Genomic DNA, 56,644 nt, shown 5'->3' with positions numbered 1-56,644 from the left:
TGCTGACTTCGAACATGGCGGCGCCTGAGAAGGGCAACAACCTTGCCCTGCTGCGCAATGCAGACGGCCAGCGCCGCTTCGAATGGTTCAAGGAGGCCGATGGGCGCCGCGTGCTGATCCAGCGCTCGATCATCGATCCCAAGTTGTCCTGGCGCGTCAGCCTGGTGAAGGACTCGGTCGACGCTCGCTTTGCCGGGCAGATGGACACGTCCGGCAAGCCGATCTTCAACCCCAAGGCCGCCCGCGCGAAACTGATGGCCAAGTCCGCGTCGGATGACGGTGTCTACAAGTTCGGCACCGGCGTGCCCAAGGAGACCCGCGCCCACCGCGACGACGACATGGCCTGCTTCACCTGCCACCTGTCGTGGACCACGTCCTGCGCCGGCTGCCACCTGCCGATCGAGGCCAACTGGAAGTCGGCCACGCACAAGTACGAGGAAGACTACACCCGCAACTACGCGACCTATAACCCGCAGGTCGCGCGCGACGACATGTTCCAGCTCGGCAAGCACCAGCGCAACAAGTCGTCGGGTTCGGACCCGGTGCAGTATGACGCCTCGGGCAATCCGGTGTCGGGCAAGGCGATAACCGCGCCGATCCGTTCAACTTCGGCTCTGATCTTGTCGTCAACCAACATCAACCGCGAACGCATCTACGTGCAGCAGCCGCCAATTTCCTCGATCGGCTACTCGTCACAGGCCTTCGCGCCGCACTTCCCGCACACTGTTCGCAAGAACGAGACCAAGCAGTGCACCGATTGCCACGTCAGCCAGGACGAGGACAACAATGCCACGATGGCGCAGCTCCTCCTGCTGGGCACCAATTACGTGAACTTCGTGGGCATGAACGCCTGGTTTGGTCTCGACGGCGGCTTCGAAGCCGTCCGCGTCACCGAATGGGATGAGCCGCAAGCGGTGATTGGCTCATACCTGCACCGCTACGCCTACCCTGATTACTGGAAGCAGCACGTCGAAGATAACGGGCGCGAGTTGAAGAACTGGACGCGAGGCAAGATCGTCGATGGCAAGCTTTCGGGGGAAACAACCGGGCAGGAACAGTTTGCCAACGTGGTGGAGGGGACCAAGGACGCAGTCCGCTGCCTGCAGATGCGCGGCGAGTACATGTACGTCGCAGAGGGCAAGGGCGGATTCCGAGCCTATGACATTGCCGCCATCGGCAACAAGGGCTTCTCGGAGCGGATCGTCACTGCTCCCTTCTCGCCCTTGGGCCATGACACCCATGTCGCTACCACCAACGCGACCTGCATGGCCCTGCCGACCAACCAGTCAATCGCGCCGACCCGCAACACACCCGAATTGCGCACGCTCAATCAGGAGCAGCCGTTCTCGCCGATCTATTCCTACGCTTTCGTGACCGATGCGGTCGAAGGCCTGATCGCGGTCAACGTCGACACTCTCGCCGACGGCGAATTCCGCAACAATTTCTTCAATCGCGCGCTGACCTTCAACCCGGACGGCGTGCTCACTGGCGCTCGGCACATCACGCTCGCCGGGGACTACGCCTATATTGTCACCGACAAGGCGCTGGTCACGGTTCACCTGCCCAAGCCATGGTCTGCGCAAAAGCCGTGCGAAGTCAGTGAGAAGAAGGGCGGCGAAACTTGCCTCGATCCGCGCATCACTTCGGTCGTGCCCTTGCGCGATCCTCGCGCCACGGCGGTGCAGTTCCGTTACCTGTGGGTGACGACGGCCAATGGCCTAGAACTGATGGACATCACCAACATGGCCCAGCCCAGGGCCGTACCATCGGCAACTGTGCCGATGGTCGACGCTCGCCGAGTCTACCTTGCGCGCACGTATGCCTATGTCGCAGCCAAGTCGCAGGGGCTGGTCATCGTGGACATCACCGCGCCGACGCGACCGTCGACCTACACGAGCTACACCGCTGACGGGCAATTGAACGATGCCGAGGACGTGATCGTGGCGTCAACCAACGCCTCGCTCTTCGCCTACGTCGCCGATGGCCGGAACGGGATGAAAGTGCTGCAGCTGACCTCGCCAGCCAGTCAGCCGAACTTCTACGGCTTCTCGCCCGAGCCCAAGCCGGAGCTCATTGCATGGGCTCGTACACCGACACCGGCCCTGGCGCTGTCAAAGGGGCTAGATCGCGATCGCGGTGTCGATGAAACCGGAGGGCAGATGGCTGTCTTTGGTCGGCTTGGTTCCCGCCCGTTCACCCGGCCGGAAATGGAAGAGCTGTTCCTCAACAGCAAGGGCGATGTCTTCCGCGTCACCAACGCCGTAGACATGAGCCTCTGGGTCGGTGCCAAGCCTGCGCCGCTGCTTGCGAAGACGAATTGACCGGTTGGAGAGGAGAGCGGGTGCCTTGAGTCCATGCGCTCAAGAGCACCCGCCGATCTCCTCAGTCCTCGTCGAGCAGCAGGATCTCGCACTCCACTTCCATGAGCGGTGCGGGCAGGACCTCATGGTCAACCCGGGTCACCGCAGCATCGGCCACCAGCCGCCCTCGCAACTTGAACTCGTGTTCGGGCAGAACCGCGATGAAGCTCTCGCCGTCACTTACCGCCTCGCTGCCGGCAAAGCGGAGCACCAGACGGTGCCGCGAGCCTGAAAATGTGATGCTCGCCCACGGCGTCTCGTCATGGCTGAGTACTTCGGCGTGTGGCCCGCTTATCTCGCGCACGCCACGCAACAGGCGCTCGGCGGGAGATGGGCGAGGGGTGAGAGGAGGAGGAACGCATTCAGCAAGCGCCTTGGTCTCGAAAGCATGAGGATCATGCAGCATGGACATTCTCTCCGAAGTTGTTCATGAAATGTTCTACGCGTTCCACCATTCCGGAACGCGGCTCACGGCCGTTGCGCAGATCACCCACAAGACGGGGATCGTGGGCGGCAAGGCGGCCGAACTTGGTGACTGACATGCCCGTCTGGCGAAGGAAGCTCTCGATCTTGCGGAGCAACATGGCGTTTCTAAACCTCCAGCTGCGGAGTCGGCGAGACGACTCGAAATAGGATTTTTCCTATGTTGATCCTCAAATCCTACAATGCTAGGAAAAGTCCTTCGAAATCGGAGTAAGGCGAAATGGTCCCGGCAGACAGCGAATCGGAAGACGGCACACGCACCCGTCTTGTGGGCCTTGCCACGCAGCGCGGCGTCAGCCTCTCGGCGCTCTCGGCGCTGATCGGTCGTAACACCACCTATCTCCAGCAATTCGTCCGCAAGGGCAGTCCGCGCAAGCTAGAAGAGAATGACCGCCGTACGCTTGCGGAGTTCTTCGGCGTCCCGGAAACCGATCTTGGTGCCTCGCCCCGCGGCGGTGTGATTACCGCGGGGCAGGGAGCATCGCGTGGCGTCAAGCCCACTCGGTCCATCGCCGCCGAATGGGCCGACATTCCCCGCCTGCCGCTGGGCGCTTCAGCTGGTCCCGGCACACTCCCGGCAGAGGAGATTCCTTCCGGTCGCCTGCGCTTCAATTACCGCTGGCTCAAGGGGCAGGGGCTGGAACCGGCGATGCTTTCGGTGATCGAAGTCGAAGGTGATTCGATGGAGCCGACCTTGCGCGATGGCGACGAGATCCTCGTTGACCGCACTCCGCGCCCGTTGCGCGCGGGAATTCACGTGATCCGGCTTGACGACGTGCTGCTGGTCAAGCGCCTCGAATCCGGCCCTGGCGGCACGGTGCGGATCATTTCAGACAATCCCGCTTATCCTCGCCTTGAGCGCCCCTTGAACGAGGTCGAGCTCGTCGGCCGGGTCGTCTGGAAAGGCGGCCGACTCTAGCTGCGCAGTTCCATGAGGATCAGCGGATAGGGCCGCTCTTGGCCGTCCACCTCCTTGCGGCCGATCTCGGCAAAGGCCATCCGGCGATAGAACCCCCGGGCGTGTGCATTCTGCTCGTTGACCTCAAGGCGATGTGCTCCAAGTGCCTGAATCGCATGTTCGATCAGGGCTTTGCCAACGCCTTGGCCATGGCAGGCGGCATCGACGAACAGAGCCTCGATGCTTCCATCGTCCACGATCATGAAGCCGTGGGCGCGGTCGCTCGCATCCACAGCTACAGTCATGGGCGTACCGGGAAGAAAGCCCGCAACCTCTTTGCCAATCGCCAGCCGGTCTTCGGGCGACAGGAAGTCGTGGGTCGCATCCACTGCAGAGGCCCAGATTTCCAGCGCACGCTCGTCATCTGTGGGGCGGGAGGGGCGGATCGATATCATCGGGCAAACCTAAGCCCCGGACCGGAGCATTGCAATTATGGTGCCTTCGCTCCAAATCGGCAGGCATGACCGTAGCCGCCACCCAAACCGCCGCCCAGCCGCCTTTCAAGGTCGCGATCATCCCCGTCACACCACTGCAGCAGAACTGCACGCTGGTCTGGTGCACCAGGACCATGCGCGGCGCCTTCATCGATGCCGGCGGCGATCTCGACAAGCTGCGCAAGGCGATCGAAATGACCGGCGTCACCATCGAGAAGCTGCTGGTTACCCACGGCCACATCGACCACTGCGGCAGCGTCGGTATCTTCGCCCGTGAACTCGGTGTGCCGATCGAGGGCCCCCACGAGGATGACCGCTTCTGGATCAGCCGCCTCGATGAGGACGGCCAGCGCTATGGCATCGATGGCGAAGTGTTCGAACCCACCCGCTGGCTCAATGATGGAGACAAGGTCACCGTCGGCGAGGTCGAGCTCGACGTAATCCACTGCCCCGGTCACACACCCGGCCACGTCGTCTTTCACCACGCCCCGACACAGGTAGCGATCGTAGGCGATGTGCTGTTCCAGGGATCGATCGGCCGCACCGATTTCCCCATGGGCAATCATCAGGACCTGATCGACTCGATCACGCAAAAGCTCTGGCCGCTCGGCAACGACGTGACTTTCGTTCCCGGTCACGGCCCCAACAGCACGTTCGGCCGTGAACGCCAGACCAACGCTTATGTCAGCGACTATGCCCTGAGCTAAGCAAACGCGCTGAAGTAGCTCCTTTCCCGCAGGTGGACTGGGCTGGGGGTGGGCATGTCACTGCCCACCCTTGCAGATTTCACATATCCAAGGCGATCGAAACCGCCCAGACTCCAAGACCAAGTTGGGTCAGCATCGTCGTCAGCGTACCCACGCCGCGAAGGAACCCAAGCGGCCCGCCATCCATGCCGACGCCATGGCCAATGCGGCCGAGCATGTAGATAGCGGTCACGCCCATCAGCCACGGGTTGCCTGTCCGCGCCAATTCCACCGCCGCGATCAGCACCAATACGACCGGCGTGTTCTCGACAAAGTTCGCCTGCGCCCGCATCCTCGCGATCAGATCCATGTCGCCGCCATCGCCGATGCTGATCTTCTTGGCAGAGCGGACCATGCCGCAACGGATCGACAGCCAGATATTGATCGCCGCAGCGGCCGCAGCCGCGCACAGCGTGATTGGCAGTATAGTCATGCCTTCAGGTACTCCCCCTTGTGTTCGTCCGTCCTGGGATCTGCGGCCAAGGCTAGCGCGGGTGCGCTTGCAAAGCACCAGAAAATCCGTATAGGCGCGCCTTCGCCCAGTGATTGGCGAATCCCGTGTCTGTCTGGCGTCCTTCGCCGCGTACGGGTCCTGCCGCAAACAGGGCTTGTGCGATGGACCGGTTTTCCCTATCGCGCCCGCAACAAAACTACGCAATTCTAAGAACAGGTGCCGAGATGGCCGTCCCCAAAAGAAAGACTTCGCCCTCACGCCGTGGCATGCGCCGCAGCCATGACGCGCTGAGCGTCGAAGCGTTCCACGAATGCTCCAACTGCGGTGAACTCAAGCGCCCGCACAACCTGTGCAATGCTTGCGGTCACTACAACGGTCGCGAAGTCATCGCCGTCGGGCTCTAAGCCTTAAAACGGGGGACTGAGGACATGAGCCTGCCGCGTATCGCCGTCGATGCGATGGGCGGTGATGAGGGCGTGCGCGTTATGGTTGAAGGCGCGGCACTTGCCCGTCGTCGCCATGACCGTTTCAAGTTCCTTCTCGTTGGTGACGAGGGCCGCATCAAGCAGGCCCTCGAAAACCACCCAAATCTTCGCGAAGCTTCGGAAATCCTTCACGCGCCTGATGTCGTGTCGGGTGACGAGAAGCCGACGCAGGCCCTCCGCCGCGCCAAGACCACGTCGATGGGCCTGGCGATCAACGCGGTAAAGCAGGGCCATGCCGGCGCTGCTGTCAGCGCGGGCAACACCGGCGCGCTCATGGCCATGGCCAAGCTCGCCTTGCGCACCATGCCCGGTATCGATCGCCCCGCACTCTCGGCCCTGCTGCCGACGCTCGGCGAACATGACCTGATCATGCTCGATCTTGGCGCGAATACCGATTGCGATGCCCGCAACCTCGTCCAGTTCGCGATCATGGGGGCCGCCTACGCTCGCATCGTCAACGGGCTCGACGCGCCGCGTGTGCGCCTGCTCAATATCGGCACCGAAGAGACCAAGGGTACCGATGCCCTGCGCGATGCCGCCAACCAGCTCAAGGAACTGGCCGGCGATCTCGCGATGACGTTCGACGGCTTCACCGAGGCGGACAAGCTCTCGCGCGGCGATTGCGACGTTGTCGTCACCGATGGCTTCTCCGGCAACATCGCATTGAAGTCGATGGAAGGCGCGGCCCGCTTCGTCGCCGATCTGCTGCGCCGCAGTTTCTCCTCGTCGCTGCGTTCGAAGTTCGGCTTCCTGATCTCGCGCCCGGCGACCGAGCTGCTCAAGCACCATCTGGATCCCAACAACCACAACGGCGCGGTCTTCCTTGGCCTCAATGGCGTGGTTGTGAAAAGTCACGGCAGCGCATCGGCGCTCGGCGTCGCCAATGCCGTTGCCGTCACGGCCCGCCTGCTGGAGGAAAACCTGACCGAGCGTATCGAAGCCGACCTCGCGCGCCTTGGCGCCGAGACGATCAGGACTTCTGGCCGCACCTCCGGTCGCGGTGGGCGCAGCGCGGCCCCTGCCGCAACCGGTGAGGACGCGGCATGACCGTACGTTCGATCATTCGCGGCAGCGGTTCGGCTCTGCCACAGCGCTGCGTCACCAATGCCGAAATGGCGACCATGGTCGATACGACCGACGAATGGATCGTCGAGCGCACCGGGATTCGCCAGCGGTATCTCGCAGGTGAAGGGGAGACCACTTCTACCCTCGCCACTGCGGCTGCCCGTCGCGCGCTCGAATCTTCCGGGATTGAAGCGGCGAAGGTCGATCTGATCGTCCTTGCCACCGCCACGCCCGACCAGACCTTTCCGGCAACCGCCACCATCGTTCAGCACAACCTCGGCTGCAACGGCGGCATCGCGTTTGACGTTGCGGCGGTTTGCTCGGGCTTTCTCTATGCAATGGCCACTGCGGATTCGATGATCCGTACAGGGATGGCCAAGTGCGCGCTGGTCATCGGCGCTGAGACGTTCAGCAAGATTCTCGACTGGGAAGATCGCACCACCTGCGTTCTGTTCGGCGATGGTGCCGGCGCCATCGTGCTTGAAGCGCAGGACGTTGACGAATCCGATCCCGATTCTCCTGGCGTACTGGCCTCGCGCCTCCACGCCGATGGTGCGCACAACGAACTGCTCTATGTCGATGGCGGTCCGTCAACAACCGGTACAGTCGGCAAGGTCCGCATGAAAGGCCGCGAGGTTTTCCGCCACGCTGTCACCAATCTCGCCAATGTCCTGCGCGAAGTGCTCGAGACGACGGGCCACGATGCCGGCGAGATTGACTGGGTCGTACCGCACCAGGCCAACTTCCGCATCCTCGACGCCACGGCGCGCAAGCTCGATCTTCCCGCTGAAAAGGTGGTCGTCACAGTCGACCAACATGCCAACACCAGCGCTGCTTCGGTGCCGCTCGCCTTCGATGTCGCGATGCGCGATGGCCGCATCAAGCAGGGCGATCTGGTGATGTTCGAAGCCATGGGCGGCGGCTTCACCTGGGGCGCCAGCCTCGTCCGCATCTGACGGACTCGATCTAACGGACTCGGGACGTCCCACGTCGAGCCAGTCTTATCGTTCGCAAGCAATGGATTGCATTGCGTTCCGCAGAATCAGCGTTATTGTCAGCCCCCTTGGCGTCTTCTGACTTCTGGGGGGAATAAAGGATGCGTTCTGTAGGTACACTGACCCGGGCCGATCTGGCCGAGAGCATCAACCGTCGCGTGGGGCTTTCCCGTGCGGATTCGCTCGAAATGGTTGAATCCATTCTTCAGCACATGTGCAATGCACTGGCTGAGGGTGAAAACGTGAAGATTTCCGGCTTCGGCACCTTCCTTCTGCGCGACAAGGCAGAGCGGATCGGCCGCAATCCCAAGACCGGCATCGAAGTGCCGATCACGCCGCGCCGCGTCCTCAGCTTCCGCGCCAGCCAGATGCTGAAGGACCGCATCGGCCAGGGCTGATCACCAGCGGATGAGCGTCCCCGAACTTCCCGATGCCGGACCTATTCCGGACGACGGTAAAGACCCGGCAGCTTTCCGCACAATCGGCGAAGTGGCCAAGGCGCTCGGCATTCGTCAGCACGTCCTGCGCTATTGGGAAGAGCAGTTTCCCACGCTCCGCCCGCTCACCCGAGCGGGCGGCCGCCGCTACTACCGCCCCGAAGACGTCGCCCTCATCACCGAAATCCACCGCCTCCTCCACAAGGAAGGCTTCACGATCAAGGGCGCAAGGCAAGCGCTGCGGGGGAGGAAGGGGACTGCTGCGAACGCAGCCCCGTCGGCAGAGCCTGCGCCCATGGCTCCAGATGAACAATCCGCCGCCCCACTCGTGACTTACTTGCAATCCATCCGCGACCGGCTGGCTGCTGCGTTGGAAGAGTAGGGCGCGCTGACCTTTCACTTCCGATTGAACGGCCTCCGGTGGTGGTTGGTAGACTTCAGATTAAAGATAGTGGTGGTAAAGAACCTTCGGCAAGATTGCAGCGAGCCAGGCTAGTTGACGATGAGCGTCAATAATAAGGTCGCGCACATTCGAGGTAGGTAATCTTCCTTGTCCGGAGATCATACTCTAGCTGAATTGCAGTGCAGTTCTCACCTGCAACAGCAGGGTAGTCATCAAACTTCACCCACCGTCGTTCGCCAGGTCTAGCGTCGGCCGGCGCAGGACAGTCGACCGTCTTTAAGCTGCCATCCGATTGTACCTCTTCGCAGCCGTAGTCGGAGGGCCTGGGCGGTTCTACTTGGGTTGTGTAGGCTCCGCGCACCGACCCTTTATACTCAGTGTAGTAGCGCGCATAGCTTTCTAAAGGCTCTGCTTCGGGTGGTAGTTGTATCGCGCTTTCGATCTCGTCCATCAAGGCTGAATGGCTATCCCTTTGAGACGAGGCACAACTAGCCAGTGTAGTCAGAAAAATGATGATGGAAACATACCGCATCTGCGCATCTTCGCAGTTGAGTCTCACGCCCGCAACGGCGTCATTTCCGGAAAGTCGGCTTTCGCTGCAAATAGTTGAATAGCAGACACTCGGCGGCAAAGCTGCCAATCATCCGTAACAACCTCAATCCACCAAAACCGGCCCCAACGTCGGGTCCAGATCGCGCGGCCGCTTGATCTCCACCAACCGTGCGCAACCCTCGGTTACGTCCGCCCAGTCGTCCACATCAAGTTCCATCACCGCAAACGTCGCGGTCGGGAACTTCTCTTCCACCACTTCGCGCAAAGGGCTGGAGCCATCATCGGGCACGAGGTCGAAGATCAGGTCCTCCAGCCCCGGATTGTGCCCGATCATCAGGACGCTTTCCGGGTCGCCGGACAGTTCCTTCAGCAGGTCGATCAGCGTGGCCGAGCTGGCAAGGTAGATGCGCCGGTCCCATTCGATCTTGAACGTGCACTTCCACGCCTTGCTGCTTTCCTCGACCGTTTCGGCGGCGCGGACGGCAGGGCTGGCGATCATGCGGTCAAAGGTGCGGCCGGTATCGCGGATATATTCGCCCATCGCTCGCGCCCCGCGCTTGCCGCGCTCGTTCAAAGGGCGGTCGAAATCCCGCGCGCGCGCATCGCTCCAGTCCGATTTGGCGTGGCGAAACAGGGCCAGTGTCTTCACGAAATCCCCTCGCGCGGTGTCTGAACACTCTCCCGTCCAGAAACACTGGCACCGACGCTTTGTAAAGCCACATCGAGCGTCACGCGGCGGATCGGCGTTCCCGCCGGAAAGGCCGAGAGCAGCCGCGAGGGGAAGGCCGAGGACAGCACCACGAAGTGCCCCTTGTCCCCCGCCGAGCGGATCAGGCGCCCGAAGGCCTGTGCCAGCCGTGCGCGAATGATCCGGTCGTCATAGGCCGAACCACCGCCGGCCAGTCGCCGCGCGCGGTGGAGGATCGAAGGCTTGGGCCAGGGCACCTGCTCCATCACCACCAGCCGCAGTGAATCCCCCGGCACGTCCACCCCGTCGCGCAGGGCATCGGTGCCGAGCAGCGAGGCGCGTGGATCGTCGCGGAAGATGTCGACCAGCGTGCCGGTGTCTATCGGATCGACATGCTGCGCGAACAGCGGCAATCCGCCCCGCGCCAGGCGGTCGGCAATGCGGCCATAGACCGCGCGCAGCCGCCTGATCGCAGTGAACAGCCCCAGCGCCCCGCCGCCCGAAGCTTCGATCAGCCGCCCATAGGCCGCTGCCAGTGCCGGAATGTCGCCCTTGGGCACGTCGGTCACGATCAGTACTTCGGCTTGGGACGCATAGTCGAACGGACTGTCAGCCGTGAACAGGCGCGGCGCAATGTCCAGATGCGGCGCCCCGCTGCGCTCGACCGCGCTCTGCCAGTCATCGCCATCACGCAACGTGGCCGAGGTCATCATCACCCCGTGAGAAGGCGCCAGCACGGCATTGGCAAAGGGCTTCATCGGATCGAGGTAATGCCGGTGCAGCCCGACATCCCACTCACGCCCGTCCGAACGCTCCACCGCAATCCAGTCGACGAAATCGGGGTCGCCCGGCCCACCCAGCCGCGCCAGCAGCGCAATCCATCCCGCGATGAGATCGCTGCGCCAGCCGATCGCACTGCGCGCCCCCTCGATCCGCGCTCGCGCCGGACCATCGAGCCAGTCGGGTCCATCCTCGACAATCGCCTCCAGCCGCAGCCCCAGCCGCACCAGCGGCTTGCGCAAGGCCTCCAGCGCCTCCTGCGCGCGCCCAGCCACCTCGATGAACCCGCCGTCCAGTTGCGCGATCTCGGTCTCGAGCCCATAGCCCGCTTCCTGCCCACCGCTCTCGTCACGCGCATAGGCCAGCGCCCGCGCCGCGCTCAACAGCTCCTCCAGTGGCCCTGAAGGGGTGCCTTCCACCACCCGCGCCAGCCAGCCTTCCGAGGGCAGAGCCTCAGCCGCCTCACGCGCCTGCGAAATCGCGCGCTCGCCTTCCTCGTCATAGCTCGCCACATCGGCAAGCCGGGCCGAAAGCCCGCGCCGCCTTCCGCGCGACTTGCCCTCAGGCCCGATCACCCAGCGCCGCAGCTCGATTGTCTCCGCGCCCGTCAGTGCCGCCGAGAACGTCGAATCCGCCGCTTCGAAAACATGGTGTCCTTCGTCGAACACGATCCGCGTCGGCCGCTGCGCAGCGTCGCGCCCGCGCGCGGCGTTGACCATCACCAGCGCATGATTGGCAATCACCAGTTCCGCATCGGCAGAGGCCCGCGCGGCGCGCTCGATGAAGCACTTCCGGTAATGCGGGCACCCGGCATAAACGCATTCGCCGCGCTGGTCGGTCAGAGCCGCGATGCCGCGCTTGCGGAACAGCGTGCCGAGCCAGCCGGGCAGGTCACCGCCGATCATGTCGCCATCTTGGCTGTAGGCCGCCCAGCGCGCCACCAGCTGCGCCAGGATCGCCGCCCGCCCGGCAAAGCCGCCCTGCAGCGCGTCTTCCAGATTGAGCAGGCACAGGTAGTTCTCGCGCCCCTTGCGCACCACCACGGGCGGCTTGCCGTTGCGCGAGGCTGGAAACGCGCGCCGGCTTTCGCGCCGCAACTGTCGCTGCAGCGCCTTGGTGTAGGTCGAGACCCAGACCGTCCCGCCCGATTGCTCCGCCCACAGCGAGGATGGCGCGAGATAGCCGAATGTCTTGCCCGTGCCCGTGCCCGCCTGCGCCAGCACGACATGCGGCTGGCCCTGTCCCTGTCGCGGTGCGAACATGCGCGAGGCCTCGCGCGCGTAATCCTGCTGCGTCGGTCGGGCTTCGGCCCCGGCGCCGGTCAGCTCGGCAAGTCGCGAGACCACTGCCGCTTCGCCCAATACGACCTGCGCCGGCTGAGGCCGCTCGGCCGCCTCTTCCCACTCCGGCAGCTTGGCGAACAGCCAGCGCTCGGCCCGGTCCGGCTTGCGAATGCGCGGGCTCAGCAAGGTGCCCCAAGGCCAGCGCATCCGAACCAGCGATTGCAGCGCTGTCCACGCTCCCTCCCGCTCGGCCCAGTCCGCACTCTCGCATGTGGCAAGCAAAGCCTCTGCGGCTTCCTGCAGCAGTTGCGGCACCTTGTCGTCGCCGGATGGCTCCTCAAGCCCCAAAGCATGGGCCAGGCCCTTCGGCGTAGGCACCATGAACCGCGCCGGATGCACGAACGCGAACAGCTCCAGCAGGTCGAGCCCCGAAAGGTCCGGATAGCCGAGCCTGCTCGCCACCAGCGGTGCATTGAGCATAAGCAGCGGCGTATCTGCCGCTGCCACGATCGCCTCGCCCTTGCCAAGTCCGCGCGTGGCAAAGCCGTCACGCAGCCAGCATCCGCCGTGGCTTGCATGAATCGCTGGCAGGGCAAGGGCAGGGCGTTCGGTCACCCTGCAGCGTTAGAACAGGAATGGAACACCGCACAACCCCACGGCCAGCCAAAACAGAGCCTTTCACCGCGATTTACCGTCCCCCTTAAAACCTGCGCCCCGCAGCCGTCCTTCTCCACAGCAACCAATACCGGCGTGTCCCACCAGATGCTCCGGCCCATAGTGGAGAATGGGAAATGGCAGTCATCAACACGAATATCAGCGCCATACGCGCTACGAATGCTTCGAACTCGGCCAACAAGATGCTGGGTACAGCGATGGAGCGTCTGTCGACCGGCAAGCGCATCAACGGCGCGAAGGACGACGCCGCAGGCCTCGCCATCAGCACGACCATGACCTCGCAGATCAAGGGCATGGGCCAGGGCGTCCGCAACTCGAACGACGGCATCAGCCTTGCTCAGACCGCCGACGGCGCGCTGAACGAAGTGACCGCAATGCTGCAGCGCATTCGCGAACTGGCCGTCCAATCGGCCTCGGGCACCTATCAGGACGCCACCGACCGCGTTTACATGCAGAGCGAAGTCGACCAGCTTACCGCGCAGGTCGATCAGATCATCACCAACACCAATTTCAATGGCGTGCAGCTGTTCGACGGCACCGTCACGTCAATCACGATCCAGGCAGGCTCGGACGCTTCGGACCAGGTCATCCTCGAGATCGCCGATCTCACCACGCTGCAGGCCTCGGGCGGTGCTGCCGGCTCATACGATGTATCGACGGCAACCGCAGCCAACACCCTGCTCGGTACGCTGGACTCCGAACTGGACTCGATCTCGGGCGCGCGTTCGCTGCTTGGTGCAGGGCAGAACCGTCTTGAATCGGTGATCAACAACCTCAACGACAACATCACCAACCTGTCGGATGCCCGCTCGCGCATTCTCGATACCGACTATTCGGCGGAAACCACCGCCATGGCCAAGGCACAGATCCTCAGCCAGGCGTCGACCGCCATGATCGCCCAGGCCAACCAGGCCCAGCAGAACGTGCTCTCGCTTCTGAAGTAAGCCTCCCTCAGAAGCCTCCACGGAAGGGCGGACGTCGCGTGAGCGTGGCGCCCGCCCTTTCGTCGTCTGGTCATCCCCGGTTTTCTCTTGCACCCGTCGCGCCCACGCGCAAAAGGGCGGGCACCATGACAGACGCAATCAGCACCGCCGCCCAGACCTCCAAGGCTTGGCCCTTCGAGGAAGCCCGCAAGCTCATAAAGCGGTTCCCCGGCGGCAAACGCGATGCGTCAGGCGAACTGGTCCCGGTTCTGTTCGAAACCGGTTATGGTCCTTCGGGCCTGCCGCACATCGGCACGTTCCAGGAAGTCCTGCGCACCACGCTGGTTCGCCGCGCCTATGAAGTGCTGACAGGTGGCCATCCCACACGCCTCGTCGCCTTTTCCGATGACATGGACGGCTTGCGCAAGGTGCCGGACAACGTGCCGAACAAGGCGCTGCTCGATGCCCATCTCGGCCATCCGCTCAGCCGCATCCCCGATCCGTTCGAGAAGTTCGAAAGCTTCGCGCACCACAACAACGCCATGCTGCGCGATTTCCTCGATCGCTTCGGCTTCGATTACGAGTTCGTCTCGGCTTCGGACCGCTACAATTCCGGCGCCTTCGACGACGCATTGAAGGGCGTGCTGCGCAACTGGCAGGCGATCATGGACATCATGCTCCCCACCTTGCGCGAGGAACGCCGGAAGACCTATTCGCCGGTCCTGCCGGTCTCGCCGACCACCGGCGAAGTGCTGCAGGTGCCGGTCGAGGTGGTCGATGCCGAAGCCGGCATTGTCCGCTTCACCGACAGCAATGGCGAAACCATCGAGCACACCATCCTCGGCGGCTGGTCCAAGCTGCAGTGGAAGGTCGATTGGGCGATGCGCTGGGTCGCGCTTGGCGTCGATTACGAGATGTGCGGCAAGGACCTCACCGACAGCGTCACGCAGTCGGGCAAGATCGCCCGCGTGCTCGGCGGCCAGCGCCCCGAGGGCCTGATCTACGAACTCTTCCTTGATGAGAAGGGTGAGAAGATCTCCAAGTCCAAGGGCAACGGCCTGACCATCGAGCAGTGGCTCGAATACGGCAGTGAGGAGTCGCTGGGCTTTTACCTCTTCCGTGAGCCCAAGAGCGCCAAGTCGCTTCACGTCGGGATCATTCCCCGCGCGGTCGACGAATACTGGCAGTTCCGCGAAAAGATCCCGACCCAACCGATCGAACAGCAGCTCGGCAACCCGGTATGGCACCTGTTGCGCACTAACGGTCCGGCCGAGGGTGAGGGCGAAAAGCTCCCGGTCACGTACGGCCTGCTGCTCAACCTCGTCGGCGTATTGGGCGCGCAGGCCACGCGCGATCAGGTCTGGTCGTATCTTGGCAACTATGTCGAGAACGCCGATCCTGCAGCGCACCCCGCACTCGATGGCCTCGTCACCCGCGCTCTGGCCTACAACCGCGATTTCATCGCCCCGACTTTGCAGCGCCGCAAGCCGGAGGAGAACGAGGCAAAGGCTCTGGCAGCGCTCGACGAGGAACTCGCCGGTACGTCCGACGATGCCACCGCAGAGGAACTGCAGAACATCGTCTACGAGATCGGCAAGGACCCGCATTACGGGTTCGAGCAGCTCCGCGACTGGTTCAAGTGCCTCTATGAAACGCTTCTGGGCTCCAGCGCCGGACCGCGCATGGGCAGCTTCATTGCGCTCTACGGCGTCAGCAATACTCGCAAGCTGATCGCCGAAGCGCTGGGCGATTGATCTCAGCCAGCCGTCCTGAGCCAACGTCCTTCAACAGGCTCAGGACCAGCGGTGCTTTGTGAAGCCTCATCCACCCAACCCGCTCATCCTGAGCCTGTCGAAGGATGAATAGGTCTAGCGCGCCATACGCGTCCGCGCGATCCACCCGCGCACCTTGCCTTCCAGCACTTTCATCGGCAGCGCTCCACTCCCCAGCACCTGGTCGTGGAATGCGCGGATGTCGAACTTTCGGCCAAGCGCAGACTCTGCTTCCTTGCGCAGCCGCTGGATCGTAAGCGCCCCGATCTTGTACGCTAGCGCTTGTCCCGGAATGGCAATGTAGCGGTCGACTTCCGCCTCGGCGTCGCTGCGGCCCATGCCCGAATTGGCAAGCATGTAATCTACCGCCTGCTCGCGGGTCCACCCCTTTGCGTGAAGGCCCGTATCCACCACCAGCCGCATCGCCCGCAGCATCTCGTCGTCCAAGGTGCCCCAATGCTGCATCGGGTCCTTGTAGAGACCCATCTCGAAACCCAGGGTTTCGGCGTAGAGCGCCCAGCCTTCGATGTAGGCGTTATTGCCGCCAAAGCGCTGGAAATCGGGCAGGGCCGTGTTCTCTTGGGCAAGGCTGATCTGGAAGTGATGGCCCGGCGCGCCTTCATGCAGGTAAAGTGTGGTCACGCCCGTCAGGTATCGGCTCTTGAGGTCGTAGGTGTTGAAGAAGAACGTGCCCGGCTGCACGCCGTCGGGCGTCCCTTGCGCATAGCTGCCACCTGCTTCGAACTTCGCGCGGTAGGCAGGGTAGGGCTGGATCTGCAGGGGCGTGCGCGGCAACTGCAGGAAATAGCGTGGAGCCAGAGCGTCAACCTTGCGACCGACCGCGCGAAAGCCCTCCGCGAGCTGTTGTTCGGTTCTGGGGTGGTAGCGTGGATTGGTTCGCAGATCGTCGAAGAACCCGCGCAAGGGACCAGTATAGCCCAGCTCCGTCTTGACCTGCTCCATCTCGGTCTGGATTCGCGACACTTCGCCCAGGCCCATTGCGTGAACGGTCTCGGGGTCGAGATCAAGCGTGGTATAGGCCCGAATCAGTTCGCGGTAGAGCGGGCCACCTCCCGGCAAGGCAGAGAGGCCCACCTGCTCGCGGGCTGCAGGGCGATAGTCATCCGCCAGAAACCGACGCAGCTTCCGATAGGCCGGGTAGATGTCGCGCCGTGTGACTGCATACAGATCCCTGCGCAGCCGCAGTTTCTCCGCGCTTGAAAAGGTGCTCGGAAAGCTGCGCGCCGGGCTGGTGAATGGCGATCGCTCGACCGGCTGGGCCAGAAGGGCATCGATCTGGGCGATCATGTTGTCCACCGTCAGCCTCGGCTCGGTCACTCCGCTTGCCATTCCCTCGCGGAAGCGCGCAGTAGCCTGATCAAAGACGCGCCCGAGCACGCGGTGCCGTGCGATTAGAAGCTCGTAATCGCGCGTAGTCTCCAAGGCGATGCCGCTGCCCGGAGATGACAGTTCGGGGTAGGAAACGTGGAAACCGCCAAAGTGGTTGAACGGGCGAACCTCGGTCAATGCCAGAAGGTCGGGTTGCAGCAGTGCGGCGTCTGCGCTTTTTGCATCGATCAGCACTTCGCGCGACAGGCGATGTGGCTCGTCCAGTTTGCTGGGGCTTATTTGCCGCAGCCGCGCCAGCAGTTGCGCATTTGCCTCGCGCCGCTCCCTGGCAAGTTCTGGCGAGAACAACTGCAGGAATGCCTCGACCGAAACGCGCTGGCCTTGCTGCAGGGCGCCAACAGGATCGAGCGCGAAGCCTTGCCGCATTTCATCGGCAAAGATCCGCTCAAGCTGGGCATTTTCCGGAAGACCGGATGATGCCTGCGGGCCATTGTCGATCTGCGCGGCGACAACGGAAGAACCTGTGGCAGCAGTTGCAGCATGGCTTGCGCCCGGCTGCAGCAAAGCGAGTGCAATCAGGCCGTGCCAGGCCCCCCATTTCAGTGCCACGGGCGCGACCTGTACCACTTGGTCAGGACATACTTCTTGCCGCGCACAACCGGCGTTCCGGCGTGCAGGGCATCAGGATTTGGTGTGCCGTCGGGCTTCATGTTGTTCCAGAGCAAGAGCGCACCCGGTTGCGGCGGGATGGAGAGGTTGACACGGGTGAAGTCGGTTGTCCCGCCTTCCTCCACGGCGTTGAGATACGCCATGGCCGTCCAACTACGCTGGCCGCCGCGTTTCTGTTCCGTATCCCAGAAGTGCTGCGAAGGCAGAAAGTGGTCATAGTGGCCACGAAACTCCTGTCCCGGTTCGTAGCGTTGCCCTTGGATCGTCTCGCCGAACGCGGGATCGATTCCGATCAGGTCGTCAATCCGGCGCTGCAGCATGAGGATGAAAGGGTCAAACGGATCCACGTCCCCGGTATAGCTGGTTCGGCCAGTCGCGTCCGTACCTTTGTAGGTGGGGGAGGGGCGCGCCACCTTGTCGACGATGGCGATCAGCCTTTCGCACTCTGCGGCCGAAAAGAAATCCGCCACGCCAAAGATCTCGAGCCCATCCACCGGTATACGATAGACGCCAGAGTCGTTTGCGAGACGCTTGCGGACTGTCTCTCCGATCGAACGCAGCGCCGAGGTCTCTGCATATGACTGACTCTTCTTTGAAAACAATCCCATATTGCACGATCTCATGTTGGAATCGGCTCGTCACCGCAATCCAGTTCAATTGATCCGAACCGGACTAATACTATGGATTTGGCGAAGCTTTCTGCAGTCCTTTGCGTTAACCAAACTTCCTTATGAGGTCATCTCGGGTCACCAATAGATCATGAACGCTGCCAGACCTTCAAGGGTCGGTATCTGCAAAGCCGCAATGCCACTTGTCGGCGCCGGGTGCCAGCACGCTCCTCGTGATTTCTTGTCGCTCGCATGGAGCATTGCTTGGACGCTTACGTAGATCCCAACGCCGAAATCCTTCGTCTTGCAAAGGCGCTCTACAACCTGCGTCGCAAACGTGACGAGGCAAGCGGGCGACCAGGCCTTTTCGCAGAGCCCGGCTGGGACATCCTTCTTGATCTGTTCATCGCCGACTGCCGCCGCACCGATATCCAGGTGTCGAGCGTCTGTCTCGATGCGGGAATTCCGTCGACGACTATCCTGCGCTGGATTGCTCGCCTTGAAGAGGAAGGGCTGATCTTTCGCGAACCGGATAGTACTGATGCCCGCCGCCGCTATGTGCGGCTGACGGGGCAAGGACGTGAAATGATGACAAACGTGCTGCGCGCGCTGGCGGAGTACAGCAGGGCCTGACCGCGCACGAAAAAGGCCCCCGCACCGTCTGGTGCAGGGGCCGGATGGGTTGCCCGACTTACCAGAAGAAGTCGTGGATCACGTCCACCACTTCGCCGGAATAGACATCGACCAGCAGCACGTCGTCCCAGTAACGCACCCAGCGATACGGACCGTATGCGGGGGGAAGGCGGTAAGCCCAGGGATCATTGATCCAGTAGTTCTGGCCATAGAAGCCAGAGTTCAGGAAAATGCCGATCGACAGGCGGCTGTAGTTGTACCCACGATAGGGCGAGTAGTACCGTGGCATCCGGTAGATCCCGCGGTTCACGCTGCGGTAGTGGTTCCAGTTGTAGCGGTTGTCCCGCCGCCAGTCGTTGCTCCAGCGGCGATAGTCCCCGCGATAACTGTTGCGCCAGTTGTCGCCCCGGCGATCGTCGCGTCGCCAGTTGTCGCGGTTCCAGTCACGCCCGTCGCGATCACGGCTCCAGTTGCGCCCATCCCGGTCACGGTTCCAGTCACGACCGTCGCGGTTCCAATCCCGCCCGGCGTTCTGGTTGCCAGGGTTGGTCCCGTTCCACTGTCTGCCGTCCCAACCGCGCTGCGGCACGGCAGGCCTGCCCGCGTTCTGCGCCGGTGCCGGGCGGTTCACGGTGCCCGATTGCCAGTCGCGGCCCTGCGAACGTCCCCAATCCCGCTGCGAACCCTCGGTCCGCCCCCGCCATGCGGGACGTGACTGGTCAGGCCGTGATTGCTCTGGCCTTGCCTGCGCCTGGGGGTTGGACCCGCCCCAAGCCGGACGCTGAACCTGCGGTGCGGCGGGACGCTGCACTTGTGGTGCCTGCGGACGTTGCGCCTGCTGGTTGCGAAAATCACCACCACCGCGCCAGTTGCCACCACCGCGGTTCTCACCGCCCCGATTTTCACCGCCGCGCTGCCAACCGCCACCACGCTCTTCGCGCTGTTGCTGCTGGGCGAACGCCGTGGACGGAATTGCTGTTGCGGTCATGGCCACAGCCAGTGCGTAAAGTGCACTGCTTCTGAAGATTGACTTGCCGGACATCGTGACCGACCCTTTCCCGATATGAAGAGCCGCGACACCCTTCGCAGCTTTAATACGATGGTAATAAACGATTCGCGCTGTCCGATGTCTGAACCGGGTTGGTAGCCTTTTGTTCAGGTTCGTATGGGGAAAGATGAATGGAGTTGACGCTCGATAGCGTTCTTGCTGATGCTACCGATCGCCTTGCCAAGGCTGCAAGGCAGCGCCGCAGTGCGATGCACACGCCGGTCGTCGGCACTGCTGATGGCGATCTCAGGATGATGGTCCTGCGCGAGGCGACACCGGACCTGACCCTGCGTTTCCACACCGACCTGCGCAGTCCCAAGTGCGCGCTGATCGGCAATTGCGCCCCGGTCAGCGTCCTTGCCTACGATCCCGAAACCCGCATCCAGATCCGCATGCGTGGTGAAGGGCGGATCGAACATCGCGGTCCTGTCGCCGATGCCGCGTGGGAGTGCGCCACCGCCTCCAGCCGTCGCTGTTACCTCGCCGGTGACGGCCCAGGCGCTGTGCTGGAAGCCGCCGGCTCGACCATTCCCGAACACCTTCTGCACCGCGCGCCGACCGTCGAGGAAACCTTGCCCGGCCGAAGCAATTTCGCCGTCCTGCTGGTTGAAGTGCGCAGCCTTGATTGGTTGCACCTCACTCACGAAGGCGGCACCCGCGCCCGCTTCACCCGCGAAGACGAAGCCTCGCCGTGGCACAAGACCTGGCTCGCTCCCTAGAAAGCGCAAGATCGGGAACGACAAGACCCCGGCAGCGAGACATGAGGGCAGTGCATGAGACCCGGAAGGACGCGCATGAAGCCTGACCAACGCAGCCGCTACGCCACCCGCATCGAACGCGCCATTGCCCTGCTCGAACGCAGTCTCGCCACAGGCGAAGTGCCAAGCCTCGCAGACCTGGCAGCAGAAGCGGCGATGTCGGAATATCACTTTCACCGGATATTTCGCCTGATGACCGGCGAAGCTCCCGGTGCCGCCATTACCCGCGCACGCCTCGCCGGAAGCCTGCCAGCTCTGTCAGCGCAAGGCATCAGCGCCGCCACCGGGCAGAGCGGCTATGCCACCTCGCAAGCCTATGCCCGCGCCCTGCGTGCCACGACGGGCCAGACTCCGTCTGCCCTCGGCAGTGACCCGCAAAGCCTCAGCAACACCGCCAAAGCCTTGGGCGAGCCCCGATCGGACCCGCAGAGCGCGCTGCGCATCGAGATAGTCGAGCTAGCCCCGCTGCGCCTGCTCGCCGTCCGTAATGTCGGCGCCTATTCCGAACTGAACCGCGGCTTTGGACGGCTGTTCGAACTCGCGCTTGCCCAGTTGGGGCCGGAAAGCCTGCAGGCGATCTGGGGCATGCCGCACGACGATCCCCGCCACGCCACACCCGAAGCCTGCCGCTTTACCTGCGCACTCGATACCGGCGGTCTTGGCGAACCTGACGGTGACCTGGAAGAACGGCGACTACCGGGCGGCCCGCACCTCTCGTTCTTCGCCACTGGCGACTATGACGACCTGCATGGCCTGATCGACACGCTCTACGCAGAGCTGCTCGCGCGCGATCTGGAACTGGGTGAGGGACCTGTCCTGATCAACTACCTCGATGATGCCGACGAGGTAGTCCCGCCACACCAGCGCGCGCATGTCTATCTGCCGCTGGCGCTCGATTGAGGAAGGAAACCATGAAGCTGCTCCTGTCCGCCTTCGCCGCCTTGCTGCTCACTCCGATCACCGCCCACGCCGCGCCGCCCGCAACATTGGCGGACGTCGCCTGGCTGGAGGGTTCATGGGAAGGTGAGGGCATCGAAGGCGCACCCGCACTCGAAGCCTATGCCCCGGCAGCTGGCGGGCAGATGGTCGGCCACTTCCGCCAGTTGAACAAGGACGGCACGGTGATGTTCTACGAACTCATTACCGTCGTCGAAGAAGGCAGCTCGCTCGCCTACCGCCTCAAGCACTTCAACGCCGACCTCACCGGCTGGGAGGAAAAGGACAAGGTCACGTCCTTCCCCTTGACCGAGCGCAAGGGCGACCGCCTCGATTTCTCCGGCCTTGTCTACGAACGCACCGGCAAGAACACCATGACCGCCTCGGTCACGGTCAAGGAAGGCGGCAAGACCGAAACCCTCACCTTCCGCTTCCGCCGCAAGGGCTGATCCCCTTGGTCGTCATCTTGTGCGGCAGGTCGGTGCATTCTCACCGTCATGCTGAACTTGTTTCAGCATCCATCCCTCGCCAAACACCGTCCGTGCGTGTGGCGAGATGGACCCTGAAACAAGTTCAGGGTGACGAAATAGGATGACGCCCCGCCCGCCAAGATGGCGAGCGGGGCGCGCCCATTAATGACAAAGAAGATCAGCGCGTCAGTTTCTTGTACGCCAACGCGGTCGGACGATCTGCCGCGTCACCCAGGCGGCGGCGCTTGTCTTCCTCATAGGCCGCGAAGTTGCCTTCGAACCATTCGACGTGGCTGTTGCCCTCGAACGCCAGGATGTGCGTTGCCAGACGGTCAAGGAAGAAGCGGTCGTGCGAAATGACCACGGCGCAACCGGCGAAGTTCTCGATCGCGTCTTCCAGTGCCGCCAGCGTTTCCACGTCAAGGTCGTTGGTCGGTTCGTCCAGCAGCAGCACGTTGCCGCCGGCCTTCAGCATCTTGGCCATGTGCACGCGGTTGCGCTCACCGCCCGAAAGCTTGCCGACGTTCTTCTGCTGGTCGGGACCCTTGAAGTTGAACGCGCCGACATAGGCGCGGGTTGACATGTCCTGCCCGTTGACCTTCATGTAATCGAGGCCGTCCGAGATTTCCTGCCACACGTTGTTGGCGGGGTTCAGGTCGTCGCGGCTCTGGTCGACATAGCCGAGGTGGACGGTCGAACCGATTTCCACCGTGCCGCTGTCGGGCGTTTCCTTGCCGGTCAGGATCTTGAACAGCGTGGACTTGCCCGCACCGTTCGGCCCGATCACGCCGACAATGCCACCGGGCGGCAGCATGAACGACAGGTCTTCGAACAGCAGCTTGTCGCCGTAGGCCTTCGAGATGTTCTTCACCTCGATCACCTTGCCGCCAAGGCGCTCCGGCACCTGGATGACGATCTGGGCCTTGCCGACCGGACGGTTGTCCTGGGCGTTCTGCAGTTCCTCAAACTTGCGGATACGCGCCTTGGACTTGGTCTGCCGCGCGGCCGGGGTCTGGCGGATCCACTCGAGTTCGCGCTGCAGCGCCTTCTGCTTGCCGCTTTCCTCACGCTCTTCCTGGGCCATGCGCTTGGCCTTGGTTTCGAGGTAGGTCGAATAGTTGCCCTCGTAGGGGAAGTACTTTCCGCGGTCGAGTTCGAGGATCCAGCCCACCACGTTGTCGAGGAAATAGCGGTCGTGGGTGATCATCAGCACCGCGCCGGCATAGTCCTTGAGGTGGTTTTCCAGCCATTCGACGGATTCAGCGTCAAGGTGGTTGGTCGGTTCGTCCAGCAGCAGGATCGAAGGCTTCTGGATGAGCAGGCGGGTCAGCGCGATGCGGCGCTTTTCACCGCCCGAAAGGCTCGCCACCGACCAGTCGCCGGGCGGGCATCGCAGCGCTTCCATCGCGATTTCGAGCTGGTTGTCGAGCGTCCAGCCATCCACCGCGTCGATCTTGTCCTGCAACTCGGCCATCTCGGCACCGAGCGCATCGAAGTCGGCATCTTCCTCGGCCATTTCCATGCCGATCTGGTTGAAGCGCTCGACCATATCGGCGATCTCGCGCGCACCGTCCTTGACGTTCTCGAGCACGGTCTTGCTCTCGTCGAGCTGCGGTTCCTGCTCAAGGTAGCCGACGGTGATGTTTTCACCCGGCCAGGCTTCGCCGGTGAAGTCCTTGTCGATCCCGGCCATGATCTTGATCAGGGTGGATTTACCGGCACCGTTCGGGCCGACGATGCCGATCTTGGCACCCTGATAGAACTGCAGGTTGATATTGCTCAGCACCGGCTTCTGCGCGCCGGGGAAGGTCTTCGTCATGTCTTTCATGACGTAGGCGTATTGGGCAGCCATCTCGGGTCCTTGGGTAGAAGGCAAAAACTGTTGCGCGCCCTCTATCCGAGCGCGAAGGGTCGGGCAAGCGGGGCTTGTGCGACAAGGGCGGCGGGCAGGGCTTGGCAGGCGGTGGGGCGGGCGATAGCACGGTTGCATGAGAAACCATGCTCGCGCCCTTGCGCTCATCGCCACCCTTTCCGTCTCAACCGCTTATGCGCAGGATCCGAAAGGCGATGTCGCCTGGGACCTGCTCGCCGGGCTTACCAGCGAAGTCGGGCCGCGCATGCCCGGGTCCGAAGCCGAAGCGCGCGCCCGCGTCTGGGCCGAAGCGCGATTGAAGGCGCTGGGCTTCAGCAAGGTCGCGGTCGAGCCGTTCAGGATCCGCGGCTACGTGCGCGGCCGGGACGAAGCCAACTTGCTTGCTCCGATCCCGTTCAAGCTTGCGATCACTGCACTGGGCTACAGCGGCACCACGCCGGAAAAGGGCATCGAAGGCGATGTCGTCTATTTCCCCACGCTCGATGCGCTGAAGGCCGCGCCGGCCGGCTCGCTCAGCGGCAAGATCGCCTTCATCGACCACGCGATGAAGCGCAACCAGGACGGCAGCGGTTATGGTCCCTACGGGCAGGTCCGCCGTGCGGGGCCAGCTATCGCCTCGGGCAAGGGCGCGATCGGCGTGGTGATCCGCTCCATCGGCACCGACAGTCACCGCAACCCCCATACCGGCGGCACCACGTTCCCCGATGGCGTCAAGCCGATCCCGGCAGGCGCGGTCTCCAATCCGGATGCCGATCTGATCGCCCGCATAGCGCGCAGCGGCAAGGCAATCCGCCTCAGTCTCACGCTCACCGGCAAGACCACCGACAATCTTCCCTCGGGCAACGTCATCGGCGATCTGCCGGGCCGCGATCCCTCGCTCCCGCCGATCCTGCTCGGCTGCCACCTCGACAGCTGGGATCTCGGCACCGGCGCGATTGACGACGCAGCGGGGTGCGCCATCATCACCGCTGCCGCCTTGAAGGCGCAGGAGGGCGGCGCGCCCTTGCGCACCATCCGCGTTCTCTGGGCAGGCTCGGAGGAACTTGGCGGCTTCGGCGGCAAGGCTTACGCGGAAAAGCACAGCGAACCCCACGCCCTCGCGATGGAGAGCGACTTCGGCGCCGCCCGCGTCTGGCGCGTCCAGTTCAACATGGCCGACAAGGCCCTGTCCGACCGCATCGCCGCTGCCTTGTCACCGATGGGTATCGTCCGTGGGAGCGGCAAGGCCGATGGCGGGACCGACGTCGAGCCGGTGATCGAAAAGCAGAAGCTCAGCGTGGTCGACCTGAACCAGGACGGCACCCATTACTTCGATCTTCATCACACGCCTGACGACACCCTGGACAAGGTCGATCCCGCCGAATTGGCGCAAAATGTCGCTGCCTGGGCCGAGGTCCTGAAGGTCGTCGCCAACGAAGCGGGACCGATCGCTGCGGCACCGTGATCGTGCATGGGCAAAGCCCCGCCCAGTGGGGCGTTTGCCTACACGAGTCAGGGGGGAGTTAGGGGTGAGTTGCGGTAGAGTTGGGGGAGAGTTGGAAACTGCCCTCAGCCCTCCGGAAACTCGACAATCGTCCTCACCCCGTTGCTGCCGTCGACAGTGATCGTGCCGCCGAGCTGGGTGGCAAAGCCCTTGGTGATGGCAGTGCCGAGGCCGCGATGGCGCGGGACGTCGGCGTGTCCCGGAGAAAGGCCGCGCCCGTTGTCTGCAATCGTCAGGCGCAGCCGTCCGTGACTGGCGGGTTCCAGCGTGAGACGAACCTCACCGGACGAACCTTCCGGAAAAGCGTGCTTTATCGAGTTGTTGAGCACTTCCGTGATGAGCAGCATCAGCGTCATCATACGGTCTACGGCAAGGGGTGCATCGACAGCGTTGATGATTACCTTGACGTCCTCGGCCCCGGCCACGTCCTGCGCCTGAGCCACGACATTTTCGATCTGTTCGGGCAGGGGAATCTCACGGGCCGCCGGATTGTAAAGTTGGCGATGCACGCGGCCCATCAGTTCGATGCGCTGGTCGGCGCTTTCAAGGACCGTGAGAGCGATTTCCGGCGTCCGCTCGATCTGTCGGCGCTGGATGCGCAGCATCGAGGAGACCGAGGCGAGGTTGTTCGCCACGCGGTGCTGAAGTTCCTGAAAAAGCAGGGTTTGCTGGTCTGCCATCGCGCTCAGCTGGCGCTGGCTTTCGACCAGCTGCTCCTGGCGCTGTTGCAGCCCGTCGATCAGAAGGACATCCACAATCACCACTGCTGCGAAGAATAGCAGCGCGGTCGCCACTGGAGCAGAGAGCACGAAAGTATTCGCTGGCGGAATGAAAAAATACCATGAAGACAACAGACTAAGCACGCCACAGAGCGCGCCGGGGCCGCGTCCGGCAACAAATGCGGTGACGATCACGGCGGGAAAGAACGTCAGGAATGGGAAGCCGGGAGGTAGAAGATTGTCGGCTGCCTGCCTGAGTATCGTGGCGATTATCGCAAGGCCAATCGCTACGGCGTAGCCGGACAGCTTACCGCGCAGGGGTCTGACAAGAGTTCGCGGAAATGCGGGCATATTAGCTCGACAAATGCCAGCGCTGGCGACGTATTGCAACGTAACATTTGCAACTTCTTGAAAAACAATGGCCCGGCATTCGATCGCCGGGCCACTAATTGTCTCGAGTATTTACTTTGGTTAAATGCGTTCGATAATGATCGCCGGTGCCATGCCGCCAGCAGCACACATCGTTACAAGGCCGTAGCGTCCGCCCGAACGTTCGAGTTCATCGAGAGCGGTGCCGATCAGGATCGAACCGGTTGCGCCGATCGGGTGGCCAAGCGCCATGGCGCCGCCGTTGATGTTCACCTTTTCGCGATCGAGTTCGAGGTCGCGGATGAATTTTTCCGCAACGACAGCAAAGGCTTCGTTGATTTCCCAGACGTCGATATCGTCCTTGGAAAGCCCGGCCTTGGCCAGCACCTTTTTGGCGGCAGGCACGGGCGCGTTCAGCATCAACGTCGGATCATCGCCCTGGTTGGCGTAAGCGACAATGCGGGCGCGCGGCTTGAGGCCGTGCTTTTCGGCATAGGTGGGCGAAACGATCAGCAGCGCCGCTGCGCCATCAACCACGCCCGAGGAGTTGCCCGCGTGATGGAAGTGCTGGATTTCCACGTCAGGATAACGGCGGTTGATCTGCTTGCGGAAAGACGTGCCGCCAAGATCGAAGTCGGCAAGGCCGGCAAAACTCGGCTTCAGCGCGGCGAGGCCTTCGGCAGTTGTTTCGGGGCGCGGGAATTCCTCGCGGTCGAGCGCAACCGAACCGTCCTCGTTCAGGACCGGCACGACCGACTTGTTGAAGCGGCCTTCCTTGATCGCGCGGTCGGCGCGCTGCTGGCTGACGAGGGCAAGCGCGTCGAGCGCTTCGCGGCTGATGCCTTCGATGCTGGCGATGGCATCGCCACACACGCCCTGGTGCGATTGCGGATGCAAGGCGTCGAGCGCCAGGTTGCCTGAGCCCATGCCCAGTGGCTTGATGCCCGCATTGGCCTGTTCCGCTCCGTGCGCGGCGGTGAAGCTCATCATTTCGGTACCGCCGGCGATGACGCAGTCTTCCATCCCCGACATCACGGAGGCGCAGGCCAGGTTCACCGAGGTGATGCCGCCGCCGCAGAAGCGGTCAAGCGTCGTGCCCGACGCCTTGATGTCGTACCCCGCTGCCAGCGCCGCCATGCGGCCGAGGTCGCCGCCTTGCTTGCCGACCTGCGAGGAGGTTGACCAGATGATGTCGTCCACCGTCGCGGTATCGAGATTGTTGCGCTCCTTCAGGGCCTTGAGGACAGTCGCGGCGAGGTGCTGCGGGTGCAGGTGCGAAAGCGCGCCCTTGCCGGGCTTGCCGACCCCGCGCGGAGTGCGGACGGCATCGATGATATAGGCTTCGGGCATCGGGACTCTCTCCGTCAGTGGACTATTTAATCGAACGATTAACGCGCTCTGCCCGCTGGTGCAAGTCCCAAGGCCAAGTCTCGACAGCAGCGCTGCAACGTGCCAGCCTAGTGTCGATCCCTTCCACAAGAGGCCTCCGATGCTTCATCCCGACTTGCTCGAACAGGCGCGAGGCCTTTCCGATTCGATCGTCGCGCTGCGCCGTGCGATCCATGCCGAACCCGAACTCGGCCTGCACACGCCCAAGACCCGGGACAAGGTCCGCGCCGCGCTCGCTCATCTTCCACTGACATGGCGTGAGGGGCCATCGACGACCGGGCTGGTGGCCACGCTGAAAGGCAGGGCCGGACCTGGACGGCGTGTCCTCCTGCGCGGCGACATGGACGCGCTGCCCATGACCGAAGAGACCGGGCTCGACTTCTCCTCCACCATCCCGGGCGCAATGCACGCCTGCGGCCATGACACGCACACCGCCATGCTGGCAGGTGCCGCCGAACTACTTTGCGCCCGGGCTGATGACCTTGCAGGCGAGGTGCAGTTCATGTTCCAGCCGGGCGAAGAGGGATTCCATGGCGCTCGCTTCATGCTCGAAGACGGGCTGATAGATCCGCTGCCCGATGCTGCCTTTGCCCTGCACATCATGCCCAACAGTCCGCATGGCCTTGTGGCCGGTCGGGCAGGACCATTGCTTGCTTCGGCAGACCAGTTCGACATCGTCGTGCACGGCCGGGGCGGCCATGCCTCGATGCCGCACGATGCGCTCGATCCGGTGCCAGTGGCTTGTGAGATCGTCACCGCGCTCCAGACGGTCGTCACGAGGAAGTTCCCGGTGAGCGATCCCGTCGTCGCCACAGTCGCGAAGATCGAGGCGGGTACGGCCCACAACGTGATCGCCGACCGGGTCGCCATGCGCGGCACATTGCGCACGCTTTCTGCCACCAATCGCGCGCGCATCCATGAAGCATTGAAGCTGGTGGCGACGAACATCGCCGCGGCCCACGGAATGACGGCCGAGGTCGCGATCACGCCGGGGTTCCCTGTCACCGTATGCGATGGGCGCGCGGTTGATTTGGGCGAGAGGGTGGTTCGCGATCTAACCGGCGAGCATGGCTTTCACCGGCTGGACGCCCCGATCATGGGGGCGGAAGACTTTTCCTATGTGCTTGAAAAGGTGCCCGGAGCGATGTTCTTCCTTGGCGTGGCCCATGAAGGCGTAGACTGGCGCTCTTGCTGTTCGATCCACTCCACCAGAATGATGGTGGACGAAAGCGTGTTGCCGCTCGGCACTGCCGTGCTGGCCGGATGCGCCGGGCGTTTTCTTGCTGAAGGATTTGCTGCTTGATCTGGTGGAATGGTGAGAAGCCCTCGCTCGAGCGACTGACGAAATTGGGCAGTTCCTCGATGCCGGCGCACCTTGGCATCGAGTTCCATGACTGTGGCGATGACTGGATTTCCGCGCGCATGCCGGTCGACCATCGCACGCATCAGCCTTTTGGCCGGTTGCACGGTGGCGCATCGGTTGCGCTGGCAGAAACGATCGGTTCCATGGCAGGAGCCATGGTGGTGGACCCTGACCGGTTCGCTTGCGTGGGGATGGAAATCAACGCCAATCACCTGCGACCGGTGCGCGACGGATGGGTTTACGCGACTGCACGACCCGAGGCCCTGGGGCGTAGCACCCACGTCTGGTCCATCCGGATCGTCGATGAACTGGACAAGCTCGCCTGTATATCCCGGTTGACACTCGCCGTCATTCCGCTGGAACGAAAATGATGCCCATGAATTTAATGCTTTTTTCCGGAACCAAGCAGTAGGAACTGCATTTTCGGTGGCAGGTAGCCACTGATATGAACCGTAACACTTCAGATAACATCCCTGAGTCCGGCCCGATCGATCAGGCCCACACCGTGTTTGATCCAGCCGTGGCGCGTTTTCGCGCGCAACACCCCGAAGATACGTTCGACGGAGCATCTGGCGTTCTGTTCGAGCAGGCGATGGCGCAGACGCGCATGGCGATCTGCCTGTGCGATCCGCATCAGGATGACATGCCCATCGTCTTTGCCAATCGGGCGTTCCGTCACCTCACCGGATATGAGGAAGACGAAATCGTCGGACGCAATTGCCGTTTCCTGCAAGGCCCGGAAAGCGATCGTGCCTCTCTGGTGCGGATCCGCAACGCGTTGGATCGCGAGGACGTGACGGTTGTCGAACTGCTGAACTACCGGAAGGACGGCAGCTCGTTCTGGAATGCCCTGCATCTGGGGCCGGTCTACGACGCCGAAGGAAAACTGGTCTATTTCTTCGGCAGCCAGTGGGATGTTTCCGACGTGCGCGCGGCGCGGGCCGACGAGTTGCACGCGCGCGAGCTGGCACGCGAACTGTCGCATCGCATGAAGAACATGTTTGCGGTGATCGGCGGCATCGTCAACTTCACCGGCAGGGTTCGCGGCATCGAGGTCGAAGCGCGGGAAATCAATGACAGAATCCAGGCGCTTGGCCGGGCTTACGAAACGACCCTCGATGATTCTCATCGCGGCACGGTCGAGGTTGGCCAGGCCATCCGTGCCGTCCTGGCGCCTTACGATCCGGATGGGACGCGCATCATTTTCGAGGGCAATGGGCTCAGGTCGGATTTTGCATCGGTCTCGGTGCTCGGACTGTCGCTTCACGAACTGGCGGTGAACGCCATCCGTTACGGCGCCCTCAGTCGGGATGACGGGCGCGTTACGGTCGGCTGGCAGCGCAATGGTTCTGCCGAGAGCCCGGCGATACGCATCGACTGGGTGGAACATGGGCGCGGAACCGACGCTTTGCTGCAAGAGGCGGCGGCAGGTTCGGTCGGGGTGGATGGTATCGTGGATCGCATGCTTGGCATGGCCAGGGGAGGAATTGTGAGAGAACTGAACAGCGAAGGGCTTCACGCCCGGCTCAGCATCCCCTTGCGGGATGCCGGCGAATGAGCGGGATGCATCACGCTTCGTCGGAGCCGTGCCGCGTTCTCGTGCTTGATGATGAACCGCTCATCCTGCTCGATCTGGAATTTGCGGTCGAAGATGCCGGGTGCAAGCCATTGACGGCACTCGATCTGATGGAGGCGCTCTCCATCGTCCAGAACAACGCGATTTCCGCAGCCATTCTCGACGTTTCGCTGGGCCAAGGGCAAACCTGCGAGCAGGTGGCGCGGACGCTTGCGGCAATGGGCGTTCCTTACGTGCTTCACACCGGCGACCTTGATCGCATGGACGAAGCCGTCCGGCGGCTGGGCGGAACCCTGGTGCCCAAGCCGACACCGGCCGCAGTAGTTGTGGCGCGCGCGCTCGAACCGCTGGCCGTGCGGCAATAAAGGGCCAAACCCGCTACGGGTCACGAGGCATTGCCACGACGTGAAACGTCAGACGGACCCGCTTGCACGCTTGGGCAAAGCTGCCATTGCTGAGCGCAGGCAAGGACGGTGAAATGAGCGAGCAGGAACAGGCCAGGGTGCTGGCGATGGCCGGAATCCACAATTTCCGGGACTATGGCAACTATGCCGCGCGCGGTGGTCGGTTGCGCAAGGGCGTCCTGTGGCGCTCGGGTCAGCATAGCGAGGCAACGGCTGAGGATCTCGAGAAAGTCCACGCCTTGCAGATCGCCACCGTCATCGACCTGCGCGGTGATAGCGAGCGCGCTGCCAATCGCTGCCTCAGGCACCCCGAGTTCGAGGGCAGCGTGCTTTTCCATCCTGGCGAAACTGCAAGTGCGGCTGGGCGCGCGGTGCACGAAGAGATGGCGCGGGATGTGCGCACTGCCGACGATGCGCGACAGGCCATGCTTGCTCTTTACGAAACGCTGCCATTCCGGCCTGTCCTGGTCGGGACCTACCGTCTGTACATGCACGCCTTGGCCGAACGCGAAACGCCGAGCCTGTTGCACTGTCTGGCCGGCAAGGACCGGACCGGCCTCGCCGCTGCGCTGGTCCACGATATGCTGGACGTGCACCACGATGATATCGTGGCGGACTATCTGCTCACCAATACTGCGGGCAATGCCGAGGCGCGCATCGAAGCCGGGGCGCGGCATGTGCGCGAGGGTTTCGGCATATCGATGGATGATGCCGCGGTGCGCGTGCTGATGGGCGTCGAGGCGCAATTTCTCGAGCGCGCGTTCGCAGCGATCCGGGAACGCCACGGCAGCGTGGAGGCCTATGCGCGGGAGGTGCTCGGCGTGACACCGCAGGTGCTCGCCGCGATCGAAGCAAACCTCGTCGAATAAAGAAAATCTGTCGTATAGCTGCGGAAAAAGCGGGGGGCGCGGACTGGCTTTTGCGCCCTGCGCTGCTTATCTCGCTGGCGAATGGAGGACTTTTCCCATGGCGACCACGCACAAGACCCGCATGCTCATCATCGGTTCCGGCCCGGCCGGGCTTTCCGCCGCGATCTATGGCGCGCGCGCGGGGATGCAGCCGATCGTGGTGCAGGGGCTGCAGCCCGGCGGCCAGCTGACCATCACCACCGATGTCGAGAACTACCCGGGGTTTCGCGACGTGATCCAGGGCCCGTGGCTGATGCAGGAAATGCAGGCCCAGGCCGAACATGTTGGCACGCGGATGATGTGGGACACGATCCTTGAAGTCAGCCTGGATGGCAGCCCGTTCCGCGCCGTCGGCGACAGCGGCGACATCTATGAGGGCGACGTGCTTGTCATCGCCACGGGCGCGCAGGCCAAGTGGCTCGGCGTTCCGGGCGAGCAGGAATTTTCGGGCAAGGGCGTGTCAGCTTGCGCTACCTGCGACGGGTTCTTCTATCGCGGCAAGAAGGTCGTGGTGATCGGCGGTGGCAACACTGCCGTCGAGGAAGCGCTGTACCTTACCAACCATTCGCCCGACGTGACGTTGATCCACCGCCGCGATTCCCTGCGCGCCGAGAAGATCCTGCAGGACCGTCTGTTCGCTCACCCCAACGTCAAGGTGCTGTGGAACCAGAAGGTCGACAGCTTCATCGGCGAGCCGGGCAAGGGCCTGACCGGCGTGAAGGTGATCGACACCGTGACCGGCGCGGAAAGCGTCGTCGAGACCGACGGCGCTTTCGTGGCAATCGGCCATGCCCCGGCGACCGAACTGTTCAAGGGCAAGCTCGAACTCGATGAGAGCGGCTACATCGTGGTGGAACCCGGCACGCCGAAGACCGCGATCCCCGGCGTTTTCGCCTGCGGCGACGTCATGGACCACACCTATCGCCAGGCCGTGACGGCGGCCGGGACCGGCTGCATGGCCGCGCTCGATTCCGAACGCTTCCTTGCCGAGCTGGACTTCAAGGCCGCTCAGGCGGAAGTCGCAGCAGTTTAGGGCCCAAGCACCTCGATCAGCCGCGCGTGAAGCCATTCGCGCGCGGCTTCGTCTGAAAAGCTGTGGGACGCGCTGTCGATGCGCTGGATGCGCAAGTCGGCGCTGTCCCAGACTTCGCTGAACATCTGCGCCGTCCGGTCGCGGCTGGCGAGCAGGATCGTTGCGGCGCCGCTGAAAGCCGCAAGGCCTGTCCTCATCTCCTCGACAAGGCCCGCTGGAGCAGGCGTCGGCGATGCCGCGCTGCGTAGCCCTCTGGCGAGCTTTGCGAGGTTCACCCCGCCGGTCAGCAGCCGCCAGACCTCGCGCGGGTTGGCGAGCTTGGCGAGATAACGGCTGCGGATTGCCGAGGCGGGCATGGCGTTTGGGGCTTCCTCGCCATCTATCGTCCAAGGGTTGGCGAGCACGAGAGCAGCGATCGGCAGCGCAGGCGCGTTCAGCATCAGCGCTGCGGCCGCATCGCAATTGCCGAACGCGACGATGCGGGCAACATGCGGTGCTGCGGCGCGAAATGCGGCCAGGGCTGCTGCAATATCCGGCCCGGAGTGGCGGAACGACTGATTCTCGCCCTCGCTGTCGCCGACGCCGCGTCGGTCGTAGCGGAACACTGGGTAGCCCTCTCTGGCGATGCGCGCGGCCAGTTGCGCCTGTCCGCTCCAGGCGCCCGAGCGCAGCTCATTGCCGCCGGAGACGATCAGCAGACCGGTCGAGTGACTCGCGGCCTCGCGGTCCAGCGTGCCGATAAGCGTCGCCCCCTCGCACGTGAAGGTGAGGTGGCGCCTGGTCATGCGTCGATCTCGGACAGGATCACGCGGACGAGGGCGGCGGACTGTTCGGGCGCCGCCGCTGGTTCTGCCCGCAGCCACAAGCCGCCACCGCCAAGCTGGCCCTGCGCAATGAGGTGGTGCCCCTCGATTTGTGGCAAGGCATTCTCCAGCCCGGCAATCAGCGACGCACCGCAGCGCCATCCGGCAAGTTCCAGCCCTTCGCTGCGGCCAAGTTCGAGCAGCGCCGCACTGTCCTCCTGCACACCGGCTTCGCGTGAGGCAATCACGCGGGCGCGGATCATCTGGCGCAGGATCGCCGCACCCTTTGCAGGTTCGAGCGCCCAGCCCGGCAGTGCGTTGGGAAACACCAGAGCGCCACCACGTACCGCCAGCACGTCGGTCGCCCGGAAGTGGCGTGACGCCAGCTGCATCGCGCTGCGCCAACCGTGGAGGCTCTGCGCCTCGAACTGCTGCAGGCTTTCGTGGCAACCTGGCAGGTCGGGCAGGAAGCTGTCGATTCCTGCGTCATCCAGCAGGCGCATGGCATCGACCAGCATCCGCCGCATGCGGTTGGCTTCGTCGAACAAAGGCGGGACGATCAGCAGGCGTTTTTCACGGCCGCGATCGAAGGCAAGCGCATACTCCTCGCTCTGGCCTTCGGGGCCGGGGCAAGGCCAGCGCGCGATCACGCCGTGACTTTGGCTTCCAGGAACGATCGCAGGTTGCCGAAGGTCTCCAGCAGTTCGCCATCGACCTCGTCGTCCTCGATCACGATGTCGAGCCGGTCCTCGATCTCGGTGAGCAGGCCGGCCACGGCCATCGAATCAAGCTCGGGCAGTTCCCCGAACAGGCCGGTCGAAGCATCGAAAGCGGCCACGCGCTCGGCCGAAAGACCAAGAACGTCCTTTAGGATCGCGCGCAGGGTGCTGTCGGTGTCGCTCATCAGTGTCCAGCTGCCGTTATCAGTTTCATCGGGCCCTTAACCATGGCGGTTCCTGGAGACAAGGGGGCGCAGTGTTCGTGCGGCAAGCGCGCGGACCAGGGAAGGCCAGTGACGGATGGCGTTCTTGCGCCATGCCCGCACGCGCCAGCGGATCCGCACATCTTCCATCCAGTCGCGCTTGTAGGGATCATCGCCAGTGCCGAAATCGATAAGCGATACTCTATCGCAGTCGATCACATGCTCGAACATTGCCGAGCTGAGCAGCGTTCCCGGCGATTGCTTGCGGAAGCGTTCATCATGCGCAAGCTTGTGAATGAAAGCGGTGCCGCCCTCGACAGTCCAGAACTGCGCGGCGACTGGTTGGCCATCCACCTCGGCAATGCCAAGGCGCAAGCGGCCGGCCTTGCCCTCCATTTCGGCCCATGCCCGAAGAAAATCAGGCGACCCTTCGCCGGGCTTCCAGCTCAGCTTGTAGACCGTCTCGTAAGCGTCCCAATCGGCTTGGGAAAACTGCGTTGCGAGCCGCAGCGTGACTTCGCCTTTCCGGCTCTTGCGCCGGAAGGTTTCGCGCAATGCCCCGGGGCGATCTACCCAGTATTGGGCAAAGCTCCGTCCGTTCACGGCAAGCACGTGGTTGCTGTCGCAGGGCTCGGCGAGCGCGATCCAGCCAGCCTTGCGGAATGCGGAAGCAAGGGCTGTGGCGTCGTCCTCCGGCAAAGGAGCAAACATCGCCCGGTTATGGGGAAGGCTTCGCACGATCTCTGAAAGATGTCTTCCATCACCCAGAAAACGCACGAAAAAACTGTACCAGTTGGCAAGCGTTGCAATCTGCCCATGGTCTTCCAGCCAGGGCATGGCGGTGCATCCCTGCTCGTCCGCGGCAATGGTGACCCGCGCTTTCGCCTCGTCGAGGCAATGCGCTGCGAGCAGGGCAAGCCAGTCGAGCCGCTCGAACGGCGAAGCGCCCTGAGCCGCGATAACGCGCGGGTCCGCTTGCGCTTCCTTAAGACTGGCGTGATAGACGTCCAACGCTCTTGCCATTCCCTATCGAGACCCGAGTGCCACAAACGCCCGATCCCACCGTGTATCCGCTCGACCACCTTGCCTTGCGCGGCGAGCGTGATGCCCCTGCACTGGTGCTCAAGGACCGCACGCTTAGCCATGAAGCGTTAAATGCACGTGTAGGAACCCTTGCGAAGTGGTTGAAATCGCGCGTCGGCGAACCCGGTGGCCGGGTGGCGACCTGGCTGCCCAAGACCGAGCTTGCCTGCCTGATGCCACTGGCTGCGGTACGGGCCGGGCTGGTCCACGTACCGATCAACCCGCTGCTCAAGCGCGCACAGGCGGCGCACATCCTGGCTGACAGCGGGGCCGCGCTGCTGATTTCGAACAAGGGCCGCCTCGATACGCTGGAGGAGGGCGACGCACCTTGCCGGGCGATTGAGGAGGCTGCTGTTTGGGCCGAAGCGGAGGCCGAAGGTGGCGCACTTCCGCCGTCTGACGCAGAGCCGGACAGCCTTGCCGCCATTCTCTATACCAGTGGCTCTACCGGGCGTCCGAAGGGAGTGATGCTCAGCCAGGCCAATCTTTGGCTGGGGGCCGTCAGCGTTGCGTATTACCTGCGGATCGCGCCACAGGACCGCGTGCTTGCCGTACTCCCGCTCGCATTCGACTATGGTCAGAATCAGCTGCTGTCCACGTGGTACGCCGGGGGCAGCGTGGTACCGCTGGATTATCTCACGCCGCGCGATGTGGTAAAGGCAGTTGCCCGACATGGCATCACTACAATCGCTGCAGTGCCGCCGCTCTGGCTGCAACTGGTGGAACTGGAATGGCCGCAGGACGCCGCGCAATCGCTCAAGCGATTGACAAACAGCGGCGGCGCCTTGACGCCATCGCTGGTCCGCGCGCTGCGGACAAAATTCCCGGTGGCCGACCTCTATGCCATGTACGGGCTGACCGAGGCCTTCCGGTCGACCTACCTCGATCCCGCGCTGGTCGACGAGCATCCCACCTCGATCGGTAGTGCCATTCCCTTTGCAGAAGTTCTTGTCATCAATGACATGGGCGAAGAAGCTCAAGCCGAGGAAGAAGGTGAACTGGTCCACGCAGGGCCGCTGGTTGCGCAAGGATACTGGCAGGACGCAGTGCGCACGGCGGAGCGGTTCAGGCCTGCGCCGGCGTTCTCGAAGCTTGGCGGCATGGCCGTCTGGTCGGGGGACCGGGTGAAGCGCGATGCGCAAGGGTTGCTGCATTTCGTCGGCAGGCGTGACGCCATGATCAAGACCAGCGGCAATCGCGTCAGCCCGCAGGAGGTCGAAGAAGCTGCGGTTGCCACAGGCATCGTTGCCGAGGCGGTAGCGCTGGGACTGCCCGATCCGCAACTGGGGCAAGCGATCCATCTCGTGGCGCGAGCGATGCTCGGCGCCGACAAGGACGGCCTGGTTCCTGCCCTGACCCGCGTCTTGCCGAATTTCATGGTGCCGCGCCACGTCCATTGGCGGGAGATCATGCCCGTGAGTCCCAATGGCAAGCTTGACCGGGTTGCGCTGGCTGCAGAACTGGCCGAGGAGACGCAGGCATGAAGCCGCTCGGCCCTATTCCATCGGGTTACACCGCCATCGACGGTGTCCTGGCAATCGCCGGGCGCAAGGCGACCGAACTTGTTGCGGAAGCGGGCGTAACGCCCCTGTTCGTATATTCGCGCGATCTTCTGACGGCGCGGGTGGCGGCATTGCGCGCCGCGATGCCGGAACGGCTTTCCATCCATTATGCAGTCAAGGCAAACCCTTACGGGCCATTGCTCAAGCATATGCTCGGGCTGGTGGATGGTTTCGATATCGCGTCAGGCGGCGAACTATCCATCGTCCGCGCGGCGGGCGTTGACCCGGCCCGGGTCAGCTTCGCGGGCCCCGGCAAGCGCGACGCGGAGCTTGAAGCAGCGATTGCGGCGGGAGCAACCCTGAACCTCGAATCCGAGGGGGAAGCCAGCCGCGCTCTGGCCATTGCCGAACGAGTGGGCGTTCGTCCCCGGCTTGCCATTCGGGTCAATCCGGATTTCGACCTCAAAGGGTCGGGCATGAAGATGGGCGGCGGGGCCAAGCCCTTCGGCATCGATGCGGAACGCGTACCGGCGCTCGCGCGCAAGTTGCTTGCTGCAGGAGCGGACTGGCAGGGTTTCCATATCTTTGCCGGAAGCCAGGCGCTTTCAGCCGACGCGATCATCGAGACTCAGGGCCAGACCCTGGCACTGGCGGCGCGCCTTGCCGAGGAAACCGGGGTTCCTCTGCCGAAGTGCAATCTCGGCGGCGGGTTCGGCATTCCCTATTTCCCGGGGGATGAACCAGTCGACATCGGCGCGGTCGGCGAGGCCTTGGCCGAGCGCTTTGCCGATCTGCCCGAAGTTCTGCGCGACACGGCGTTCTGCATCGAGCTTGGCCGCTATCTCGTTGGCGAAGCAGGCGTTTATCTTGCGACCGTGGTGGATCGCAAGGAGAGCCATGGCGAGATCTACCTCGTCACCGATGGCGGCCTGCATCACCAGCTAGCCGCCTCGGGCAACTTCGGCACAGTGGTCAGGCGCAATTATCCCAGTGCCATCGCCACGCGCTTCGATGCGCCGGTAGAGGAGGAGGCGAGCATTGTCGGATGCCTGTGCACTCCGCTCGATCGGCTGGCCGACAAGGGTGGTTTCCCGCGGGCTGACGTCGGCGATATCGTCGCCATTTTCTGCGCCGGTGCCTATGGAGCGAGCGCCAGCCCGGCGATGTTCCTTGGCCAAGGGCCGGCCGCGGAAATGCTTGTCTGACAAGTGCATAGGTTCCGGCTGTTAACGGATGACTCCGCGCCAGTCCCGTTACGGGACGGCGGCGAATGGGCGCTTGGCGTCACGCCTTCAAGCAATCAAGGCTAACGCAATCTTCACCCTTTTTGGCGATAGCCAGCGGTGATTTGCGGACCTGCGCATGCGGCTGACGAGGCTTTTGCGCAGGAGCCACCGCAGCAAGAAGGACAGTTCATGCCGTTCAATTCCCGCCTGACCCGTATGCTTGCCGGCACGGCCATGCTGAGCCTTGCCCTGTCTGGCTGTGGCGGAGTTGGGGCAGGTCCGCAGTTGCCACCTGCCTCGTTCGTGGCGCTGCAGGAGGGCCCCGGCGAGGAGTACGTGATCGGCCCGCTCGATGAACTGACCATCTTCGTCTGGCGCAATCCTGAACTCGGCGCGAGCGTGCAGGTCCGGCCGGACGGGCGCATCACCACGCCGTTGATCACCGATATGCCTGCGGTCGGAAAGACGCCCTCCATGCTGGCCGAGGACATCAAGCTTCAGCTCTCGCAGTACATCCAGGAGCCCATCGTCTCGGTCATCGTAAACAGGTTTGCCGGGACCTTCAGTCAGCAGGTGCGCATTGTCGGCGCCACCGAAAAGCCGGCCTCGATCCCGTTCCGCGCCAACATGACGCTGCTGGACGCGATGATCGCGGTTGGCGGGCTTTCGGAATATGCCGCGGGCAACAAGGCGCGGCTGGTGCGGTTCGACAAGCAGTCGGGCGCGCAGAAGGAATACGCGGTGCGCATCGGCGATCTGCTGCGCAAGGGCGATACCAAGGCCAACGTGCTGCTTATGCCCGGCGACGTGATCATCATCCCCGAGAGCACGTTCTGAGCGCGCGCCGATGACCAGCATTTACGAGGAAGTGCGCATTGCGCTCCATGGCATCTGGCACCGGCGCTGGATTGCGCTGGGCATCACATGGGCCGTCTGCCTGCTCGGTTGGCTGGTGGTGGCGATGGTGCCCAACAGCTATGAATCCAAGGCGCGCATCTTCGTCCAGATCGATGACGTCCTGGCCGACCAGATCGGCATTGGTGGCGACCGAAAGCGCGATATCGAGCGTGTCCGCCAGACCCTGACGAGCGCGGTGAACCTTGAAAAGGTCGTCCGCGCAACCCGGCTGGGCGACAAGGTTACGACCGACAAGCAGATGCAGGCCGCGGTCGAGAGCCTCGGCAAGCAGGTGACGGTGGTCAGCCAGCAGGACAACCTGTTCGAGATTACCGGCACGGCTGGAGGCGGTGGCCGCAACGATGGCGAGAACGCCAAGCTTGCGCAGGACGTGGTCCAGAAGATGATCGACATCTTCCGCGAGGAGAACCTTGCAGGCGGCCGAGGCGAGATGACCGACACGCTGGCCTTCATGGACCAGCAGCTGGCCGACCGGAAGAAGGCCCTCGAAGAAGCAGAACTGAAGCGCACCGAGTTCGAATCGAAGAATGCTGGCTTCATCCCCGGCGCAGGTTCGTTGACCACCCGGCTCGAGGCCGCGCGCAACCAGATGCGCGATGTCGAATCCAACCTGCTCGCGGCACAGAGCGCGCTGGCCTCGATCAACGGCCAGCTTTCGGGCACCCCGCAGACCATTGCCATTCCCGGCGTTTCGGGCGGGGCCAAGGGCGCTCTGGCCCAGGCCATGTCGGATCTGGGATCGATGCGCGCGCGGGGGCTGACCGACAGCCATCCCGACGTGATCTCGGCCAAGGCGCAAATTGCCAACCTGCAGAAGGCTGCGGCAGGCGAGGGCGGTGGCGGCGGTGCGCCCAACCCTGCCTATAGCTCGCTCGTGTCGATCAAGGCCGACCGCGAGGCCAGCCTCGTTTCCTTGCAATCGCGCCGCGCGTCGCTTCAGGCAGAAATTTCGCAACTGACCGCGCAGCAGTACAGCGAGCCGACCGTGGCAGCCGAGGCTGCGCGCATCAATCGCGATTACGACGTGCTCAAGGAGCAATACGACAAGCTCCTGCGCGACCGTGAGCAGCTGCGCCTGCGCGGCCAGGTCGAGACCGAGCGCGATGCGGTGAAGTTCGAGGTGATCGATCCGCCGACGATGCCACGCGGTCCTGCTGCGCCAGACCGGCCGCTGTTGTTGTTCCTTGTGCTGATCGTCGGCATCGGCGCGGGCTGTGGCGGCGCCTTCGCGCTGGGCCAGCTCAAGTCCGCCTATTCCACCACCGGCCAGCTGGAGCGTGCCACCGGCCTGCCCGTGCTCGGCGCGATTTCCGAGGCGATCACGCGCGAAACCCGTGCCCAGCGCGCCAAGCGCCTGAAATATTGGGCGGGCGGCGTGGCGGGCCTGTTCGTCGTCCTCTTCGTCCTGCTCGGCGTCGAGATGCTCAAGCGCGGCATGGTGGCCTGAGGAGACATGCGATGACCGATCAGAGCAAGATTCCTCTCCCGGCAAGCGGCCCCTCGCTGATCGAGCGCGCTTCGGGCACCTTCGATTTCCGCACGTTGACGCGCCCGGTTGTGCCCGACCTTCCGCCCGCGCCGGTGCCGAAGGTCGCGCCAGTGCCAGCGCCCAGGTCTGTGGCCGAGCCCGTCACGCCTGAACCGATCGTCCGGTCCGAGCCGCCGGTGCGTCCGTTCACTGGCGAGCGCCACGCGATCGACCGCGCGCATTTGCGCGAACAGTGCCTGATCGAGCCCGAGGGCGGGGTGACCGGCCTGCTCGAGGAATTTCGCATCGTGAAGCGCCAACTGCTGCGCACGGCGGCAGACGAGCGGGTCGAGCATGGCGAGCGCATTCTTGTCGCTTCGGCCCACCCGGGTGAGGGCAAGTCCTTCTGTGCGGTCAACCTCGCGCTGTCGATGGCGGCGGAGAAGGACACCGAAGTCCTGCTGGTCGATGCCGATTTCGCCAAGCCTTCGGTTCTCTCCACGCTCGGCCTGCCAGGCGGGAAGGGTTTGATGGACGCGCTGGCCGATCCGGACATTGCCGTGGAAGACTGCGTGATCGGCACCGACATCGCCGGGCTCTACGTCCTGCCAGCCGGCAATGCGACGGGGTCCGACACCGAATACCTCGCCTCCGCCCGTACCGAGGTTGTGCTGGCCCGGCTGACGGCCCATGCCCCGAACCGCGTGGTCATATTCGATTCGCCGCCGGTACTGGCAGCTTCGCCTGCCAGCGTCCTGGCCAATCACGTCGGGCAGACCGTGATGGTGGTGCGCGCCGATATCACCGGCGAAGCCGCGCTGCGCGATGCCGTGAGCCTGCTCTCGGCCTGCGAGGACATCAAGCTCCTGCTCAACGGCACGCGGTTCTCGACCACCGGTCGCCGCTTCGGCACTTACTATGGATACAAGGAATGACCCGGATGCGGCTTCCTTCGCGCCTTTCAGTGCGCCTGCTCACGCTTGCCGGGGCGATGCTCGTGGCAGGTCCGCTTCACGCGCAATCGCTCGATTACGAGAGCGTCGATGGTGATGCGCCCTCGGGCAAGGCCGATGCTCCGCGCAAGGGCGGGGGCCTGACCTCGCGCGGTGCCGGTGGCGGCCCTCGCGCCACGATCACGCCCTACATCGAAGCCACGCAGAACGTGCTGTGGGAGCTCTCGCCCGGTGACGAAGTGCTGACCTACAGCACGATCGCGGCCGGTGTCGACATGACGCTCAACGGTCGTCGCACACAAGGCGCCGTCTCGGTCCGCTATGAGCGGAGGATATCGCAGACGGATCGCGTGCGTGACGGGGATACGCTTTCCGGCCTCGCGCGCGTCAAGCATGACCTGATCCCGCGCACTCTCTCGGTCGAAGCTGGTGCGCTTGCGGCCCGCACACGCGTCGAGGGCAGCGGCGCGTCGACGCTCAATCCGCTCGCCGCCGACGACGCGGTAAGCCAGGTCTATTCGCTCTACGCCGGACCTGCCGTTTCCACCCACGTGGGCGACGTTGCGCTGTCTGGCTCCTACATCCTCGGTTACACCAAGGTGCAGCAGAAGGATGCCCTTCAGCTTTCCCCGGGGCAGGCACTGACCGACATCTTCGACGATTCCGTATCGCAGTCGGCGCAAGTCTCTGCAGGCATTGCGCCCGATACGGTCCTTCCAGTGGGCATAACGGCCAGCGGATCGTACTACCAGGAAGACGTGAGCAACCTCGATCAGCGCGTGCGTGACATGCGCGCAGGCGTGCAGGTCACCTATCCCGTCACGATGGAACTCGCCCTCGTTGGCGCGGTCGGATACGAGGATGTGGAGGTATCTGCCCGTGATGCCGTGCGCGATGCCGCTGGCGTGCCGGTGATCGGCAGCAACGGCCGCTACGTCACCGACAAGTCGCAGGCCCGCAAGCTGGCTTACGATACCGAAGGCTTTACCTGGGACGCAGGCGTGATGTGGCGGCCGAGCCGACGCACTGCACTCTCTGCCTTTGTCGGTCGCCGCTATGACAGCACGACCTACTACGGCAGCTTCTCCTACAACCCGAACGTGCGCAGCTCGCTGACAGTCGCCGTCTACGACAACGTGTCGGGCTTTGGCGGGCAGGTGAACCGCGCGCTGCGCGATCTGCCGACCGATTTCCAGGTCAACCGCGATCCGTTCAACGGCCAGATCAGCGGTTGCGCCATCGGCTCCGAATCCGGCGGCTGCGTCAACAACGCGCTGTCCTCGGTCGCAAGTTCGGTGTTCCGCGCCCGCGGCGTCAACGCCACTTATGCCCACCGCCTCGGCCGCCTGCAGGCCGGGGTTGGCGCAGGCTACATCCGCCGCAAGTACATCGCTCGGGAGGATTCGGTTCTTGGCGCTGCGAATGGCTTGGTGGACGAAAGCTTTTATGTCGACGCCGGGCTCAACGGCCCGATCGACCGGCGGTCGAGCTTCGCCGTTTCGGCTTATGCCGCGTGGTTCGAGTCGGGCGCTTCGAGCCTTGGCGACGTGACCACGGTGGGCGTCAACGCCGCCTACTTCCGCAACCTGACGGACCGCCTCGTGGCGACCGCAGCGGTCGGTTTGGATAGTGTTAACCGTAAAGTGATTGAAGACGAAGTAATCGCATCGGGCCTTGTTGGCCTGCGCTATTCCTTCTGATGCCCGGAGACGGCTTCGATGTACGATGAATTTTATGGACTTACCGGCCGTCCGTTCCAGCTGACGCCCGATCCGCGCTTCTATTTCGAAAGCGGAACGCACCGTAAGGCCTTGTCTTACCTCGGTTATGGCCTTGCTCAGGGTGAGGGCTTCATCGTCATCACCGGCGAAGTCGGCGCGGGCAAGTCGACGCTCGCAGCGCACCTCATGGCGACGGTCGATCGCCAGCGACTCACCGCTGCCCAGATCGTCACCTCGGCGCTCGATGGCGCGGAACTGATTCACGTCGCCGCTCGCGCCTTCGGACTGGAAGTGGCGGGCCACGACAAGGCCACCGCACTCGCCCAGATCGAGGCGTTCCTGCATCATGAAGCGCGCGAAGGCCGCCGCTGCCTGCTGGTGGTTGATGAATCGCAGAACCTTTCGGTCGAAGCGCTCGAAGAGCTGCGCATGCTTTCCAACTTCCAGTTGGGCGCGCACCCGCTGCTGCAGATCCTGTTGCTCGGCCAGCCTGAGTTCCGCACGCTGATCCAGACGTCGCCCGAGCTCGAGCAATTGCGCCAGCGCGTCATCGCCTCGCATCACCTTGATGCGATGGAGCCGGCTGAAGTCGGCAGCTATGTCGAGCATCGCCTTGCGCTGGTCGGCTGGCAAGGGCGTCCGCAGTTCGATGCGCGCGTCTATGCCGATCTCGCCAAGGCCAGCGGCGGCGTGCCCCGCCGGATCAACCAGATCGTCAACCGTCTGATGCTGATGGGCGCGGTGGACCAGCGCGATCATATCGATGCAGCAATGCTGCAGGCCGTGCTGGCGGACCTTGCGGGCGATGGCGCTTTCGGCAAGCCGCAGGTCTCGGTCGCCCCCGCTCCCTTGGCCGATGTGCCCCAGGTTGACCTTCCGGCCGCTGCGACGCCTGCTGCCGCGCCGGCCCTGGACGAGAGCGCATGGCGTGCCGCTCTGGCTGAACGCGACGAGCAGATTGCCGAACTCCAGCAGGCGATCATCGAACTGGCCGACATGCGCGCCGCGCCAGTCGCGCCGCTGCCGGACTTCGATCTTGCCGCGCAGCTTGAAGAAGCCAATCGCCGCATCGCCGCTCTCGAAGCACGTCCCGGCGATGACGGTGTGCTGGCTGCACTGGCAGAGGCCCAGCGTACGATTGCCGCGCTGGAATCACGGACCAGCGAGCAGGAACAGGCCATTCGCCACACCCTGACCATGCTGATCGAGTGGATCGAGGCCGAAGACTTCCATCGCGCCGCTGCGTGAGCGGCGTCATAAGGGGTGAACAGATGTCGTCCGGGGTGCTCAACGGCCAAGTGCTGAATGGCCAGATGCTGAACGGACTCTCTGTCGACGTCGAGGACTGGTTCCAGGTCGGCGCGTTCGAAACCGTGATTGACCGCAAGGACTGGGACGGGCTCGATTGCCGGGTCGAGCGCAATTGCGAGCAGATCCTTTCTCTGTTCGAGGAAGCGGGCGTGAAGGGAACGTTCTTCACGCTTGGCTGGATTGCCGAGCGCTACCCGGCGATGATGCGCCGGATCGCTGGCGCAGGGCACGAGATCGCCAGCCATGGCTGGGATCACGCCCGCGTATTCACGCTGGGCCGCGAAGCCTTTGCTGCCGACATCGCACGCGCGCGCAAGGTGCTGGAAGACGTGACCGGGCAGCGCGTCGCTGGCTATCGTGCGCCAAGCTTTTCCATCGATGCCCGCACTCCCTGGGCATATGAGGTGCTGGCAGAGGAGGGCTACGTCTACTCCTCCTCGGTCGCGCCTGTCGTGCATGACCACTATGGCTGGCGCGAGGCACCGCGGTTTGCGTTCCGCCCCATCGAGGGCGCGGACCTGATCGAGATACCGGTCACGACGGCAGAGGTGGCAGGGAGACGGATGGCGGCAGGCGGTGGCGGCTTCTTCCGGCTGCTGCCCTATGCCGTCTCGCGCTGGGCGATCCGCCAAGTCAATGAACGTGACGGCCGGCCGGCGGTGTTCTATTTCCACCCCTGGGAGATCGACCCCGACCAGCCGCGCCCCGCCGTCGCCCCGCTCAAGTCGCGCTTGCGGCACTACACCAATCTCGATGTCATGGCGGCAAAGCTGTCGCGTCTGGTGCGTGAGTTCCGCTGGGGCCGGATGGACGAGGTTGCCGCCACGGAAGCTGCGCGAGCGCCGTTGAGCCGCGCAGCATGAACGCGCCATTCTTTCTCGCCAGTTCCGTTGTACGCCTCGGCGGTCCCGATGACCGGGGGGCTGTGGCGCGCTTTTTGGCCGATCATCCCAATGCCACTGCCTTTCACCGGCCAGAATGGCTTGACGCGGTAGAACGCTCGACTGGCCACCGCACGCACATCCTGATTTCGGAGCAGGACGGTGTGATCCGCGCCGTGCTGCCCCTGCATGAAGTCCATTCGCCGCTGTTCGGCCGCGCGCTGGTCTCCACCGGCTTTGGCGTGGGCGGCGGCGTTGTCGGCGAGGGCAGCCCGGCGCTATTCATTGCCGCGCAGGAACTGGCAGTGCGCCTGAACTGTCCGACCATCGAGCTTCGCGGCGGTCCTTTGCCGGAAGGCGAGGGCTGGCACATCAAGACAGACAGCCACGCAGGCTTCGTCACGGCGCTTGCCGCAGATGATGAAGCGCAACTACTGGCCATCCCGCGCAAGCAGCGCGCCGAGGTGCGGCGTGGCCTGGGTTATGGCATGGAAGTGCGGACCGGCAGCAGCGCCGAGGATCGCGCGATGCACTATGCGGTCTATGCCGAATCCGTCCGCAATCTCGGCACGCCGGTTTTCCCGAAACGCCTGTTCGATGCAGTGCTGGACGGCTTCGGCGATGACGCTGACATCCTGACCGTGGTCAGTGACGGGCAGCCGCTCGCCTCGGTACTGAGCCTCTATCACCGCGGCGCAGTCATGCCCTACTGGGGCGGCGGCACCTTCGCGGCGCGGACGATGCGTGCCAACGATGTGATGTACTATGCGCTGATGAACCATGCGCGCGTGCGGGGCTGCGATCGGTTCGATTTTGGCAGGTCCAAGGTTGATACCGGCGCCTACCACTTCAAGCGCAACTGGGGCTTCACGCCAGAGCCACTGGCTTATGCGACGTGGACCGCCGATGGGCAGGCCCCGCGCGACGTCAATCCGCTCAGCCCGCAGTACAAGGCCAAGATCGCATTGTGGCAGAAGCTGCCGCTTGGCCTCGCCAACCGTGTCGGCCCGCTGATCGCGCAAGGCCTGGCATGAGCGAGGTCCTGTTCCTTGCCCATCGCATCCCGTTTCCGCCCGATCGCGGCGACAAGATCCGGTCGTGCCACGTCCTCCGGCACATTGCAGGCCTTGCACCGGTGCACGTGGCGTGCTTCGCCGACGACGAGGGCGATATGGCGCACGAGCCGGACCTTGCCGCCGTCGCCGCTTCCCATTGCCTTGTCCGGCGGTCGCGCTCGCTCAAGATCGCCGCGCTTGAGGCGCTGGCGTCGGGCAAGCCCGTGAGCCTGACGGCTTTCGCGGACAAGCGCATCTCGGCTTACGTGGCCAAGGTTCTCGCCACCCGTCCGATCTCGGCCATCTACGTTTTCTCCGGCCAGATGGCCCAATACGTGCCGACGGACTTCGCAGGTCGTGTCGTGATGGACTTTGTCGACGTCGATTCGGCAAAGTTCGAATCCTACGCAGGGCAGGCCCGCTTTCCTTTGGCTCATCTCTACGCGCGTGAAGCTCGGCTGCTGTCGCGTTTCGAAAGCGATGTTGCTCGCCGTGTCAATGCAAGCCTGCTGGTGACGCCGGAAGAAGCCGCCCTGTTTCGCCAGCGCCTTCTGCCGGGCGCTGACCCCGCCGTTCTGGCGCTGGGCAATGGCATCGACACCGGCTTCTTTGACCCTGAAGGAGTGCCGCTTGCTCCCGAGCTTGAGGGGCAGGGGCCGCACATCACCTTCACTGGCCAGATGGACTACCCCCCGAACATCGCGGCCGTGGAGATGTTTGCGCAGGCGGTCATGCCGCAGATCCGCGCGGTATTTCCGCAAGCCCGCTTCAACGTCGTGGGCCGCGCGCCGACGCTCGCCGTTCGCGCGCTCGAAGGCGTCCACGGCACTCGCGTGACCGGCGCGGTGATCGATGTCCGACCGTGGCTGGCTGGCGCGGATATGGTGGTTGCTCCGCTGACCATCGCGCGCGGCGTGCAGAACAAGGTGCTCGAAGCCATGGCGATGGCACGCCCGGTGCTGGCCACGCCCGAAGCCGCCACCGGCATCCCCGCGCGCGACGGGCAGGAACTCGTAGTCGCAAACGGCGCCGAAGCCTTGGCGAAAGCCGCGCTGAGCTTGCTTCACGACAAGGTCCGGGCGGGCACGATCGGTCAGTCTGCCCGCTCCTTCGTCGTAGAAAAGTGCGGCTGGGCAGGCGTACTTGCCCCGCTGGCCGGCTTGCTCGGTCTTACGGCTCCTGAGGGTTCACGTGCCGCAGCCTGATCTGACCCTGAAAGCGCCGCTCTTGCAGCGCTGGGCCAATCTGCCCGCAGCGTGGCGGCGCGCGCTCGCTTGTCTTGCCATCGCCTGGGCCTGCAACGTCGCGCTTTTCGCTACCGACTGGCGCGAGATGTTCCTGCAATGGTGGGACAGCTCGACTTACAATCACGTCCTTCTGATTCCCTTCATCCTGGCTTGGCTGATCTCGCTACGCTGGCGCGAGGTGGTGAAACTCGAGCCGCAGGCCTGGTGGCCCGGCCTGGTGTTCTTTGGCGGGGCGGCGTTCCTTTGGCTTCTTGGAACATTTGCGGGTCTGTCGCTGGCCACGCAGCTTGGCGTTGTCCTGATGGCGCAGGCAAGTGCAGTGGTCCTCCTCGGCCCCAGGGTCTGCGCCGGTCTGCTCTTTCCGATTGCCTACATGCTGTTTCTGGTGCCGGCCGGAGACGAGCTGATCCCGTTCCTGCAGACGATTACCGCACACATGACGATGGCGCTGCTCGATGCGAGCCAGGTGCCGGCGCATATCGAAGGTGTCTTCATCACCACGCCGGGCGGCTATTTCGAAGTGGCCGAGGCCTGTTCTGGCGTCAAGTTCCTCATCGCGATGATCGCGTACGGCGCGTTGGTCGCCAACGTCTGCTTCGCCTCGTGGAGCCGTCGCATCGCGTTCATGGGTTTGAGCATCGCCATGCCGATCCTGGCGAATGGCGTGCGGGCCTGGGGCACCATCTTCATCGCCGAACACCGCGGCATCGAATTCGCCGCCGGGTTCGATCATATCTTCTACGGCTGGATCTTCTTCGCGCTGGTGATGGCGCTGGTCATGGTCATGGCCTGGCGCTTTTTCGACCGCGCGATCGATGATCGCATGATCGATGCCGAAGCCATTCAGGCCAACCGTCTGCTGAGCGCACTTTCGCAATATCGGATCGGACCGCCGAGGGCGCTTGCGGCGCTCGCTGCTCTGGCGCTGATCTTCAGCGGGTGGAGCGCCTGGGCCGGTCGCCTCGAGGCACCGATGCCGGCACGGATAGACTTTGCCCCGATCTCTGGCTGGAAGCAGATCGACTTCACGCCTCAGGTGCCATGGAAGCCGCTGCATTCGGGCGCCTCGCACGTCCTTCTCGGCCGTTTCCGCGATGCTTCAGGCCATGTCGTGGACATATCGTTCGCGCTCTACGCGGCGCAGGCCGATGGCCGCGAGGCCGGCGGTTTCGGACAGGGCGCCATACCGCTCGACAGCGGGTGGGCGTGGGAAAGGTCCGCTGCTCCGCTCGCCGGAGGCCTTGCTGAGCGCATCCAGGCAGCAGGTCCGGTCCATCGTCTTGCCGAGAGCTACTATCGCTCCGGCCCGCTCATCACCGGTAGCAACACGCGCCTGAAGCTTGCCAACATCGTTGACCGTCTGCTGCTGCGGACCCGCAGCACGGCCGCGCTGATCCTGTCGGCGGAAGACGGTGTTCCCGGCCAGCCTCCCGCCGAAGCCTCCCTTCGCGCCGCCATTGCCGCGATCGGGCCGGTCGAAGCGTGGATGGACCGCACGGCTGCAGGGCGCTAGGTCCCGTTCGCATGTGCGGAATCGCCGGAATCATCCATACCGAAGGTCTCAAGCCTGTCGATCCGGAACGGGTCCGGCGGATGTGCGATGCCATTGCCCATCGCGGGCCTGATGGCGAAGGCGTCTGGACGGCGCCGGGCGTCGGCCTCGGCCATCGCCGCCTGTCCATCATCGACCTCGCCGGATCGCCACAGCCGATGCTCGCGGCTGAAGGCGATGCGGCCATCGTCTTCAACGGCGAGATCTACAACTACAGGGAACTTCGCAGTGACCTGATTGCGCTCGGCGCAACCTTCCGCACCGATGGCGACACCGAGGTCATTCTCCAGGCCTGGCGGCATTGGGGCGTTGACTGCCTGCCGCGCCTTCACGGCATGTTCGCTTTCGCGCTGCACGACCTGCGCCAGCGCACCACCTTGCTGGCGCGAGATCGCTTTGGCGTAAAGCCGCTGTTCACCGCGCGCCTTGCCGACGGCTCCGTCATCTTTGGTTCGGAACTGAAGGCGCTGCTCGCGCACCCGTCGCTGCGGCGTGAAATCGATCCGCTGGCTGTCGAAGACTACCTTGCCTGGGGCTATGTCCCGGATCACCGCTCGATCCTCAAGGGCGTGCAGAAGCTTGCTGCCGGGCATTACCAGTTGCTTCGAGCCGATGCACCGCCATCGCCTCCGGTGCAGTGGTGGGACGTGTCCTTCGCCGATCGTGCCACCGGCAGTCGGCAGGATCTTGAGGCCCATCTGCTCCACCATATGCGCGAGGCTGTCACTTCGCGCATGCTCGCCGACGTGCCCTTGGGGGCGTTCCTTTCGGGCGGGGTTGACAGTTCAAGCGTCGTCGCGCTCATGGCCGAGGCAAGTACGGCACCGGTAAAGACCTGTTCGATCGGTTTCGATGTCGCAGCGCTCGACGAGACCGCTTATGCGGATCGGATCGCCGCGCAATATGGCACCCAGCACTGGAAGCGCACGGTTTCGCCGGAAGACTTCTCGCTGGTTGATCGGCTTGCTGCCATGTTCGACGAGCCTTTCGCCGATGCGTCGGCGCTCCCGACATTCCGGGTCTGCGAGCTGGCGCGCGAGCATGTCACGGTGGCCCTTTCCGGCGACGGGGCGGACGAGGCTTTTGCCGGTTACCGCAGGCAGACATTCCAGCACCGCGAGGAACAGGCGAGGGGCCTGTTGCCTTCCGCGCTGCGAAAGCCGGTGTTCGGGACCATGGGCCGTCTGTGGCCAAAGGCGGACTGGGCACCTCGTCCGCTTCGCGCAAGGACGACGCTGCTCAGCCTCGCCGGCAGCGGTGAGGAAGGATACGCGCGCGCCCTAGCCGTGACGTCGGCGGACTTGCGAGACACGCTCTATACGCCTGATTTCATGTCGCTGCGCGGTGAATATCGGGCCGAACAGCCGTTGATGGAGTTGATGCGCAAGGCTCCCGCCCGCTCTGGCCTGGACCGTGCCCAGTATGCGGACCTCAAGTTCTACATGCCCGGCGATATCCTGACCAAGGTCGACCGGACGAGCATGGCGGTCAGTCTGGAAGCGCGCGAACCGCTGCTTGATCATCGGCTTGTCGAATTCGGCGCGCGACTGCCCGAACGAATGCGTGTGCGAGGCAGTACGGGCAAGTGGCTCATGAAGCAGACAATGCGCCGTTATCTGCCGCAGGACGTGCTGTTTCGCCCGAAGATGGGATTCGTCACGCCGATTGCGCAGTGGCTGCGCGGTCCCTTGGCAGCGGAAGCGCGCGGTCTTGCTGCCAGCGGATCTCTAGCTGCCACCGGCTGGTTCAACAGCACACGCATCGACGCGCTTGCCGAGGCCCACATGACGGGCCGTGCCGACCACAGCCGATTGATCTGGCAGCTTCTCATGCTGCGGAAATCATTGGATCGCCTTGGTTGATTGCCTGTTAAGCGTCCCAAGCCGGTAAGGTGATCTTCACCATTGCGGACTAATCGGGTTCGGAAACAACGCCCGTGGGTCCATGCTGATGAAACTGCGCACCCCCCTGTTCCTTGCGCTGCTGATCCCGGCGTTGCTGGCGCTTACCGATTTTCTGACACCGATTGATCACGTTTTTTGGAATGTTCGGCACAAGCTGAACCAACACCAAGCCAACGGCTCCACGGTCATCGTCGAACTTGAGAGTGACAGTGACCACCCCGATTCTGACACGGTTGCTGCACCCAGGCTTGCGCGGGTGCTGGAGCAACTGCGTCCCCAGATGCCCTATCGGGTCTATGTAGATGCGCCAGTGAAGTACGGCACAGATGCTGCGGGCGATCGATTGCTGGCTGAAACAATCAGATCCTTTGGATCAGGGGTTTCTCTCGTGGTGCGTGGCCAGACGGTGGGAAGTCTCGGCCATACGTTCACGCTGCGAGATTTCCGAATGCCGCCAAAGGCGCTGTCGGACGTGGCGCCCATTGTTGTCTCTGTGTGGAACGGCAACTTTATCGATTATGCCGTCTCGTCTCCTTATTCAGTGAACATCGCCGGACGCGATTACCCCACGTTTGCTGCGTCCCTTGCAGGGAAGTATTCCGGGCTTCAGGACACCTTTGAACCGGATTTTCTGGTCGAACCTGACACGATCCCCAAGGTCGGCGAGAGGATGCTGCTTAGCGGATCCTATACGCCGGGGTTGCTCACCGGTCGTACGATCGTGGTCACGCAATCCCAGAATGTCCCCACGATCGGATATTATGGCAAGGGACGCATACACCCTCTGGCCGTCGATATCGCGGGGGCATCTGGCCTGGCCAAGCCGATCTCGCTCTCTCTCGGGCAACTGCCGCTGCTGATCATATCGTGGTTGCTGATTCGAGCGGGATCGCGTGCAGACTCTCGAAAGTCGAAGTTCACACTGCACGCCCTTGCAGTGTTCGCTCCCTTCGTCTTTGCTCCAGCTCTTCAGCTTATTGGCGTCACCGTTGATACCGGTGCAGCGTTCCTGTCGCTTATGATCTACGGCGTTGCTCGCGCCTGGCAATTGCGGGTCAGGCGAGTCCAGCATACCAGCACGTCCGGTCTGCCCAACCTTCTGGCTCTCAGTGCGCAGCCTCTTGAAGTTGGTCGTGACGTCATCGTCGCGGTGATCGGTCGCTACGAGGAGATTCTGGCAACCTTGCCGCGCGATCTTCATGGAGAATGCGCTCGCCAGATTGCGAGGAGATTATCCGTCGGCTCGGGTATCGAGACAATCTTCAACGGTGAAGGTGGTCATTTTGCGTGGACCGAAGAAGCACGTCCGCTCGAAATGCAACTCAATCACCTTGAAGGTCTGCGTGCACTGTTTTCTGCGCCTTTGCAGATTGGCACCTATACTTTTGACACCAACATTCATTTCGGACTCGATCGAAATGAAGGGCTGGATGCCCAGACTCGCGTCAATTCGGCGCTCGCGAGTGCGAACGATGCGCTCAGTTCTGGCCGCTCTGTGGAACTGTTCGAAGCGGAGCGGCTTGCCGAAGCGAGTTGGGAGCTATCGCTTCATGCTCGCATAGATGAAGGATTGCGAAACGGCGAAATCTGGCTTGCGTACCAAAGCCAGTGGGACATGCGATTGGGTCACGCTTGCGGTGCTGAAGCTCTCATCAGATGGAATCACCCGACCCGGGGGCCAATCGCACCCGATGCGTTCATACTGCAAGCGGAGCGCGCTGGCCGAATTGATGCACTGACCTACTGGGTGGTAGATGAGGCGATCACCGCTGCCCTCGCTCTGAATGCGGCGGGTCAACGTTTTCAAATGAGCATCAATCTGTCAGCACAGATGGTGGACAAGCCATCTCTCGTCTCCAACTTTGCCGAGATTGTCCGTCGTCGAAACATCGATGCCAGGCTGTTGACGATTGAAATAACAGAAACGTCGAGCGTGCGAAATCGTCCGGCCGCAGTTCAGAATCTCTCCCAACTCCGGGCCATGGGATTCCGCCTTTCCATCGATGATTTCGGTACTGGTGAGGCGAGTCTGGCATACCTTGCTGACCTGCCTAGCGACGAACTCAAACTCGACCGGCGCTTTGTTTCACGCCTGTTAACGCACGATCGCGAGCGCAGCATCATAAGCGCAACCATTGGTCTCGCGCATGCTCTTGGCCAGACTGTCGTCGCGGAGGGAATCGAGGATGACGCGACCTATCGCGCTCTCGTCGAATTGGGCTGTGACGTCGGGCAGGGCTACTACCTCGGCCGGCCGCAAGCTTTTCCAGAGTTCTGTCAGGGGCTTCTCAAAATGGGACAGCGCCGATTTGGTTTCGTTTAGAAGTTGTTAACCATACAGGTCGGTGTTAACCATGTGTCTCCAATCGTGGATGGAGGCACGAATGTCCGCAGTAAACGCCGTTATCGAAATCCTGCGCTGGCTGTTCCAGTAAGGCTATTTCGGCCCTAGTTTTTCATTGAAAAACAGGGGTTTAAACGAAAAGGCGCTGCCCGCTCCATGAGCGGCAGCGCCTGTTTCATTGGATCACCGTGAGGTTTGACGCGATTCGTGGTTAGCCGCGTAGACGGAGTTGGTTAACGCTTCAGAATCTGTCAGTCTTCGCCGTGGCCTAGCGCCAAATAGTCCTGGCTCTGCATTTCGATCAGGCGGCTGACCGTGCGATCGAACATGAAGCGACCTTCGTCGTCGCCTTTTCCGCCCCAGTCGTAAAGTTCTGCCGGTTCGGCGTCAGCGGTGGCGATCAGCTTTACCTTGTGCTCGTAAAGCGCGTCGATGAACGTGATGAAGCGTGCTGTCTCGTTGCGCAATTCCGGGCCAAGACGCGGTATCGCGACGACGATCACGGTGTGGAAATTGCGGGCAATCGCCAGATAGTCCGCCGCTCCGCGAGCTTCGCTGCACAATTTCTTGAAACTGAACACGCCGACGCCCTTCAGGCTCTTCGGGACGTGCAGCTTGCGACCGCCGCCGACGTCAAGATCGCAAGAAGGGACGTGTTCGCTGTCTTCTGGCGGATAGTCCGTCAGCCGGAAGAAGGCATCGCGCACCTTTGCGGTCGATTGTGGTCCAACCGGCACGTGCCAGGTGCCCACGCCCCGCATGCGTTCCAGCCGGTAGTCGGTCGGCCCATTGAGGGTGAGCACGTCGAGCTTGCTTCCGATCAGTTCGATGAAGGGGAGGAAGTGTTCGCGGTTTAGACCGTTCTTGTAGAGATCCTGTGGCGCACGGTTGGAGGTGGTGACGACCGTTACGCCGCCCTCGACCATCAGCGCGGTGAACAGGCGGCTCATGATCATCGCGTCGGCGCTGTTGTTGACCACCATTTCGTCGAAGCACAGCACGCGCGTTTCCGCAGCGATGGCCGCCGCGACGGGGATGATCGGGTCGCCGCTTTCCTTCTTGCGCTCCTCGCGCAGGCGGGCGTGGACATCGAGCATGAACTCGTGGAAGTGCGCGCGGCGCTTGGCGGGTAGAGCGAGGTTGTCGTGGAACAAGTCCATCAGCATGGACTTGCCGCGCCCAACTCCTCCCCACATGTAGACCCCACGCGGCGGCGGCGCTGGCTTCGCGCCGAAGAGCTTGCCGAACAGGCCAGGTGAGGGCGGAGGCGTTTCGAGTTCCTGCTGCAGCGCGTCAAGCCGAGCAGCGGCGGCGGCCTGCTCAGGGTCGGGCCGCAGTTCACCCGCAGCAACCAGCTCGCGATAGCGGGAGAGGACAGATGTCATCGCCTGATCGGCTTTTTCGGACTCGGCTTGCGGATCGTGCCGTTGAATGCGGCGATCATGTCATCGCCCTGAACGACGAGACCGCGAAGGAACACCAGGCGGCCGGTTTCGCGGAGCACTTCCGTTACCGCATCGAGTGGCTCTCCGATGCGGCCTGCACCGATGAACTGGCTGGACAAGTCGAGGGTGACCGAGCCTGCAGCGTCGCCCGCAAGGAGAGTGCGCATCGCCGCGAAGAGCGCGATGTCGATGAGGGCGAGGGTGACGCCGCCGTGGACCGCATCGAGCAGGTTGGAGTGCCGACGCTCCGGGAACATGCGCAGGCGGGCGCGGCGGATGCCATCGGCGCCTTCCTCGATCCGCGTCAGCATCCGGCCCATGGTCTGGGCGTTGAAGCGGGTCTCGTCGGTCAGGTTCCAGGTGAACCAGCCGGGTTGGTCCTCGGCCGGTTCATAACGGAAGGCTTGCTCGCTCACCGGATCAGACGAGACGCTCTGCCTGCATCTTCTTGATTTCGGCGATGGCGCGCGCGGGCGAGAGGCCCTTCGGGCAGACGTTCGCGCAGTTCATGATCGTGTGGCAGCGATAGAGGCGGAAGGGATCTTCCAGCTCGTCCAGACGCTCACCGGTCATCTCGTCGCGGCTGTCGGCCAGCCAGCGATAGGCCTGGAGCAGGATGGCGGGGCCGAGGAACTTGTCGGAGTTCCACCAGTAGCTCGGGCACGAGGTGCTGCAGCAGGCGCACAGGATGCACTCGTAAAGACCGTCGAGCTTTTCACGCTGTTCGGGCGACTGCAGACGCTCCTTACCCGAAGGCGTGGGGCTGACGGTTTGCAGCCAGGGGCGGATCGAGGCGTACTGCGCGTAGAAGTGGGTGAAATCGGGGACGAGGTCCTTGATCACCTCCATGTGCGGCAGCGGGGTGATGCGGATTTCGCCGGACAGGTCCTCGATCGCGGTGGTGCAGGCGAGGCCGTTGCGACCGTTCATGTTCATCGCGCACGAACCGCAGATCCCTTCGCGGCAGGAGCGGCGGAAGGTGAGGGTGGGGTCCTGTTCACCCTTCATCTTGATCAGCGCATCGAGCACCATCGGGCCGCACTGGTCGAGATCGATCTCGAACGTGTCATAGCGCGGGTTCTCGCCGCTGTCGGGATCGTAACGATAGACCTTGAACTTGCGGATCTTGCCGTTGGTGGCCGACGCATGGTGGCGGGCCTTGCCGGTGATCGTGGAGTTCTTCGGGAGCGAGAAGGTCGCCATCGTTCTGTCCTGTGTTGCGTGCTT

Annotated in this window: 53 protein-coding genes (1 of these 53 running past the window's edge); 35 read left to right on the top strand and 18 right to left on the bottom strand. The window is 63.4% G+C overall.

All coding sequences use genetic code 11. The annotated features are described in order from the left end of the window. Positions 1-2,321: the 3' portion of an LVIVD repeat-containing protein gene (locus tag AC1Q5P_RS09950; RefSeq protein ID WP_492518833.1), read on the top strand. Its footprint begins 2,257 nt before the window's first position; the window shows 2,321 of its 4,578 coding nt (coding positions 2,258-4,578); its start codon lies beyond the left edge, outside the window; it ends in the stop codon at positions 2,319-2,321. A 61-nt stretch (positions 2,322-2,382) separates the two neighbouring features. Here the strand turns inward: AC1Q5P_RS09950 and AC1Q5P_RS09945 are convergent, their stop codons facing one another. Then, on the bottom strand, positions 2,383-2,766 hold the full coding sequence (locus tag AC1Q5P_RS09945; protein ID WP_492518832.1) for a hypothetical protein: 384 nt from the start codon (positions 2,764-2,766) through the stop codon (positions 2,383-2,385). Between AC1Q5P_RS09945 and AC1Q5P_RS09940 the strand changes: the two genes are divergently transcribed. Further along, positions 2,765-2,899 carry a hypothetical protein gene (locus tag AC1Q5P_RS09940; RefSeq protein ID WP_255355072.1) on the top strand — a complete coding sequence of 45 codons (135 nt, stop codon included), beginning with the start codon at positions 2,765-2,767 and terminating at the stop codon, positions 2,897-2,899. The genes AC1Q5P_RS09945 and AC1Q5P_RS09940 overlap by 2 nt on opposite strands. Before the next feature lie 164 nt (positions 2,900-3,063). Further along, complete coding sequence (locus AC1Q5P_RS09935) at positions 3,064-3,762, top strand: S24 family peptidase (RefSeq protein WP_492518831.1); 699 nt, start codon at positions 3,064-3,066, stop codon at positions 3,760-3,762. On the opposite strand, the gene AC1Q5P_RS09930 is transcribed toward AC1Q5P_RS09935, so the two are convergent. Further along, entirely contained in the window at positions 3,759-4,196 is a 438-nt protein-coding gene (locus tag AC1Q5P_RS09930) for an acetyltransferase (RefSeq protein ID WP_492518830.1), read from the bottom strand. The two genes, AC1Q5P_RS09935 and AC1Q5P_RS09930, sit on opposite strands and share 4 nt — an antisense overlap. Before the next feature lie 65 nt (positions 4,197-4,261). Between AC1Q5P_RS09930 and AC1Q5P_RS09925 the strand changes: the two genes are divergently transcribed. After that, positions 4,262-4,942 (top strand): MBL fold metallo-hydrolase, encoded by a 681-nt coding sequence (locus AC1Q5P_RS09925; protein WP_062346196.1) that lies wholly within the window; start codon positions 4,262-4,264, stop codon positions 4,940-4,942. Positions 4,943-5,021: 79 nt separating this feature from the next. On the opposite strand, the gene AC1Q5P_RS09920 is transcribed toward AC1Q5P_RS09925, so the two are convergent. Beyond that, positions 5,022-5,414, bottom strand: a complete 393-nt coding sequence (locus tag AC1Q5P_RS09920) for an MAPEG family protein (RefSeq protein ID WP_492518829.1) — start codon at positions 5,412-5,414, stop codon at positions 5,022-5,024. A 245-nt stretch (positions 5,415-5,659) separates the two neighbouring features. Between AC1Q5P_RS09920 and rpmF the strand changes: the two genes are divergently transcribed. The 5 genes from rpmF to AC1Q5P_RS09895 all read left to right on the top strand — a co-directional run bounded on the left by rpmF (position 5,660) and on the right by AC1Q5P_RS09895 (position 8,799). After that, entirely contained in the window at positions 5,660-5,839 is a 180-nt protein-coding gene (rpmF, locus tag AC1Q5P_RS09915) for a 50S ribosomal protein L32 (RefSeq protein WP_039331452.1), read from the top strand. Positions 5,840-5,863: 24 nt separating this feature from the next. Then, positions 5,864-6,967 (top strand): phosphate acyltransferase PlsX, encoded by a 1,104-nt coding sequence (plsX, locus tag AC1Q5P_RS09910; protein ID WP_062346192.1) that lies wholly within the window; start codon positions 5,864-5,866, stop codon positions 6,965-6,967. Continuing rightward, positions 6,964-7,941: a beta-ketoacyl-ACP synthase III gene (locus AC1Q5P_RS09905; RefSeq protein WP_039331450.1), complete on the top strand. Its 978-nt coding sequence runs from the start codon at positions 6,964-6,966 to the stop codon at positions 7,939-7,941. Before plsX ends, AC1Q5P_RS09905 begins: the two co-directional genes overlap by 4 nt. Before the next feature lie 140 nt (positions 7,942-8,081). Then, complete coding sequence (locus AC1Q5P_RS09900) at positions 8,082-8,378, top strand: integration host factor subunit alpha (protein WP_174544584.1); 297 nt, start codon at positions 8,082-8,084, stop codon at positions 8,376-8,378. Positions 8,379-8,388: 10 nt separating this feature from the next. Then, entirely contained in the window at positions 8,389-8,799 is a 411-nt protein-coding gene (locus tag AC1Q5P_RS09895; protein WP_193828037.1) for a MerR family transcriptional regulator, read from the top strand. Positions 8,800-9,475: 676 nt separating this feature from the next. On the opposite strand, the gene AC1Q5P_RS09890 is transcribed toward AC1Q5P_RS09895, so the two are convergent. Together AC1Q5P_RS09890 and AC1Q5P_RS09885 are read right to left on the bottom strand one after the other, a co-directional pair. Next, entirely contained in the window at positions 9,476-10,021 is a 546-nt protein-coding gene (locus tag AC1Q5P_RS09890; RefSeq protein WP_492518828.1) for a SixA phosphatase family protein, read from the bottom strand. After that, positions 10,018-12,738: an ATP-dependent DNA helicase gene (locus tag AC1Q5P_RS09885; RefSeq protein ID WP_492518827.1), complete on the bottom strand. Its 2,721-nt coding sequence runs from the start codon at positions 12,736-12,738 to the stop codon at positions 10,018-10,020. The genes AC1Q5P_RS09890 and AC1Q5P_RS09885 overlap by 4 nt, the downstream gene beginning before the upstream one ends. Before the next feature lie 176 nt (positions 12,739-12,914). On the opposite strand from AC1Q5P_RS09885, the gene AC1Q5P_RS09880 reads away from it, so the two are divergent. After that, positions 12,915-13,742, top strand: a complete 828-nt coding sequence (locus AC1Q5P_RS09880; protein WP_039331445.1) for a flagellin N-terminal helical domain-containing protein — start codon at positions 12,915-12,917, stop codon at positions 13,740-13,742. Between the two features lie 125 nt (positions 13,743-13,867). Then, positions 13,868-15,475: a lysine--tRNA ligase gene (locus tag AC1Q5P_RS09875; protein WP_193828039.1), complete on the top strand. Its 1,608-nt coding sequence runs from the start codon at positions 13,868-13,870 to the stop codon at positions 15,473-15,475. 114 nt (positions 15,476-15,589) lie between these two features. On the opposite strand, the gene AC1Q5P_RS09870 is transcribed toward AC1Q5P_RS09875, so the two are convergent. Both AC1Q5P_RS09870 and AC1Q5P_RS09865 read right to left on the bottom strand, forming a co-directional pair. Beyond that, positions 15,590-17,452: a DUF885 domain-containing protein gene (locus AC1Q5P_RS09870; RefSeq protein ID WP_492518826.1), complete on the bottom strand. Its 1,863-nt coding sequence runs from the start codon at positions 17,450-17,452 to the stop codon at positions 15,590-15,592. Then, entirely contained in the window at positions 17,443-18,120 is a 678-nt protein-coding gene (locus tag AC1Q5P_RS09865; RefSeq protein WP_193828041.1) for a prolyl hydroxylase family protein, read from the bottom strand. Before AC1Q5P_RS09865 ends, AC1Q5P_RS09870 begins: the two co-directional genes overlap by 10 nt. A 264-nt stretch (positions 18,121-18,384) precedes the next feature. Between AC1Q5P_RS09865 and AC1Q5P_RS09860 the strand changes: the two genes are divergently transcribed. After that, positions 18,385-18,753: a MarR family transcriptional regulator gene (locus AC1Q5P_RS09860; protein ID WP_039331512.1), complete on the top strand. Its 369-nt coding sequence runs from the start codon at positions 18,385-18,387 to the stop codon at positions 18,751-18,753. A gap of 58 nt (positions 18,754-18,811) precedes the next feature. Here AC1Q5P_RS09860 and AC1Q5P_RS09855 read toward each other — a convergent pair whose 3' ends face one another. After that, positions 18,812-19,741: an RcnB family protein gene (locus AC1Q5P_RS09855; RefSeq protein WP_492518825.1), complete on the bottom strand. Its 930-nt coding sequence runs from the start codon at positions 19,739-19,741 to the stop codon at positions 18,812-18,814. A 191-nt stretch (positions 19,742-19,932) separates the two neighbouring features. Here AC1Q5P_RS09855 and AC1Q5P_RS09850 point away from each other — a divergent pair, with 191 nt between their 5' ends. From AC1Q5P_RS09850 to AC1Q5P_RS09840, 3 genes are all read left to right on the top strand, one after another. After that, positions 19,933-20,520, top strand: coding sequence for a flavin-binding protein (locus AC1Q5P_RS09850; RefSeq protein WP_492518824.1), 588 nt, complete (start codon positions 19,933-19,935; stop codon positions 20,518-20,520). A gap of 75 nt (positions 20,521-20,595) precedes the next feature. After that, a complete protein-coding gene (locus AC1Q5P_RS09845; RefSeq protein WP_492518823.1) occupies positions 20,596-21,459 on the top strand; it encodes an AraC family transcriptional regulator in 864 nt (287 codons plus the stop codon). A gap of 11 nt (positions 21,460-21,470) precedes the next feature. Beyond that, a complete protein-coding gene (locus AC1Q5P_RS09840) occupies positions 21,471-21,944 on the top strand; it encodes a DUF6265 family protein (RefSeq protein ID WP_492518822.1) in 474 nt (157 codons plus the stop codon). Positions 21,945-22,143: 199 nt separating this feature from the next. Here the strand turns inward: AC1Q5P_RS09840 and ettA are convergent, their stop codons facing one another. Beyond that, positions 22,144-23,817: an energy-dependent translational throttle protein EttA gene (ettA, locus tag AC1Q5P_RS09835; protein WP_039331432.1), complete on the bottom strand. Its 1,674-nt coding sequence runs from the start codon at positions 23,815-23,817 to the stop codon at positions 22,144-22,146. 136 nt (positions 23,818-23,953) lie between these two features. Here ettA and AC1Q5P_RS09830 point away from each other — a divergent pair, with 136 nt between their 5' ends. Then, the gene (locus AC1Q5P_RS09830) at positions 23,954-25,282 is read left to right on the top strand and encodes a M28 family peptidase (protein WP_039331429.1); all 1,329 of its coding nucleotides are present in this window, start codon (positions 23,954-23,956) and stop codon (positions 25,280-25,282) included. Between the two features lie 104 nt (positions 25,283-25,386). Here AC1Q5P_RS09830 and AC1Q5P_RS09825 read toward each other — a convergent pair whose 3' ends face one another. After that, on the bottom strand, positions 25,387-26,391 hold the full coding sequence (locus AC1Q5P_RS09825; RefSeq protein WP_492518821.1) for a sensor histidine kinase: 1,005 nt from the start codon (positions 26,389-26,391) through the stop codon (positions 25,387-25,389). Between the two features lie 120 nt (positions 26,392-26,511). After that, a complete protein-coding gene (locus AC1Q5P_RS09820; RefSeq protein WP_427464551.1) occupies positions 26,512-27,759 on the bottom strand; it encodes an acetyl-CoA C-acetyltransferase in 1,248 nt (415 codons plus the stop codon). A gap of 139 nt (positions 27,760-27,898) precedes the next feature. Here AC1Q5P_RS09820 and AC1Q5P_RS09815 point away from each other — a divergent pair, with 139 nt between their 5' ends. From AC1Q5P_RS09815 to trxB, 6 genes are all read left to right on the top strand, one after another. Then, a complete protein-coding gene (locus tag AC1Q5P_RS09815; RefSeq protein ID WP_492518820.1) occupies positions 27,899-29,101 on the top strand; it encodes a M20 metallopeptidase family protein in 1,203 nt (400 codons plus the stop codon). A gap of 59 nt (positions 29,102-29,160) precedes the next feature. Further along, positions 29,161-29,532 carry a hotdog fold thioesterase gene (locus AC1Q5P_RS09810; protein WP_052241897.1) on the top strand — a complete coding sequence of 124 codons (372 nt, stop codon included), beginning with the start codon at positions 29,161-29,163 and terminating at the stop codon, positions 29,530-29,532. A gap of 74 nt (positions 29,533-29,606) precedes the next feature. Beyond that, positions 29,607-30,719, top strand: a complete 1,113-nt coding sequence (locus AC1Q5P_RS09805; protein ID WP_193828049.1) for a PAS domain-containing protein — start codon at positions 29,607-29,609, stop codon at positions 30,717-30,719. Further along, complete coding sequence (locus AC1Q5P_RS09800) at positions 30,716-31,102, top strand: response regulator (protein ID WP_118074107.1); 387 nt, start codon at positions 30,716-30,718, stop codon at positions 31,100-31,102. Before AC1Q5P_RS09805 ends, AC1Q5P_RS09800 begins: the two co-directional genes overlap by 4 nt. A 113-nt stretch (positions 31,103-31,215) precedes the next feature. Beyond that, positions 31,216-32,010 (top strand): tyrosine-protein phosphatase, encoded by a 795-nt coding sequence (locus AC1Q5P_RS09795; RefSeq protein ID WP_492518819.1) that lies wholly within the window; start codon positions 31,216-31,218, stop codon positions 32,008-32,010. Between the two features lie 97 nt (positions 32,011-32,107). Then, positions 32,108-33,082 (top strand): thioredoxin-disulfide reductase, encoded by a 975-nt coding sequence (gene trxB / locus AC1Q5P_RS09790; protein WP_492518818.1) that lies wholly within the window; start codon positions 32,108-32,110, stop codon positions 33,080-33,082. Here trxB and AC1Q5P_RS09785 read toward each other — a convergent pair. The 4 genes from AC1Q5P_RS09785 to AC1Q5P_RS09770 are packed head-to-tail and all read right to left on the bottom strand — an operon-like array spanning position 33,079 to position 35,830. After that, positions 33,079-33,867: a hydrolase 1, exosortase A system-associated gene (locus tag AC1Q5P_RS09785; protein ID WP_492518817.1), complete on the bottom strand. Its 789-nt coding sequence runs from the start codon at positions 33,865-33,867 to the stop codon at positions 33,079-33,081. The genes trxB and AC1Q5P_RS09785 overlap by 4 nt on opposite strands. Then, complete coding sequence (locus AC1Q5P_RS09780) at positions 33,864-34,535, bottom strand: alpha/beta hydrolase family protein (RefSeq protein WP_039331419.1); 672 nt, start codon at positions 34,533-34,535, stop codon at positions 33,864-33,866. The genes AC1Q5P_RS09785 and AC1Q5P_RS09780 overlap by 4 nt, the downstream gene beginning before the upstream one ends. Further along, positions 34,532-34,789 carry an acyl carrier protein gene (locus tag AC1Q5P_RS09775; RefSeq protein WP_039331417.1) on the bottom strand — a complete coding sequence of 86 codons (258 nt, stop codon included), beginning with the start codon at positions 34,787-34,789 and terminating at the stop codon, positions 34,532-34,534. The genes AC1Q5P_RS09780 and AC1Q5P_RS09775 overlap by 4 nt, the downstream gene beginning before the upstream one ends. A 36-nt stretch (positions 34,790-34,825) precedes the next feature. Then, positions 34,826-35,830 carry a GNAT family N-acetyltransferase gene (locus AC1Q5P_RS09770; protein WP_492518816.1) on the bottom strand — a complete coding sequence of 335 codons (1,005 nt, stop codon included), beginning with the start codon at positions 35,828-35,830 and terminating at the stop codon, positions 34,826-34,828. Positions 35,831-35,847: 17 nt separating this feature from the next. On the opposite strand from AC1Q5P_RS09770, the gene AC1Q5P_RS09765 reads away from it, so the two are divergent. From AC1Q5P_RS09765 to AC1Q5P_RS09705, 13 genes are all read left to right on the top strand, one after another. Then, a complete protein-coding gene (locus AC1Q5P_RS09765) occupies positions 35,848-37,374 on the top strand; it encodes an acyl-CoA ligase (AMP-forming), exosortase A system-associated (RefSeq protein WP_492518815.1) in 1,527 nt (508 codons plus the stop codon). After that, positions 37,371-38,597: a pyridoxal-dependent decarboxylase, exosortase A system-associated gene (locus AC1Q5P_RS09760; RefSeq protein WP_492518814.1), complete on the top strand. Its 1,227-nt coding sequence runs from the start codon at positions 37,371-37,373 to the stop codon at positions 38,595-38,597. Before AC1Q5P_RS09765 ends, AC1Q5P_RS09760 begins: the two co-directional genes overlap by 4 nt. A 210-nt stretch (positions 38,598-38,807) precedes the next feature. Then, positions 38,808-39,455, top strand: coding sequence for an XrtA/PEP-CTERM system exopolysaccharide export protein (locus AC1Q5P_RS09755; protein WP_492518813.1), 648 nt, complete (start codon positions 38,808-38,810; stop codon positions 39,453-39,455). A gap of 10 nt (positions 39,456-39,465) precedes the next feature. After that, positions 39,466-40,983, top strand: coding sequence for an XrtA system polysaccharide chain length determinant (locus tag AC1Q5P_RS09750; protein ID WP_039331409.1), 1,518 nt, complete (start codon positions 39,466-39,468; stop codon positions 40,981-40,983). A gap of 11 nt (positions 40,984-40,994) precedes the next feature. Then, a complete protein-coding gene (locus AC1Q5P_RS09745) occupies positions 40,995-41,939 on the top strand; it encodes a P-loop NTPase (protein WP_492518812.1) in 945 nt (314 codons plus the stop codon). A 5-nt stretch (positions 41,940-41,944) separates the two neighbouring features. Then, positions 41,945-43,657 carry a preprotein translocase subunit YajC gene (locus AC1Q5P_RS09740; protein WP_492518811.1) on the top strand — a complete coding sequence of 571 codons (1,713 nt, stop codon included), beginning with the start codon at positions 41,945-41,947 and terminating at the stop codon, positions 43,655-43,657. An 18-nt stretch (positions 43,658-43,675) separates the two neighbouring features. Continuing rightward, positions 43,676-44,926 (top strand): XrtA/PEP-CTERM system-associated ATPase, encoded by a 1,251-nt coding sequence (locus tag AC1Q5P_RS09735; protein WP_492518810.1) that lies wholly within the window; start codon positions 43,676-43,678, stop codon positions 44,924-44,926. 65 nt (positions 44,927-44,991) lie between these two features. Continuing rightward, positions 44,992-45,852: an XrtA system polysaccharide deacetylase gene (locus AC1Q5P_RS09730; protein WP_492518844.1), complete on the top strand. Its 861-nt coding sequence runs from the start codon at positions 44,992-44,994 to the stop codon at positions 45,850-45,852. Further along, positions 45,849-46,904 carry a FemAB family XrtA/PEP-CTERM system-associated protein gene (locus AC1Q5P_RS09725; protein ID WP_492518809.1) on the top strand — a complete coding sequence of 352 codons (1,056 nt, stop codon included), beginning with the start codon at positions 45,849-45,851 and terminating at the stop codon, positions 46,902-46,904. Before AC1Q5P_RS09730 ends, AC1Q5P_RS09725 begins: the two co-directional genes overlap by 4 nt. Beyond that, positions 46,901-48,130, top strand: coding sequence for a TIGR03087 family PEP-CTERM/XrtA system glycosyltransferase (locus AC1Q5P_RS09720; RefSeq protein WP_492518808.1), 1,230 nt, complete (start codon positions 46,901-46,903; stop codon positions 48,128-48,130). Before AC1Q5P_RS09725 ends, AC1Q5P_RS09720 begins: the two co-directional genes overlap by 4 nt. Continuing rightward, entirely contained in the window at positions 48,117-49,685 is a 1,569-nt protein-coding gene (xrtA, locus tag AC1Q5P_RS09715; protein ID WP_492518807.1) for an exosortase A, read from the top strand. Before AC1Q5P_RS09720 ends, xrtA begins: the two co-directional genes overlap by 14 nt. Before the next feature lie 11 nt (positions 49,686-49,696). Next, positions 49,697-51,586, top strand: coding sequence for an XrtA/PEP-CTERM system amidotransferase (locus AC1Q5P_RS09710; RefSeq protein ID WP_492518806.1), 1,890 nt, complete (start codon positions 49,697-49,699; stop codon positions 51,584-51,586). An 88-nt stretch (positions 51,587-51,674) separates the two neighbouring features. Further along, complete coding sequence (locus AC1Q5P_RS09705) at positions 51,675-53,951, top strand: EAL domain-containing protein (RefSeq protein WP_492518805.1); 2,277 nt, start codon at positions 51,675-51,677, stop codon at positions 53,949-53,951. A gap of 272 nt (positions 53,952-54,223) precedes the next feature. Here AC1Q5P_RS09705 and zapE read toward each other — a convergent pair whose 3' ends face one another. From zapE to AC1Q5P_RS09690, 3 genes are read right to left on the bottom strand one after another with little or no spacing between them, the layout of a single operon-like run. Further along, positions 54,224-55,357 (bottom strand): cell division protein ZapE, encoded by a 1,134-nt coding sequence (gene zapE, locus AC1Q5P_RS09700; protein WP_039331398.1) that lies wholly within the window; start codon positions 55,355-55,357, stop codon positions 54,224-54,226. Next, complete coding sequence (locus AC1Q5P_RS09695; RefSeq protein WP_039331397.1) at positions 55,354-55,833, bottom strand: PaaI family thioesterase; 480 nt, start codon at positions 55,831-55,833, stop codon at positions 55,354-55,356. Before AC1Q5P_RS09695 ends, zapE begins: the two co-directional genes overlap by 4 nt. A 4-nt stretch (positions 55,834-55,837) precedes the next feature. Continuing rightward, a complete protein-coding gene (locus AC1Q5P_RS09690) occupies positions 55,838-56,620 on the bottom strand; it encodes a succinate dehydrogenase iron-sulfur subunit (protein WP_039331396.1) in 783 nt (260 codons plus the stop codon). Between the last annotated feature and the right edge of the window lie 24 nt (positions 56,621-56,644).

The organism is Novosphingobium sp. GW835-FHT14H07, from assembly GCF_058793515.1.
This window is presented reverse-complemented; position numbering and strand designations above follow the sequence as displayed.

Bases quoted from the DNA above. Each gene is read 5' to 3' on its own strand.
- AC1Q5P_RS09940 (WP_255355072.1), top strand. From the start codon at position 2,765: ATGGACATTCTCTCCGAAGTTGTTCATGAAATGTTCTACGCGTTCCAC.
- AC1Q5P_RS09945 (WP_492518832.1), bottom strand. From the start codon at position 2,766: ATGCTGCATGATCCTCATGCTTTCGAGACCAAGGCGCTTGCTGAATGC.
- AC1Q5P_RS09935 (WP_492518831.1), top strand. From the start codon at position 3,064: ATGGTCCCGGCAGACAGCGAATCGGAAGACGGCACACGCACCCGTCTT.
- AC1Q5P_RS09930 (WP_492518830.1), bottom strand. From the start codon at position 4,196: ATGATATCGATCCGCCCCTCCCGCCCCACAGATGACGAGCGTGCGCTG.
- AC1Q5P_RS09925 (WP_062346196.1), top strand. From the start codon at position 4,262: ATGACCGTAGCCGCCACCCAAACCGCCGCCCAGCCGCCTTTCAAGGTC.
- AC1Q5P_RS09920 (WP_492518829.1), bottom strand. From the start codon at position 5,414: ATGACTATACTGCCAATCACGCTGTGCGCGGCTGCGGCCGCTGCGGCG.
- rpmF (WP_039331452.1), top strand. From the start codon at position 5,660: ATGGCCGTCCCCAAAAGAAAGACTTCGCCCTCACGCCGTGGCATGCGC.
- plsX (WP_062346192.1), top strand. From the start codon at position 5,864: ATGAGCCTGCCGCGTATCGCCGTCGATGCGATGGGCGGTGATGAGGGC.
- AC1Q5P_RS09905 (WP_039331450.1), top strand. From the start codon at position 6,964: ATGACCGTACGTTCGATCATTCGCGGCAGCGGTTCGGCTCTGCCACAG.
- AC1Q5P_RS09900 (WP_174544584.1), top strand. From the start codon at position 8,082: ATGCGTTCTGTAGGTACACTGACCCGGGCCGATCTGGCCGAGAGCATC.
- AC1Q5P_RS09895 (WP_193828037.1), top strand. From the start codon at position 8,389: ATGAGCGTCCCCGAACTTCCCGATGCCGGACCTATTCCGGACGACGGT.
- AC1Q5P_RS09880 (WP_039331445.1), top strand. From the start codon at position 12,915: ATGGCAGTCATCAACACGAATATCAGCGCCATACGCGCTACGAATGCT.
- AC1Q5P_RS09875 (WP_193828039.1), top strand. From the start codon at position 13,868: ATGACAGACGCAATCAGCACCGCCGCCCAGACCTCCAAGGCTTGGCCC.
- AC1Q5P_RS09865 (WP_193828041.1), bottom strand. From the start codon at position 18,120: ATGGGATTGTTTTCAAAGAAGAGTCAGTCATATGCAGAGACCTCGGCG.
- AC1Q5P_RS09855 (WP_492518825.1), bottom strand. From the start codon at position 19,741: ATGACCGCAACAGCAATTCCGTCCACGGCGTTCGCCCAGCAGCAACAG.
- AC1Q5P_RS09850 (WP_492518824.1), top strand. From the start codon at position 19,933: ATGGAGTTGACGCTCGATAGCGTTCTTGCTGATGCTACCGATCGCCTT.
- AC1Q5P_RS09845 (WP_492518823.1), top strand. From the start codon at position 20,596: ATGAAGCCTGACCAACGCAGCCGCTACGCCACCCGCATCGAACGCGCC.
- AC1Q5P_RS09840 (WP_492518822.1), top strand. From the start codon at position 21,471: ATGAAGCTGCTCCTGTCCGCCTTCGCCGCCTTGCTGCTCACTCCGATC.
- ettA (WP_039331432.1), bottom strand. From the start codon at position 23,817: ATGGCTGCCCAATACGCCTACGTCATGAAAGACATGACGAAGACCTTC.
- AC1Q5P_RS09830 (WP_039331429.1), top strand. From the start codon at position 23,954: ATGAGAAACCATGCTCGCGCCCTTGCGCTCATCGCCACCCTTTCCGTC.
- AC1Q5P_RS09825 (WP_492518821.1), bottom strand. From the start codon at position 26,391: ATGCCCGCATTTCCGCGAACTCTTGTCAGACCCCTGCGCGGTAAGCTG.
- AC1Q5P_RS09820 (WP_427464551.1), bottom strand. From the start codon at position 27,759: ATGCCCGAAGCCTATATCATCGATGCCGTCCGCACTCCGCGCGGGGTC.
- AC1Q5P_RS09815 (WP_492518820.1), top strand. From the start codon at position 27,899: ATGCTTCATCCCGACTTGCTCGAACAGGCGCGAGGCCTTTCCGATTCG.
- AC1Q5P_RS09810 (WP_052241897.1), top strand. From the start codon at position 29,161: ATGCCGGCGCACCTTGGCATCGAGTTCCATGACTGTGGCGATGACTGG.
- AC1Q5P_RS09805 (WP_193828049.1), top strand. From the start codon at position 29,607: ATGAACCGTAACACTTCAGATAACATCCCTGAGTCCGGCCCGATCGAT.
- AC1Q5P_RS09800 (WP_118074107.1), top strand. From the start codon at position 30,716: ATGAGCGGGATGCATCACGCTTCGTCGGAGCCGTGCCGCGTTCTCGTG.
- AC1Q5P_RS09795 (WP_492518819.1), top strand. From the start codon at position 31,216: ATGAGCGAGCAGGAACAGGCCAGGGTGCTGGCGATGGCCGGAATCCAC.
- trxB (WP_492518818.1), top strand. From the start codon at position 32,108: ATGGCGACCACGCACAAGACCCGCATGCTCATCATCGGTTCCGGCCCG.
- AC1Q5P_RS09785 (WP_492518817.1), bottom strand. From the start codon at position 33,867: ATGACCAGGCGCCACCTCACCTTCACGTGCGAGGGGGCGACGCTTATC.
- AC1Q5P_RS09775 (WP_039331417.1), bottom strand. From the start codon at position 34,789: ATGAGCGACACCGACAGCACCCTGCGCGCGATCCTAAAGGACGTTCTT.
- AC1Q5P_RS09770 (WP_492518816.1), bottom strand. From the start codon at position 35,830: ATGGCAAGAGCGTTGGACGTCTATCACGCCAGTCTTAAGGAAGCGCAA.
- AC1Q5P_RS09760 (WP_492518814.1), top strand. From the start codon at position 37,371: ATGAAGCCGCTCGGCCCTATTCCATCGGGTTACACCGCCATCGACGGT.
- AC1Q5P_RS09755 (WP_492518813.1), top strand. From the start codon at position 38,808: ATGCCGTTCAATTCCCGCCTGACCCGTATGCTTGCCGGCACGGCCATG.
- AC1Q5P_RS09750 (WP_039331409.1), top strand. From the start codon at position 39,466: ATGACCAGCATTTACGAGGAAGTGCGCATTGCGCTCCATGGCATCTGG.
- AC1Q5P_RS09745 (WP_492518812.1), top strand. From the start codon at position 40,995: ATGACCGATCAGAGCAAGATTCCTCTCCCGGCAAGCGGCCCCTCGCTG.
- AC1Q5P_RS09740 (WP_492518811.1), top strand. From the start codon at position 41,945: ATGCGGCTTCCTTCGCGCCTTTCAGTGCGCCTGCTCACGCTTGCCGGG.
- AC1Q5P_RS09735 (WP_492518810.1), top strand. From the start codon at position 43,676: ATGTACGATGAATTTTATGGACTTACCGGCCGTCCGTTCCAGCTGACG.
- AC1Q5P_RS09730 (WP_492518844.1), top strand. From the start codon at position 44,992: ATGCTGAACGGACTCTCTGTCGACGTCGAGGACTGGTTCCAGGTCGGC.
- AC1Q5P_RS09725 (WP_492518809.1), top strand. From the start codon at position 45,849: ATGAACGCGCCATTCTTTCTCGCCAGTTCCGTTGTACGCCTCGGCGGT.
- AC1Q5P_RS09720 (WP_492518808.1), top strand. From the start codon at position 46,901: ATGAGCGAGGTCCTGTTCCTTGCCCATCGCATCCCGTTTCCGCCCGAT.
- AC1Q5P_RS09710 (WP_492518806.1), top strand. From the start codon at position 49,697: ATGTGCGGAATCGCCGGAATCATCCATACCGAAGGTCTCAAGCCTGTC.
- AC1Q5P_RS09705 (WP_492518805.1), top strand. From the start codon at position 51,675: ATGAAACTGCGCACCCCCCTGTTCCTTGCGCTGCTGATCCCGGCGTTG.
- zapE (WP_039331398.1), bottom strand. From the start codon at position 55,357: ATGACATCTGTCCTCTCCCGCTATCGCGAGCTGGTTGCTGCGGGTGAA.
- AC1Q5P_RS09690 (WP_039331396.1), bottom strand. From the start codon at position 56,620: ATGGCGACCTTCTCGCTCCCGAAGAACTCCACGATCACCGGCAAGGCC.